The sequence below is a fragment of the Alcanivorax sp. 1008 genome (assembly GCF_020667895.1).
In the GTDB taxonomy this organism is placed as follows: domain Bacteria; phylum Pseudomonadota; class Gammaproteobacteria; order Pseudomonadales; family Alcanivoracaceae; genus PGZG01.
The window spans coordinates 57,672-115,342 of the sequence record NZ_JAFMPS010000007.1 but is presented as its reverse complement, the minus strand read 5'-3'; the positions used below and the strand labels follow the sequence as shown (position 1 = coordinate 115,342).

Sequence of the window (57,671 nt, the reverse complement as noted above, 5' to 3'; positions counted from 1 at the left end):
TACAGCTCTGGAAAATGCATTACCCATTGGACAGCCCTCAGCGAATATCGGATTTCACGCGGATGCCGGCATCGCCGACCATCAGCAGCTCGCCGCCGGTCAGCGGCAGCAGGGAAGATACTGACTCACGGTCTGGCAAATATTGCAGGACAACACTGTTACCGCCATCCCGGCTTACCAGCACCACACCGGCGCCACCAGCCAATACCACAGAGCCATCATCAAGTTGAGTCGCAGCATTGATGCCACGGGTAACGCCGGTCCTCACCTGACGCCAGCTATCGCCCTGATTGCGACTAACCCACAGGTTACCCTGCAGGCCATAGGCGAGCACGGTGCCGTCAATCAATGCGGATACGCCAAAAAATGAGCCATCGTAGGGGCTTTCCAGCTCTTTCCAGGACAAACCGTTGTCACGGGAGCGCAGTAGCAAACCTTTTTCACCGGCCACCAGCAGCGTGTTGCCCCCAGGTACTTGGGTGATGGCGTTAAGATGCCAGCCATTGCCGTTATCAATACGCTCGACAACCTTCTGCCAGCTATCACCACCGTTTGTTGTTTCCACCAGATATCCGTACCCGCCTACGGCGAGGGCGCGATTCTTGTTTATGCAAACCACGTCTAGCAAAGGTGCTCCACTGGTATCCTGACCACCGGCATCCGCTTCGCCAAAATCGGAATAATCTTCGCTGTAATAATCATCCGAGTAGTCTTCATCGGAGTAATCTTCATCAGCGTAATCATCGGCGCCATCATCACCAGCATCAGCGCCAAGCACGTCGGAGTACTGCTGCTGCCAGGTAGCACCACCATCGCTAGTGCCAAGGATCACCGCATCATGACCCACAGCCCAGCCATTGCGGGCATCGGCAAAACACAGCGCCGTCAACAGAACACCGGTCGGCGTCTGAGCGCGCTGCCAGTGTTGCCCCTCATTATCGGAATACACCACCTGGCCACGATCACCCACCGCCACCACTCGGGTACCAGCTCGGGCCGCATCCAGATAAAGGTTGGCAGTCAGCACCGGAGAATTTGTTGGCAGTAATTCCGCCGCCATCAACGACCCCGAGGCCAAAACAAGCGCGCCAAGACTCAAAGCAATTTTTTTCATGACAATTCCCGCATAACCACTTTTACAGTGTGGCCTGAATAACACAGGCAGAGTTTGCAACGCTGATATCACCAAACGACAGAGGCCGGCTCAGCCGGCCCCTGCCATTCTTCTATATCACTACTATCACGGCGTCGGTGCGCATGTCGCCTGTGAGGCGTTGGCGACTGCAGGATCAAACACAACACCGTTTTCATCCGCCACAATCAACCCACCATCGCTCAACACAAAACCGGCAACCTGACTTTGCATGGTCTGGGTAACCGCCAGATATTGAGTTGCACCCCCAGCACCAGCCGGCGTCAGAAGCGAGCCATGGGTACCCGTGTTATAGCGAACTACACCGCCACCAAGTGCACCGCAAGAGGTTACCGTTGGCAGCGCCAGACCTTTAAAGGTAATGGCAGTAGCCGGCAATACACCCGGGTCAACGGCCACCGGACCAATGCCCAGAGCAGCAGTCAGACCCTGCTGAGCCGCCGAGGCAATAGCCAGGAAGCCAGTGCCCTGAGCCAGCGGGTCAGAACCGGACAGTGCTACCGGGGTGGTCACGAAGTTCTGATTAGCGAGGAAGCTTGTTTGACCAGTCTGGCCAACCAGACCCCATGCCGCACCGAAGCTGGAACCGAAGGTGTTATTCGGCACCACCTGATCCGGGCAACCATCACCATCAAGGATGCAAGACCCGAGATCAGATGGAACACCGATCACTTCCTGCAGCATCACAGGAGTACCTTCATCGGCGATATCCGCGGCAAAGTTGATCGGGTCAACACTGTCAAGCATGGTCTGGGCAATGATCAGGAAACCTTCGTAATCACCACTCGGCTTAACCAGACCCGCAGCGCCGTATAGCCCCGCAGTGATGCTCGGTTCAAACGAGGGCGAACCATCCAGAATCTTGGCAATGCCGCCGCCGGTCACATTCAGCACTGCAGCGGTCAAGTCGGTCTGCTGAGCAACAAACGAGGTGCCCACGATGCCACCCAGTGATATGCCGACAAAGCTGATTCGGTCAGTATCAACGGTGGTGCCAATGGTCGCCGGGGTCAGGTCCGTAGCCGCATTTTCTACCAGAGCGGAGAACAGGGAGTGCAAGTCCACCGAAGCCTGACGCAGCGCATCACGGGAGTTGGCCAGGTTACTCAGGTTGATAAAGTTATCCCCGCTGGGGCAGTAGAAGTCGGTGTCCTCCGGAATCGCCACACCGCTGGTTGCCTGACACTGAGTCATCGGGCTGGAAACTTTTACCAAACGCTCCTGATAGACATCGCCGCTAAGTGTCGCTTGCAATAGCGCCAGCTGACCGAAGGTATCAATAGCAGTATCTGAAGTGGGCAAAATGCCGTGCTTGGGCAGATCAATTGCCACGCCAACGATGCACTGGGATGCCAGCGTATCGGCAATAGCGAGCAAGGTTGCCCTGTTGGAAGTGATACCGTGTTGGTAAATCACCACCGGCAGATCGCCACCGTCACAGTCTGCAAAGTTATCTTGAGGATCCAGACCGGGGTTTAGAGACTCAGCTCTTGGCGCGCTAATGATGACCGGGATGCTATGCGCGGTTTCTACCGGAGCAGGCACAAAGCCATTACAGGCCACCAGATTTTCAGAGCCCACTGGTCCAGCACCCAAATCAGTGCTAGCCGCCAACTGAGCACAAGGACCAGCAGCAATCCAGCCTGCACGGTCGGCCTTCCACACAGTGTTGTTCTGATCTGTGGGATCAGAGAACTGAATCACGTCATCCAAAGTACCCAGGTAGATATGTGCCAGATAATCTGGGGTGGTCAAATCACCATCCGGGCCCGGAGACGTGACTTCGATATCAATAGTGCTGTCCCAGGCAGTGATCGGGTTCAACACGCTGATGCTCGGATCAGTAGCTGCCGCTTCTACCTGACTTTTAGCTGCGGCCAATGCGTCACCAATATTCTCGGTGGAAACACTGTAGCTCAATGCCACGGTATCCGGGCTAATGCCCTCGCCCGCCAGTGCACCAAGGTGCTTGGCAGTGATACGGCGCAGTTGTTCAAGCTGCCACAGAGTCGCATAGCTAGTTGTAGCGATGGCTTGCTGTTCCAGGCCTGCCAATGTCTCGGCAATTGTCGCTGCCGCTGGCACGCCAGCACCCACTACGCCATATACAGGGTTAATCTTGGTACAAACCGCCACCGATGCCGGGCTGTTGAAGTTACAGGAACCATCATCCGTGGACTGGATAATAAAGTCCGCCTGTGCGATTGGTACGCCAACAGAAAGCTGGAACGAGCCATTTAGCAACTGATAGGTGCTGTCCTGACCCACCGGGCTACCGCTGGCTCCCAACACTTCATTTTCGATCACAACAATGTAAGTGCTGCTGGACTCCAGTGGCTTCACTGGCTGGATCAGCAAGCTTGTACCGCCACTGACACCGGCAACAAAGTCCACACCCCAGACCAGCTCATCGTCAATATTGACTGTACCTTGAGCACCCGGATCAAAATTATTGGTGCGGAAGATTCGAACCCCGCTTTGCAGATCAGTTCTATCTGACGGGCCAGCGATACTGGACGAGAAACGAACCACCATGGGCGCGGTGGTGGAGAAGCCATCCATGTTGTTCAGCGCTGTCTGCGGATCCGCCAGAAACGCAGCGGCCGGCACGGAAGTAGCCTTCGAAAGTGTCGTCCCAGCCTCGGCCGGATTAAAACTGGACTCCTTGCCTGGAATGTTAATAGAGCCGTCCGCGGTGCTGGCGAACAACAGGTCCGCCGGGAACGGCAGGCCATCACCACCCAGCGCAGGATTAAATACCACTACGGCATCGGCGGGCGCCGCAGCCGGTTGTAACTTCGGGCCGGTGTCACCACCGCAGCCCTGAATAGCCACCGCCAAAGCGGTCAAGCCGATCATTTTGTTTATCGTACGCATCGCTTATCTCCCGATGTTCATACTGAATTATTTTTTTTGTCCGGACAGGGGTCGCCGCCCCTGCCCGCTATATCTGTCTGTTGCCTGATCAGGTGCCGCGTCGGCGCAGCGCCGCCGGATGGAAATAGCGCTCGTCCGGAGTGGGCAGACTGAAGTCCAGAATTGTGGGCTCTTCGTTATCCAGGTACTGAGCGTGATAACGACGGGCGCGCAGATCATGGAACACATCCAGCGCAGTCCACTGAGTCGGAACCTCGTAGTAGTTCTTGATATAAGCGATGCTCACACGCCACAGATCACCACGACGATCGTACTGATCGACCACTGCAATCTGCCAGGAGTCTTCATCAATATAGAACACGCGACGCTCATAAATGTGTCGCTCGCCCTCTTTCAAGGTTGCCTCGACCACCCATACACGGTGCAGCTCCCAACGCTGATAATCAGACTTCACGTGACCGGGAATCAGCATGTCGCTGTACTTGATCTTCGGCGAGTCCAACTCGTAGTTGTTGTAAGGGATAAACATTTCCACCGGCTTTTCATGCACCAGTTTCCAGTTATACCGATCCGGAGCGCCGTTAAACATGTCGGTATCGTCAGCCGTACGCAGACCGTCCGCAGCTGCGATCGGGGTATCGTAAGCAAGGTTCGGTGCCAAGCGGACACGACGCTGGCCAGCGTTGTAACCCCAGGCCTGACGCGGCTGAATTTTCTGATCGATACTCTCGTGTACCAGCACCGCACCACCAGCCAGGCGAGCTGGAGCCTTAACGAAGGACAGGTAGTAGAAAATCAGGTTATCCATGTCCTCAGCTTTCAGCTTGGGATCGTGCATCTTGAAATACACTTCCTGCTGAGAGGTTACCAGCGAGTATGCGCCGGTCCGCTGCACCGCCACTTCCGAGGCACGACGGACCACATAGACGCCACGCCAGCGCAGTACATGGTTCCAGATAGCCTGTTTGGCCTTTTCACTATTGCTGCCATGCAGAATCGGGAACGGATTGCCACCAAAAGACTGCTCCACACCGGCATCGGTCATCACCGCACGGGTAGCATTGGCTTTTGTTTCCCTGTACACAAAATCCGGCGCAGAAGTCGTTCGGCGACTCTGGTATACATTCAACTTGAAGGTATCCGGATAGGTGCGCAGCAGACCCTTAACACCTTCTGGCAATTTGTCGGCGTACTGACCCTGATTCTGATTGGTAATGGTAATCAGAATCTTGTCATCAGCGAACGGGTCAGGATGGTGCTGCCCCGCCTGAGTATAGGTCTTGGGGATGTCGTTGCGAGTCATGCCACCTGTCCAGGCGGGAATACCCAGCCCGGTGGCCACGTCTTTACCATTTCCGGCGACCTGAGCGCCAAGCGGGGTGGTGGTACTAGTGCCCAGCTTGGCCGCTTCGCTAGCCGGAACCTTGGCCTGTACCGCCGCAGATATGGCTAGCGCGAGGGTTACTGCGGTACCGACTACACTGATTTTTTTCAGCATGGTTTCTCTCCGTTGCTTTCCCGTCGGACGCGCCGTAACGCGTCCAATCATTGTTATAAGTGTCTGACTCAGAATGCGTATTTCAGCGCCAGCGAGGCGTTGTTACGGTCACTGAGCTTGTTGCTATAACTGTTGCCCCAGAAGCTGGTTGCCTGCACGCCAACCTCAAGGTTGTTGAGATAGACAAAGTCTACGCCCAGCGTTGCCGCTTTACGGTCTTCCATAAAGTTGCCGCCAATCGGAGAGTTGCCGTCCACATCATGCTGAAGCCGAACGCTAGGCTTGATTGCCACACCCGCAAAGACGTTAGTGTAGTCAGCCTGCAGCACCGCTCGGTACCCCCATGCAGACTCGGTCAAGAAGTAGGCATTAGGATCGTTCGGGTTGCGAATTAACGCCTCACCACTAAGAATCGCCGCGGTGGAGTTGTAGTTCAGGTTGCTATCCAGACCACTGATGATTTGATCTACGCCCAGTTCCAGCACGCCTGTCACGTTATCCGCGCCAAGCATCGGGCCGAAGAAGTAAAGGCCAACCAGAGAGCCAGTCAGTGTCTCCACTTCTTCGTAGAAGTAGTATTCCTGACCCTGAATCACTGCATCAGTGCCATCCAGGCAGGAACCTCCCATCTTCAGGCGAACACAGTGCGCAGTGATGTTGGCAATGGTTGGCGCAGGATTGGCGGCCAGCCCGGACAGACTTTGCAGCAGGTTGTCACCAACTTCATTGATGATTTTCTGCTCCGGACGATAAGCCAGCTCACCGGACAGAGACATCTGACCAACGTTGGTGCTGAATGTCAGGCCCAGCATGTCCACATCTTCGTTGTAGGCCATGAAGTAGTTAGCGTTATCAATTTTCTCCGGGATGGTGCCGGCACCAATCAGATCCAGTCGAGCACCAACCACCGGCAAACGTGCATGGGTTCTGGTGTAGAACAGACCAAACTCCGTGCCGCCAAAGAAGTCGGAGAAATAACGGAACGCCAGACCGAACTGGCCATCGTCCTTCGCTTCTTCGTCAGCCAGACGATTTACCGTTACCTGAGTTTGCTCGTACTGGTACTCACCAGCCCCAGTTCCAGAGACTCCATAAGTCGAGAGGGTGTAACTGGCAAATGCATCAGCCAAAGCCGGCACCCCTGCACTGGCTGCTACCAGACGACCATCTACGATGACGTTGTTTGCGCCTTTACCCGGGAATGCATCATGGGTCGACCAGTAAGTACCCGCCGGTGCGTCTTCGGAATTCTGCCAGTCAAACTGGTAGAAAGATTCCATGGAAAGGTTATCGGTAACACCCCAGTTGAAGTACAAGCTGGTGAGCGGCAACAGCGCTTCTTTAATCTCTGAGCCAGGCAGACGCAAAGCATTCAGGTCGATGTAGTTAGCTGTGTTAACACCACCTTGAATGAACAGAGCCTCACCCCAGCTAATCACCTGCTGACCGAGACGAACGTTCATTGGACGATCAAGAAAATCGAAGTCGGCAAACACATAGGCATCAAGCAAACGGGCACGGCTACCGGCCTCATCTCTTGCGTCATCAGAGAAGCGATCACCAGTACCGTTGTTGGCATAGTCAGAGTAAGTGGCGTAACGATTAATACCGCCAACAGTAACGAACCCCGGGGCGATGGAGTTCAAGTCGCCACCGTCATGACCACCACCCATAATCACGGAGTCATAGAACGCGGTGCCGCTGACGTTGATGCCCCAACCGCCCTCAAACTGCATTACCAGGGTCGGGCTGATCTTGTAGACCATCGAAGCCAGACCGGTATCGAAATTATTGTTAGCGTCGTTCTTGTTCAGCTGCGTCGAATAACCCTTGCCGGCCATCACCAGCGCATCTTCGGTTGCAGCCAGCTTGGCGTCCTGACCCTCTGTGCGAAACAGGGCGCCGGCACTAAGAAGTGTGTCAAAGCGCCCGGTGATAGCACCGTCGTTAAAGGTGAACTCCGCCGCCGACAGATTGCCGACCATCACCGCTCCAGCCACCGCAGCAGCCAGCCGGGTTTTCCTGATGAGCTTGTTATTCATATATAACTCCGTGATTCGCCCGATTATTCGAATTATCTTTTTTTTCTGTCGCCGGATCTTTCGAGAGATCGCGTGCGATTGTTCTGACTGATCTTAACTGTAACCTGAAACCACCCTTTTATCCTATTGAAATACAAAACATCCTTCCAATCTAGCTGTATCGGTGACTCTTGAGTCCTGTGCAAAGCTGTTCACAAAAACATTGGCGAATGTCACTGAAGCAATCTGTCGAGCACTTCGGCCAGGTTCGCCGAACACTCGCCATCGCGCAGTTGCTGCACAGCCAAGCGCATATTCACCTGAAAATCACCCGCCAAACGAGGCAAGGTTGCAAAGGCGTTAGCCATACGCGCCGCCACCTGGGGGTTCAATCGGTCAAGACGGGCCAAGGCATCCGCATACAAGCGGTAACCGCTCCCATCAGCAGCGTGAAAGGCCGAAGGGTTGCCATTGGCGAAACTACCCAGCAAACCCCGCACCCGGTTCGGTGATGTCATTTCAAAAGCAGAGTGCCCCATCAGCCTCTCTACTACCGCCACCGTCTGCTCCCCGGGAACAAGTGCTTGCACAGCAAACCACTGATCCATCACCAAGGCCTCGCCGGCATAACGGGCGGCAAACTCCTTCAGCGCCTGATCCGCCTGCGGCAAACCGTGCCAAACCAACAAACGCAACGCACCGAGACGCTCCGTCATATTGCTGGCAGAGCCAAACTGCTGAGCCAAACGACTGCCCAAGCCCGCGGCCTCGCCTGAGGCCAACAAGGCCAGACAGCGCTGCATCAGGGTGCGGCGACCAATATCGGCGGCCTCTGCCCGATAAGGCCCGGAGACCACCAGCGTGGGCAGCAAGGCCTCAATATCTGCCTGCAGAAGCCGGCCAAGGGCACGCTCCAGACTGGTACGAGCCAGATGGATTGCCCTTGGATCCAGTGGCAGGAATTGCTCAGCAAGCGCCCTCTCGGACGGCAATCCAAGCAGCAGGGCCGCCCCGGCGGGGTCTTCGGCCGCCCGAGCCAGCACTTGCCGCCAGGGCGACAGCAGCTGCTCCGCTTCGACCAGGGGGTCAGAGCCCGCAATAATCCGCCGAATAGCCTCCAGCCCCAGCCGCTGGGCGGCGTCCCAGCGACAGTAACCATCGGTATCATGAGCCAGAATCAATGCCAGTTGATCCGCGCTATAGGGATAGCGCAACTCCACCGGCGCGGAAAAACCACGTAGCAACACCGGCACCGGCTGTTCAGGGAGGGTGAACTCAAAAGTCTGGGTCGCGTCAGACAAGATAAGCACCGTCTCCGTGGCGCCATCTGCATCAAGCACCAGGGGCTGACCTGATTGGTCAAGCAGCGCCATGGAGACCGGAACCATTAACGGTTGCTTGTCCGCCTGCCCTGGTGTTGGCGCGGTTTGCTGACTAAGGGTCAAACGATAAATACCGTTGCTGTATTGGTCAGTGGCGGTTAACCGAGGCGTACCAGCCTGACTGTACCAGCGGCGAAACTGCGACAGATCCTGACCACTGGCCTCTTCCATGCAGTCAACAAAATCATCACAGGTTACTGCCTGCCCGTCGAAGCGGGAAAAGTACAGGTCCGTTGCCTTGCGAAATAATTCCGGGCCAAGCAGGTTGTACTGCATGCGCACCACTTCCGCGCCCTTCTCATAGATGGTCACGGTGTAGAAATTATCGATTTTCTGATACTCGTCCGGGCGCACAGGATGAGCCATTGGCCCGCCATCTTCAGCAAACTGAATGGTGCGCAGCATGTCCACATCTTCGACTCGCTTCACCGCCCGCGAGTGCGTATCTGCAGAGAACTCCTGATCCCGAAAGACTGTAAAGCCTTCCTTCAGACTAAGCTGAAACCAGTCACGGCAAGTAACCCGATTGCCAGACCAATTATGAAAATACTCATGGGCCACCACCGCCTCAACCCGCTGATAACCCTGATCCGTAGTGGTGTCTGGATGGGCCAGCACACAGGACGTATTGAAAATATTGAGGCCCTTGTTTTCCATCGCCCCCATATTGAAATGGCTGACGGCAACGATCATATAAATATCCAGATCGTATTCCCGCCCATACACTTGTTCATCCCAAAGCATACTGCGCTTAAGAGAGTCCATAGCGAAATCGAGTTTATCGAGATCATGATGCTCTGCATAAATACGCAGCTTTACGGAGCGACCACTAGTGGTTGTAAAAGTGTCTTCGAGGCAAGCCAAATCGCCGGCCACCAAAGCAAATAAATAGCATGGCTTGGCGAACGGGTCCTCCCAAGTCACCCAATGTCGGCCATCCTCCTCACCTTCCGCCACCGGGTTACCGTTAGATAACAGCAACGGATAACGAGACTTGTCGGCTCTGACAGTGGTGGTAAAACGGCTCAGCACATCCGGGCGGTCAGGAAAGAAAGTAATGCGGCGAAAACCTTCCGCCTCACATTGAGTGCAGTACATACCTTTGGAAACGTACAACCCCTCCAGAGCAGTGTTGCTTCGCGGGTCAATGGTCACCACGGATTCAAAGACAAACTTATCCGGGACGGAAAGCAATGCAAGCTGACCGCCTTGATACCGATACTCTTGCTCCGACAGCGTTTTGCCATCAACGGCCAAGGACTCAATAACCAGCATCTCACCATCAAACACGCAGTCCGCTGGAGCATCGGCAGCGGTATTTCGGCGCAGGCACAAACGACTGCGCACCCGTGTCAGGTCGCCATAAATATCAAAGTCCAGCGCAACGCTATCCACCCAAAAGGCGGGCGGGCGGTAGTCAAGCCGGCGTATGGGCTTGGGAGCCTGGTTATCACGCATCCTGCTTGCCTCCCGTGCGCCAATTAACCGGCTGCTCTGCACTGCTGTCGGTGGCGCAGTCGGGCCTGGCGATAAAACCTGTTCGTTCCTCCTCCGGCAGGTTGGCAGCCTCCCAGGCAATCACTGCTTGCAGGCTTGTCTGGCGCTGCTCGGCAGTCAATTGACGCCCATCCGGCCAGCGCCCTAACTCAACGGAGCGGCGCAAACTTTGATAAACATCGCGGCTCATCTGCGCAGCAGTACGAGCAAAATCCTCACTCATGATGGCTCTCCAGGGCGGCTGCTCCAGCCCAGCTTGGAGCGACACACCTCATAAAAGTCATGTCCGGGCGGATGCAGTAACTTCAAGCGATGGGGCTTCTTGCGAATTGAAATCACATCATCCAGCTCGGCTCGAATACCTTCCTGTCCGTCGCAACTGACCAGAGGTCGAACCCGATGACTACGGATACGAATCTTGATTTCGCTGTTGCCATCAACCACCAGAGGTCGGCTGGTTAATGTGTGCGGATTAAGAGGCACCAGCACCATGGCATCCAGCTTCGGGTGCATGATTGGTCCACCCCCAGACAACGCATAGGCGGTAGACCCGGTGGGTGTGGAAATGATCAGACCATCGGAGCGCTGGCTGTAGACGTAAACGCCATCAATATGCAGGTCAAATTCGATCATGTGAACGTTGTCACCAGACAACAACACCACATCATTAAGCGCCGAGCCCTCACCCAGCACCGTCTTGCCACGACGCACCTCCATGTCGATCAGGAATCGCGACTCAAGGGTGTAGTCCCCATCCAGCACTTGACCAATCCGCGACTCAATCTCGGATGGCCGCACGTCCGTAAGGAAGCCAAGCCGACCACGGTTGATACCAAGTACGGGTACATCGTGGCGCGCCAGGGCTCTGGCAGCACCAAGCAAGCATCCATCACCGCCGACCACGATAACCAGATCGCAGGACTCACCGAGCTGACTACGACTGCCAGCCTGCAGCCCCATCTCCGGCAAGGACTCAGACAGCTCCTGATCGATAATGACGTGGACGCCGCGCCCGTTGAGGAAGTGCACTATTTGGCGCAGCGAATACAGAGCCTGCTCACTCTCTGTTTTGGCAATCAAACCGATATGACGAAAAGTCTCACGTGGCACCGTGGCACCTAATGACAGCAAGAAAGGGGGAAGCATGAATGGGACCGTAAAGCATAGCAAGGCAGGGCAGCGTGAAACCGCCCTGCCATAGACTATTCGTGCTCAATCAAATCGCTCAGCACAGCACTCTGGGCATTCAAGCCACCCTCAAGGACATGCACATCAATGCCCACATTATTGAGCAGAAAAGCAGCAGAGGCGCTGCGCCGACCGGTATCGCAGCAAGCCAGATAGACCTTGGATGGGTCCAGCAGGCGGGACTTCAGGCGCAGTACGTTCAGCGGCATATTCAGGGCGCCACGCAGATGGGACTGCTCAAACTCGTCCGGGGTACGCACGTCCAGCCAGCGCGCGCCGCCGGCAATACGCTCGCGAGCGTCCGCCGCGGAAATCGTCCTGACGATGGGCTCGCGCAGCAGCTCATCGAAGTCCTTGCGATCGAGCCGCATCAGCTCTCCATCCGTCGCCATCACCACAGTCGCGTTGCGTGGCTTGCCTGATAGCAGCGCATCCTCGCCAAACCATTGACCCTGTTCAAGCAACGCAACTGGCATGGGGTCGGCCGCTCCTTCGGCCTTGACCAACACCTCACACAAGCCCTGCTTGATGATATAGCAACAATCCGCCTCATCTCCCTGAGTAATAACTGCCTGTCCAGCCCTGAAACGCAGCGGCTTCAGCCGTCGAAAAATTTCCAGAATATTGCCGGGTGGAATACGGTAGAAAAGCTTCGACTTGAGCAGTCGTATCATCCAGTGACGATCGTCCTGGTAGGCTGCGTTGGAATTGATATCCAGAATCACATAACCGGCCGACTGGTCCCAGGCCAGAATAGAATCAAGGCCGGCACTTCCAAAGCGGACAACACTAACCTCGCTTTTCGCCTTTGCCGTGCTGCGACGCGGCTGCACAGGGTCCAGAGGATGCCAGGACTCCAGCCCTCCGGCGCTGACTACCTGACAATCACCGTTGCCCCGATCCAGCTCTACCTCACCCTTAAGCAAGTAGATGGTGTTGTCATCCGACTCACCAGCGTGAAATAACACCTCACCGGGGTGGTAATGGACAACTTCCTGCTGCTCCAGCAAACGATCGAGGTGATCCCCGCTCAGCGCGTTTACCGGAACAAAGGTCTGCAACAAACTTTTATCAATCGAATCGCTGTTGGCCATGACTGCTCCGCGCCATTTACACCCGTTTCGGGCCCTGATTCTGCACGTTCCATACCAGATTCAGAATACATCCACTATTTTGTGACGTCCCTCACAAAACACTTTTCATCTCATCGAAACTTCAGCACGTTTTCAATGGCTGTGTCCGAACGGCAATATTGGCATCGGTTCGCATTGCGGTCCGACTGCCCTGGCCGGAACTGATTGGGCGCATCCACTCTGATTACCCGCTTGCCACAGGGCTGCCCGCCAATTTCCACCTGACAAACCGGATTCTCATAGTGGCGCAGCCAAGCCCTGTAATGCTCCTCAGTGACCAGACACTTACGCGCCGCAAAGGCAATCGGATTCTGCATATAGTCAGAAATCTCGCCGGCATTAATAGAGATATGCCCGGCACCGGGATGAAATGCGATAAAATTGAGGCCCAGCCCTTGCAGCTTCTCAAGGAGCTTTTCTGCGCCGGTATTGGCGGAGCGAATCTGCTCATGACGTGCATCTGCAAGCTCTAACTCCAGAGCAGCAATACGCTCATCCCGATTCAGAACTTCCATTTCCTTAGCATGCAGGGTTTCGCTAAGCCGGGCACGCTCTTCGTCGAGACGCTGCTCAAGAGCGATCTTGTACTGCTCCGTTAGAATCTCAATTTCACTACCGTGCTCATCACTATGGTTCATCTGCTCCTGCAGACTCTCATTCAGGGATAACACCTGAGACTTGAGCGAGTCCGTCTGCTCACGCAGTGCCACGTTCTGCGACTTCAGCGTTTTAAACTGCATCAGCACCTTTTCCAGCTGAGTGCTGAGAATCTCCTCCTTGGTCTGATGCGCGTAACGAAGCTGATCAACCTCGTCCTTGTGCTTGTTTTCCATGGTCTGCACTCGCAGACGCAGCTCCTTCAAGGTTCGCGCGATACGCAGACGCTCTTTTTCATCACGAACGGTCTGGGCCTGCGCTTGAGGCTGCACTACCGGTGGCTCTGGCGCCACCACCGGGGGCACGGTTTCAGTGGGAGAAAACTGCTTCACCGCCTGAGCTGGCGCAGCAGGATGCGCTGTCGGGGAAGACTCATCAATAAATAAACCGAGCTTGGGGCCACGCTCCTTAACTGCATCACGAATAAATACGAAATGATTGGCACCGGGCTTCATCACCGGGTCCCACAGCTTTTCCTGATGCCAGGCCACCGGACACTGGCTCTTGCAGGCCAGACGAATGGGGCCCACGCCCATATCAGGACCAGGACCGCCATGCTCAGCAAGATGGCGCAGCGGCACATTCCAGGTGTGATCGGCCATTCCATCGTCATCAAAATCAATCAGAAACAGGGTCAGGGCGACCACCTGAAGGCCACCGTTAACCAGACAGTAGGCCCCCTTTATTTGCTCACCGGCAAATTCAGGCACCCCAACCATGCCATCCAGAATGGCCTCAAAGTCAGAGAACAGCATGCTTTTGCTGACTCCGCGATCTCCGAAAAACAGGATTGCCTCAGAAGTGACGGCCGACATGCCCATACCTTGTCCTTTTTAATATGATGGGATAGATCACTGACACTGTGCGTCAGTTTGGTGCCGATTATAGTCAGGGTATAACAGATGGCGAGGGGACGTGAACAACAGAATAAGCACAGCCAGCAAATTGGGCCAGGCAATGCCCGGCCTTGTCCCTGCAACTTTGCCCGTTAGACGACTAGCGCCAACCGCACACCCTGATCGATAGCACGCTTTGCATCCAGCTCTGCCGCCACATCAGCACCACCGATTATCTGGACACTGACACCCATCTCAAGCAGTGGCGCCTCCAACTCACGGAGAGATTCCTGACCGGCACACAGCACAACGTTATCCACTTCTAAAATGCGAGCCTGACCATTGATCTCAACATGCAAGCCGGCATCGTCAACCTTCAAGTAGTTCACCCCAGGCACCATTTGCACGCCTTTTTTCCTTAGTGCCTCGCGGTGAATCCAACCAGTGGTTTTACCCAGACCGGCACCCACCTTGCTGGGTTTACGCTGCAACAGCCATATTTGACGGGGTGATGGCTCAACCTCTGCGGACACGCCGTCAACGCCGCCACGGGCCTCTCCCGTTGGATCAATCCCCCACTCTTTCATAAATAGCTGGGGATCAAGGCTGCTCGCTTGGCTGCCATGACTAATGTATTCCGCCAGATCGAAACCAATCCCACCAGCACCGATAATGGCCACTTTATTGCCCAACGGCTTGTGGTCGCGCAGCACATCCAGATAGCTGAGCACCTTAGGATGATCAACACCCTCGATGTCCGGAGTGCGTGGCACGATCCCCGTTGCCAGGATTACTTGATCAAAACCCCCACTGACAAGTTCGCGGCCCGACACCCGCTGATTAAGACGCACCTCAACGCCATGCTTTTTCAGCATCACGTCAAAATAGCGCAGGGTCTCACTGAACTCCTCCTTGCCCGGCACCTGTTTGGCAATATTGAACTGGCCGCCGATCCTGTCACTGGAATCAAACAGGGTAACCTTATGGCCGCGCTGGGCCGCCGTCAGAGAAAACGCCATACCCGCCGGACCGGCGCCGACCACAGCAAAGCGGCGCGGCTCGGCGGCCGACTCCACTTTTAGCTCAGTTTCATAGCAGGCCAGCGGATTGACCAGGCAAGAGGCCTGCTTCAGCTGAAAAGTGTGATCAAGACAGGCTTGATTGCAAGCAATGCAGGTATTTACTTCATCCTCGCGGTTATCCATCGCTTTACGCACGAAGTCCGGGTCGGCCAGCATGGGCCGTGCCATGGACACCATGTCAGCATCACCGCGGGCCAACACCTGTTCTGCTACTGACGGCATATTGATCCTGTTGCTGGTTACCAGCGGCACTGAAATTTCCTGCTTCAACTTGCGCGCCACCCAGGTAAACGCAGCACGTGGCACCATGGTTGCAATGGTCGGCACACGCGCTTCATGCCAACCGATGCCACAGTTTAGAATGGTCACACCGGCCTCCTCCAACGCTTTGGCAAGCTGTACCACCTCATTCCAGTCAGAGCCATCTGGCACCAGATCAAGGGAGGAAATGCGATACATAATGATGAAGTCGTCACCGCAACGCTGGCGAGTACGACGAACGATTTCCAAGGGAAAACGCATACGGTTTTCATAGCTGCCCCCCCACTGATCATCGCGCTCGTTGACCCGTGGAGTGAGAAACTGGTTAATCAAGTATCCTTCCGAGCCCATAATTTCGACACCGTCATAGCCAGCCCATTTAGCCAGCGCAGCAGCATTCGCAAAGGAGTCAATTTCCTGCTCAACTTCTTCTGCGCTGAGAGCGTGTGGCTTGAACGGATAGATCGGTGCCTGCTTGGCGGACGGCGCAACTAGCTGGTTGTGATAGGACTGCCTGCCACCATGCAGCGCCTGCATCAGAATTTTGCCGCCGGCATTGTGTACTGCATCGGTGATCACCCGGTGATGACTGGCTTCATCCTGCGTGGTCATTTTCGAGGCGCCGGGCCCAAGTACACCGCGATTGGACACACCGATTCCACCGGTCACGATCAGCGCTACGCCACCCTCTGCCCGACGGGCAAAAAAAGCTGCTTGCCGCGCGTAGCCGTTGGGCTGTTCTTCAAGCCCGGTATGCATGGATCCCATAATGGTGCGGTTGCGCAAAGTGGTGAAACCAAGATCCAGCGGCTTGAGAAGATGTGGATAACGTTGCTGTCCTGACATGGAGGAGCCCTCAGAGAACCAATTGGTTTTGGCGCATTCTGGGGAGCTGGCAGGTGTTGCCTCAATGACTGGATTGTTCAGCAGGATGAGCGTGGCGGGCAGTCAGAGAAAATCGGAGGGGAAAGGGGGGAGGAGGAACGCAGATTACAGCTCGAAGCCGTCATCCGCGTCCATATCGTCATCAAAAAACTCTTCGCAGCACAGCTCGGTCAAGCGCTCGTCGAGCCGTTCTTCTACTACTTCATCCATGGGTCTCTCCTTAATGGACTGGTTTAAAGTTTCCACCGGCCCATAAAGAAACAGGCCGGTGATGCATTGCATCACCGGCCTGTGACCGTTTAATTACACCAGAGTTCAGGGGCTGGTGCTTTGTAAATGGCGGAGCGGACGGGACTCGAACCCGCGACCCCCGGCGTGACAGGCCGGTATTCTAACCGACTGAACTACCGCTCCGCGCAAACTGGTGGGTGGTGACGGGATCGAACCGCCGACCCTCTGCTTGTAAGGCAGATGCTCTCCCAGCTGAGCTAACCACCCGAAGAGGCCGCCATTCTAGGGTTTTCGCTCCGCCTGTCAATCGAAGATGAAGGATTTTTTCAGGCCGATGGACTGTTTGCTCAGAAATCCACCAGACGCCCGCAGTGACGGACGGCGCAATGGCGCCTCAGGCAAGGCTGCTGCCGCTTTCCAGCCGCTCGATAGCATGCTGAGCCTCTGCCAACGTTGCATAGCTGCCCAACTCCGTACCATCAGGTCTGCAAACCAACCAGAGCGTAACCTCAAGCTGGAGGGTCTGGCGGTTAATGTCCCCTTGTTCAAGAATGGTGTGACCCTTTGCACCGTGGCTATAACGGTTACCGATCATGCTGTCCCCCGCTGCACCTCAGCGCTGCTCTCCAATCACCCGGTCGAGAATAATATCGGTAAGCTGGTCGATGGTCAGGCTGCCGTGTGCATCAAACCAGTTGCTGCTCCAACTGGTCATACCAGTAATCAAGCGCCGCGTAATAAAGGCATCCGCACTCAACCGGCCCATGCGGCGTAGCTCTTCAAGCGCATCCATCCACAGCTGCTCGTAAACATCACGCAAAGCCAGAGCTTCGCGCTGGTGCTCAGGGGTCAGGCAGCGCCATTCATACACCAGCACACTCATGGCTTCGCGGGTATCACCGATAATGGTTTGCAGCTCTGCACGAATCAGGGCACGCAATCTCTCCACGGGATCTGACTTGCCCGCCAGCGCCTCCTGCAGGCGCTGGGTGTTAAATCGGATAACCTCAACCATCACAGTAAACAGGATGTCTTCCTTGGTCGGGAAGTGATGGAACAAGCTACCACTCTGAATACCCACTTCCCTGGCAATATCCCGCACCGTAGTGCGATCAAAGCCCTGATCACGGAACAGCCGTGCGGCTGCGCTCAGCAACTTGCCGCGCGGCGAGTCGTCCATGCCGTTGACAATGGTTTGTAGCTGCCCCATGAGTACCCCTCTGAATTGCGCCCGTCATTATGGTGGCCCGAGCCCACCATGCAAGCGGCCCATTCTGACCACCTTATCATCCGAGCCTTTACAGACCAAGCGCTTGCTTGGTAGTTTATCCCATCTGCCAATCACATCTGAAAAGGCGGGCAACTATGCCCGCCCCGCCCAATACAGGGAGACAAAATGACTTCTCCAATCCGTATCGGCTGCGCCGCCGGCTTTTGGGGCGATACCAATACCGCCGCTTTCCAGCTGGTGCGTCAGGCGGACATCGACTATCTGGTATTTGACTATCTGGCTGAAGTGACCCTGTCGATCATGGCCGGCGCGCGCATGAAGGACCCCAATCAGGGCTATGCCCATGATTTTGTCAGCCAAGTGATGGCACCGCTGGCGAAAGAGATCAAAAGCAAAGGCATCAAGGTAATCAGCAACGCCGGTGGAGTTAATCCACAAGCCTGCCGCAAGGCACTGCAAGAGGCATTCGCCGCAGCCGGCGTGGAAATGACCATTGCTCTGGTAGAAGGTGATGACCTTAGTCCCCGTCGTCAGGAGTTTTCTGCGGTCACAGAAATGGACACCGGCGCGCCATTGCCCCCCTTCACAGTTACCATGAACGCCTACCTCGGCGCCGAGCCGATCCGCGCTGCCCTGGCCGCTGGAGCCGACATTGTTTTAACCGGGCGTATTGCCGATTCCGCACTGGTACTCGGCCCCCTGCTACATGAATTCAACTGGTCGTTAAATGACTACGATAAGCTGGCTCAGGGATCCCTGGCCGGGCATGTAATCGAATGCGGCGCCCAGTGCACCGGCGGCAACTTTACAGACTGGCAGGATGTGCCCGACTACCACAACATGGGCTTTCCCATCGCCGAATGTTTCGCCGACGGTAGTTTCGTTGTGACCAAGCCGGCCAATACCGGCGGTCTCGTCAGCTGCGCTACCGTTGCGGAGCAGATCGTCTATGAAATCGGCGACCCTCGCGCCTATATTCTCCCCGATGTGGTGTGCGACTTTACTGGCGTGGCACTAGAGCAGGTGGGTGAGAATCAGGTGCGAGTCAGCGGCGCCCGCGGCCTGCCACCGACTGATAAATACAAGGTGTCCGCCACCTGGCCGGATGGCCATAAAATTACCGCGTCGTTCATGATTGGCGGCATTGATGCAGTGGCCAAGGGGCAACGAGTTGCTGACAGCATCCTGAAAAAAGTGCGCGGCATATTCACCACTACGGGCATGGAAGATTTCCGGGACACTTCTGTTGAGCTACTTGGCACGGAAACCACCTATGGGGCACAGGGCAGACGTGCTGACACCCGCGAGGTAGTCGTCAAGATCGCCGCCATCCATAACAACAAAAAAGCGCTGGATATTTTCTCTCGGGAAATCGCTCAGGCAGCTACGGGCATGGCGCCGGGCTTGACCGGAATAGTTGGCGGCCGCCCGAAGTCCTTTCCGCGCATCAGGCTATTTTCCACGCTGGTAGATAAGAAATCCGTACAGGCCACCGTGGATATCGATGGCAACAAGATGACCAGCACCCAACCCCCCGGACAAGCGCTCGATGCCAGCAAGCTATCGCTGCACAACGGCGACAGCATAGGCGGCTCTGTTCCGGTACCTTTGGTAAAACTGGCCTGGGCGCGCAGTGGCGATAAAGGCAATCATGCCAATATAGGGATCATCGCGCGCAAGGCCGACTACCTGCCATTCCTGCGCGCGGCTTTGACCGAGCAGGCCATCAGCGATTTTATGCAGCACGTTCTTGACCCAGACACCGGCAGCGTCTCACGCTGGGATCTGCCCGGATTTAATGCACTCAACTTCCTGTTAAAAAACTCCCTGGGAGGTGGCGGCATCGCATCACTGCGAATTGATCCACAGGGCAAAGCCTTTGCCCAACAGCTACTCGACTTTCCTGTTCCGGTTTCCGCCGAGATTGCCAAAGAGGTTAATGCCTGATGAGTTACCGATCCGTATTCCGCCCCGACCTGTTTGCTGGACGCAACATCATTGTCACCGGTGGCGGCAGTGGCATTGGTCGCTGCACCGCCCATGAACTTGCATCACTCGGTGCTCAAGTCATTCTGATTGGCCGCAAGGACGACAAGCTGAAAAAAGTACAACAGGAAATTCAGGAGGATAGTGGCAAGGCGATCTGGTTTACCTGCGATATTCGTGAAGAGGACAGCGTCAAGGTCACTGTCGGAGAGATTTTCAAATCGGTGGGCCAGGTTCATGGTCTGGTTAACAACGCTGGCGGCCAGTTCCCTTCCCCACTGGCTTTTATTTCTCAAAAGGGATGGGAAACAGTAGTCCGCACCAACCTCACCGGCGGCTTTCTTATGGCCCGTGAAGTATTCATGCAGGGAATGAACAAAACCGGTGGAAGCATCGTAAATATTGTTGCCGACATGTGGGGCGGCATGCCCGGCATGGGGCACTCCGGTGCGGCCCGGGCAGGTATGGTTAACCTTACCCAGACCGCCGCCTTTGAATGGGGCTGTGCCGGGGTTCGCGTTAACGCTGTCGCTCCTGGCTGGATTGCCTCCAGCGGGATGGATACTTATCCAGAAAGTTTCAAATCAACCATCAAGACACTGCGGGCCGCGGTCCCTTTAAAACGCATGGGCGAAGAAGCCGAAGTATCCGGCGCCATTGCATTCCTGCTATCTGATGCAGCTGCCTTTATCAGCGGGGACACCCTGCGTATCGACGGTGCTGCCAGTCAGGGCAACATCGCCATCTTCCCGCTTCCGGACCACAACAACAGCAAGCCATTCGATGGTTTTCATCGAGCGGTAACCCCCGATCTTTTCAAGGACAACTGATATGCCGGCGATTGAAACCAGCCTGGATATCCACAGCGAGGAATTCAGCCAGAACCGCGAGGCTATGCTGAAGGCCGTGGAAGAATTCCGCAGCATTGAGAAGAAGGTGGTCGCCAAAGCGGAAACGCAACGACCAAAATTCGAAAAGCGCGGCCAGTTACTGCCACATGAACGGGTCACCCGCTTACTTGATCCGGGCTCACCATTTTTGAGCTTGATGAATCTGGCCGGCTACATGATGCATGACGACAAGGATGGCACCGAAGCTGGCGGTGGCTCCATTGCCGGAATTGGCTATGTCAGTGGTGTGCGCTGTCTAGTGGCCGCGTCCAATTCAGCAATCAAGGGTGGCACCATCTCCCCTGCCGGCCTGCACAAGTCACTACGTCTGCAAGCAATTGCCAGAGAAAACAAACTGCCAATCGTGTCGTTATCAGAATCCGGCGGCGCTAACCTGAACTATGCCGCTGAAATTTTTGTTGAGGGTGCGCGCACCTTTGCAAATCAGGCGCGACTGTCGGCACAGGGCATTCCGCAAATCACTGTGGTACACGGCAATGCCACCGCCGGCGGCGCCTACCAGCCTGGCCTGTCCGACTACTGCATTCTCGTACGAGGCCGCGCCAAAATGTTCCTTGCCGGGCCGCCGCTGCTGAAGGCAGCAACTGGTGAGATCGCCACCGACGAAGACCTTGGCGGAGCAGAAATGCATGCAACCGTGGCCGGCACTGCTGAATATATCGCCGAAAGCGATGCTGATGGCATTCGTCTGGCACGGGAGCTAATGGCTAACATTCCATGGAATGAACAGCTAACTGCCCATGCAGAAAGGCAGTGGCAGCCACCCCATTATGATGAGCAAGAGCTACTCGGCATCGTTCCAGCCGACACCAAAAAGCCTTATGACGTTAGAGAAATTATCGCCCGTATCGTCGACGGCTCGGAATTTCTTGATTTCAAGAATGACTGGGACGCGGCCACCGTGTGCGGCTGGGCCAAGGTGGAAGGAAAGGCCATTGGCGTGATCGGCAATAATGGCCCAATCACCGCCCGGGGCGCTGCCAAGACAGCCCAGTTCATTCAACTTTGCGACCAAAGCAATCGGCCTTTGCTGTTTCTTCACAACACTACCGGTTTTCTTGTTGGCACCGATGCGGAACAGAACGGCATCATCAAGCATGGGTCGAAAATGATTCAGGCCGTGGCCAATGCCCGGGTGCCGAAGATTTCCATCCTCGTCGGTGGTTCCTATGGCGCGGGCAACTACGCCATGTGCGGTAGGGGTCTGGACCCACGCTTTATCTTTGCCTGGCCGAATAGCCGGGTGGCGGTAATGGGTGGCCAGCAAGCTGGCATGGTGCTGCGCATTGTTGCCGATGCCAAGCAACGGGCTATGGGCATCGAGCCAGACGAAAAGGTTCTCGACATGCTGCAGCAAACCACAGCGATCAAGCTCGACAGCCAATCTACCTCACTGTATGGCACCGCCAGATTGTGGGACGACGGCATCATCGACCCCCGTGACACCCGACGGGTAGTTGCCATGGTGCTGGACGTCTGTGAGGAAGCGGAGCGACGGCCACTGCAAAGCAATACTTACGGTGTGGCGCGCCTGTAAGCGCCATTACCCACTACGAATCCCATCAGGAGATTACGATGCTTTTCACTCAGGAACATGAAGAACTGCGCCGCACCGTACGTAACTTTGTTGACAAGGAAATCAACCCTTACGTTGACGAGTGGGAGAACAACCCGCCGTTCCCGGCCCATGAGTTGTTCAAGAAACTCGGCAATTTGGGCCTGCTGGGTATCAGCAAGCCAGTGGAGTACGGCGGCATGGGCCTCGACTACACCTATTCGCTTGTGGCATCGGAAGAGTTCGGTGGTATTCGCTGCGGTGGCGTACCCATGGCTATTGGCGTGCAAACCGACATGGCCACTCCGGCCCTGGCCCGTTTTGGTTCTGACGAACTGCGCCGTGAATTTCTTGCCCCTGCCATTGCCGGTGACATGGTCGCCTCAATTGGCGTAAGCGAACCGCATGCCGGATCTGACGTTGCCAACATCAAAACCACGGCGCGCAAGGACGGCGATGACTATGTCATTAACGGCACCAAGATGTGGATCACCAACTCCACCCAAAATGATTTTTTCTGTCTGCTTGCCAACACGAGCGACGGCCCGAAGCACATGAACAAGTCGCTGATCGTTGTGCCCAAAAACACCCCCGGCGTCAGTGTCTCAGAGCCACTGAACAAACTGGGAATGAGGTCCTCGGATACCGCGCAGGTGTTCTTCGATGATGTGCGCGTGCCGCAGCGTTACCTCATCGGCCAGGAAGGCATGGGCTTTATGATGCAGATGATGCAGTTTCAGGAAGAACGACTGTTCTGTGCGGCTAACAGCCTACGCGGCATGGATCTGGCCATCGCCGATACCATTGAGTATTGCCGCCAACGTCATGCCTTTGGCATGCCCCTGCTGGACAATCAGGTGGTGCACTTCCGCTTGGCCGAGCTGCAATCCGAGGTCGAATTGCTGCGTGCACTGACCTACTCAGCCGGCGAGGAGTACGTCAACGGCAAGGATGTCATGCAAAAGGCCTCCATCACCAAGCTTAAAGCTGGCCGCCTGACCCGCGAAGTGTATGACAGCTGCCTGCAGTACTGGGGCGGGCAGGGCTTTATGTGGGACTCCAACATCGCCCGCGGCTACCGTGATAGCCGTCTTGGCTCCATTGGTGGCGGTGCAGACGAAGTCATGCTGGGCATCATCTGCAAAACCATGGACATCCTGCCGGGCAAGAAAAAGGGATAACCGATATGACTCTGCCAGCCACTGAGACCCTGCTGCTGGGCGAAGATGGGCCATTTTTACATATCACGCTGCACCGGCCGGAATCACGCAACGCCATGAGCCTCACCATGGTCAACGAGCTGATGACCGTGTTCGACTCCATCAGCAAAGATGACAACTTTCGGGCTGTGATCCTGCGTGGAAGCAACGGCCATTTTTGCGCCGGCGGCGATATCAAGGACATGGCAGGGGCACGCATGAAAGCCGCTTCAGGTGAGAGTGACGCCTACTTCCAACTGAATCGTCGATTCGGCGAAATGATCACTTTGGCAAATCAGCTGCCACAAGTACTGGTTACCGTTATCGAGGGCGCAGTTCTGGGTGGTGGCTTCGGACTTGCCTGCATTTCTGATGTGGCCATAGCGGCAGAGAATGCGCAGTTTGGCCTGCCGGAAACCGGGCTGGGTGTAATTCCTGCACAGATCGCCCCATTTGTTGTCCAGCGAATCGGCCTGACTCAGGCGCGCAGACTGGCGCTCACCGGTGCTCGCTTCAGCGGCGCCGAGGCGGCTCGCCTTGGCATCGTTCACGAAGCCATACCGGCGGCGGAGCTGGATGCTCGACTGGACGTCACCCTGAAACAGATTCGCCGCTGCGCACCACATGCTAACCGGATCACCAAGCAACTGGTGTTAAGTGTCGGCCAACAGCCACTTGAAGAACTACTTGATCAAGCTGCGAGGGATTTCGCTGCTGCCGTAGCCAGCGCCGAAGGCGCCGAGGGCACCATGGCATTCGTACAGAAACGCCTGCCCAATTGGGCGGAATAATTTTCCGATAAAACTGTTACCGGAGCCCGTCATGGCTTTTGAAAAAATTCTGATTGCCAACCGCGGCGAAATAGCCTGCCGGGTGATCCGCACAGCACATTCTCTGGGCTATCGCACCGTGGCCGTCTATTCGGAAGCTGACAGGGATGCCCGCCATGTTGCCTTGGCTGACGAAGCCATCTGTATCGGCCCTGCCACGGTCAGTCAGTCTTATCTGGATGCCGATGCCATCATTGCCGCCGCACAGAAGACCGGTGCCGATGCCGTGCATCCTGGCTATGGTTTCCTGTCAGAGAACTCGACCTTTGCCGAAGCCTGTGAAGCTGCTGGCATCACCTTTATTGGCCCACCCGTCAACGCCATTCACCTGATGGGCTCTAAACGACTTTCCAAAATCGCCATGCAGGAAGCCGGTGTACCCTGCATTCCTGGCTACGAGGGCGCCGATCAAACTGATGCCACTTTGATTCAGGAGGCAGGGCGCATTGGCCTACCCTTAATGATCAAAGCGAGTGCCGGCGGTGGTGGACGCGGCATGCGTGTCGTAACGGATATGTCAGAGTTGGCTGAACAATTGCGTTCGGCACGTGCCGAAGCAAAAAGTGCATTTGGCAGCGATGAGCTGATTCTGGAGCGCGCAGTAATGCGACCGCGCCATGTGGAGATTCAGGTCTTTGGTGATCAGCACGGTAATATTATTCATTTGGGTGAGCGCGATTGCTCGGTACAGCGACGCCACCAGAAGGTGGTAGAAGAAGCCCCCTCCCCTGCAGTCAGTCCTGCGCTGCGGGCAGAGATGGGCGCAGCGGCCGTCAACGCCGCCAGATCCTGCAAATACGTGGGCGCCGGCACTGTGGAGTTTCTGCTAGCCGAGGACGGCAGTTTCTACTTTCTTGAAATGAATACCCGTCTGCAGGTTGAGCACCCCGTGACCGAGCTTGTTACCGGCCTTGATCTGGTGGCCTGGCAAATCCGTGTCGCCCGCGGCGAGACCCTGCCGTTAACCCAGAGCCAGGTACAACTGAATGGTCACGCCATCGAGGTACGGCTGTATGCCGAGGAGCCAAGCCAGAACTTTATGCCACAGACCGGCCCTGTGCTGACCTGGACACCTGCTGAAGGCGACGGAATACGGATTGACCACGGCTTGCGGGAGGGATCCAGCATTGGCAGCCACTACGATCCGATGCTGGCCAAAATTATCGCCTACGGCGATAGCCGCGAAGATGCCCGTCGGCGTTTGATCCGCGCGATTGAAGATACGGTGTTGTTTGGCCTTCAGGATAATCGTCGTTTTCTGGCAGCCATTTTGCGCCACCCTGTATTTGCCGCCGGTGATGCTACCACCGCATTTCTTGACAGTGATTTCGGTGATGACCCAAGCATGGCCACACCACAGGCCAGCCACGCCCTGTATGCCATCGCAGCCGCACTGCTAAGCAATCAAAAACATGCTTCAGTTAATGCGTGGCATAGCAGTGACCACGGCGCTCAACCTCTCATCCTGGGTACAGGTGAAAGCCGCCAGACCGTCATGCTGCAGCGTCATGAGCACGAGCTGACCGCTCTGGTGGGTGATCAGCAATTCACCCTGAACCTGCATTTTCTGAACAGCCAGCAGGCCGAGCTCAGCGTAAATGGAGTACGCCGCTGTATCTCCATGCTATGCATTGGCCATCAACTTTGGCTCGATGATCACGGTCAGGCACATGTCTTCACCGACCTGACCCATTTGCCTGTATCTGCCGCCGAGGGCCCCGGCTCAGGCCAGCTCAAGGCTCCCATGGATGGCGCCGTCATCGCCGTCAGGTGTGAGCCAGGCCAGCAGGTCAACCGGGGTGAAGTACTGGTAGTAATGGAAGCAATGAAAATGGAGCACAGCCTGAAGGCCAGCGCCGACGGCGTGGTGTCCTCGGTAGACGTGAAGGCAGGCGATCAGGTCAAAGGTAAACAAATCCTGTTGACCGTGGAGCACTAACACCCTGACTCGCTTGCCAGCCCGGGTGTGGTGCGGTTATGGTACGGCCGCACCTTTTTTGCAGCGGCTCCCATGCCGCACTCTGCCGGGACCCTGTGCCTGTACCGACCCATAGTCGGGCCGCAACAGAGCGACCGATAATATTTTCGATCAACACGAGACGGAGATCCCATGAGCAACGCCGACGTCATCTCGTTGCCCAAGCTACTTTCAAGAATGCCTATGCTGCTGGCTAACCTGCCCGGCATCGTCAAAGGCTCGAAAATGGCTAAGCTGACCGACAAAACCATGCCCCTAGGCCTCGGCCTGGCTATTCAGCGTGCTACAGAAATGAACCCCAACGGGGTCGCAGTAATTCACAATGACACCCAGCTGACCTACACCCAATTCAACGCCTGGGCGAACCGCATCGCAGACTATTTTTCCTCCATCGGCCTGAAAAAGGGCGATGTAGTAGCGGTCGACATGGAAAACCGCACCGAACTCCTTGGTACCGTTGTTGGTCTGGCCAAGATCGGTGCGGTCTCTGCCCTGATTAACACCTCCCAGCGCGGCAAGGTACTCACCCATAGCGTTAATCTGGTTGAACCCAAGGCGGCTATTGTAGGTGCGGAACTGGTTGAAGCCATTGAAGAGGTGCGCGAGCACCTTGACCTGCCCGCCGACCGCTTCTATTGCTTTGCCGATCAGGACACGCTCGACAACCCCGGTACGGTACCAGATGGCTACCTGAACCTCGCTGAGCTGATTCGGGATTGCAGCAGCCAGAACCCTGAGTCCGCCAGCAAAATATACCTGCGTGACCCGTTGTTCTATATCTACACATCAGGCACCACCGGGCTGCCGAAAGCGGTGGTTTTCAACCATGGCCGTTGGCAGAAGGCCTACGGTGGATTCGGTTTTTCTGCAGTACGCCTGCAAAAACACGACCGCATGTATTGCACACTTCCGTTCTACCACGCCACTGGCATGGTCATCGGCTGGGGCTCGGCCATCGCAGCTGGTGCTGGCCTGGTGCTTGCGCGGAAGTTTTCTGCCAGTCGCTTCTGGGATGATATCCGCAAAAACGACTGCACCGCCTTTGCCTACGTCGGCGAGCTGTGTCGTTACCTGAACGAGCAACCAGCCAAACCCAATGACCGCGACAACAAAGTTCATGTCATCGTTGGCAATGGCCTTCGCCCGGGTATCTGGAAAGGGTTCAAGGCACGCTTTGGCATCGAGCGGGTGGTTGAGCTTTATGCCTCCTCAGAGGGTAACGTTGCTTTCACCAACATCTTCAACTTCGACAACACTGTCGGCTTCTCACCAGTGTCTTACGCCATCGTCAAATACGACAAGGAGCGGGAGGAACCGGTGCGTGGTCCGGATGGCTTTATGATCAAAGTCAGCAAAGGTGAAGCAGGTCTGCTGGTGGGCGAAATTAGCGACAAAACCCCTTTCGACGGCTATACCGATCCAGAAAAGACCGAGAAATCTGTCCTGCGCAATGTATTCAAAAAAGGCGACTCGTACTTCAATACGGGCGACATGATGCGCGATATTGGTTTCAAGCATGCTCAGTTTGTTGACCGTCTGGGTGATACCTTCCGCTGGAAAGGCGAGAACGTATCAACCACCGAAATCGAGCAAATCATGGATGGCTTCGAGGGTATAGTTGAAACCGTGGTCTACGGCGTTGAGATTCCCAATACCAATGGCCGTGCGGGCATGGCTCAGGTACGTCTGGACTGTGACCACAGCCAGTTCAACTTCAAAGGCCTGTGTGAGTACCTGAAGCACGAGATCCCTGCTTATGCTGCTCCTGTATTCATCCGCATCAACACGGAAGAAATGGAGACCACAGGCACCTTCAAGCACCAGAAAAACAAGCTCAAGGAACAGAAGTACGATCTGGCCCAGCAAGACAACCCGGTATACGTCATGTTGCCAGGTGAGAGCTGTTACCAGCTACTGACTCCTGAGCTACAGAAAGGTATTGATGGAGGTCAGTTCCGCTTCTAACCGCCACAACTCTGCTGTAAAGAAAAAGGCCAGACAACGATGTCTGGCCTTTTTTATTGTGGATAAGTCTGTGGAAAGTTCCACGACGCCCCGGACACAGAGCATGGCCGATCAGCGGCATCGACATTCACAGCAACAGCCCACTTTCAGTGCAATGCAAAGAATCAGATAGTTACCTGTGCAACCTTACGAACAAATCAGGTCATTCCGCTAACCTGATATACCTCAATCTCCGAAGTATGATTTGTCGGCGGTCGATCATCCCGCTTCGGGCTATTTGCTGACCTGTAGCGCTGTCATTGTCCACAAAAACTGTGGAAAACTCTGTGTAAAACGCTCTTACAAAGGCGTGGAACCGGCATGAAACGGTACATGCCATCAATTTGACGTTTTTTTGACCTTTATATTAAATTTCATAAAAAACAACATGTTAAGGTAAAAAAATCACGAAAAAGCGGGGCTTTATGAAAAAAGCTTTGCCCTCACAGACAGTTACGCCAGCCTGTGCAGAAAAATATGCGTATGCCCCGAAAAAAGGCACCCCAAAGCGGTAACAAGCCCCCGGTCGGGGCAAAAAAAACGGGCCCCAGAGGATGGGGCCCGTAAAAAAACACCACAAGGGGTTGCGGTGTGCACTACAAACCTTATTTGCCCTTCTTGTCGCCTTCTGGTGTACCGCTAGACGACCGCTCATCAAGAGCTGCTGTAAGCTCTTGTACGCGTTTCTGCAGGGCCTCAACCTCACGCTTGTTGGGAATGCCAAGCTTCGACAGAGCCTTGTTCAGACGTTCATCAAAGGCCTTTTCCATCTTGCCCATGGTTTCGCCGGTGCGGCTACGTACTCGCTCCTTGATCTCTTCTACGCGAGTCTCGGAAATATCCCGGGTCTTTGATTCAAGGTCTTTGCCCACATCGACCAGGGTGTCAAACAGCTTGCTACCCTCTTCTTCTGCACGGGCAAACGCCCCCAGACCGGCAAGCCATATCTGGTGGGTGTATTTGCGCAGGTCAAGCGCACCGTCACCGCTTCCCTTCGGTGAGTGAGACTTGTCTTGCACTTCTTTACTCTGCTTGCGGTCAGACATCGACATACTCCGTTACCAGTTCCACAAGCCAATACAGCAATGGCAAATGCCAGAAAGTGAAACAATAGAATCAGCGCGAACGAGGTAATTGTAGGCGTGGACTATGAGAATAAATCAGAAATAGTGTCTGACAATCTGTCAAAAGAGTGAAACATAAGAAGGAATAGCAAGGACCTGAGTGCTGAACACTCAAAAATCGCCTTCATCGTCGTAATCGCGCATTGGCCGACGGCCAGATAGCAGGCTGATTCCGGTTTTCGCCAGATCTCTGGCGCGATCACGGATCACATCGGACTTGCCGAGCAGGGTCTCAACAAGACGCTGGCGCAGGTTTTCCTCCAGACGAGCGGCTCCTTCCTTGAGGCGCACGTCAACTTTACGCTCAATTTCCGGACCGATGTGGAAGCGAAAGGCCAAATGCATTATCAACAGGGTAATCGCCGAGGACACTCCGGCGGCGGCAAGTAGCAAGCCAAACACTTGCATGGCCGACAGCGTAATAACCACCTAGCTGACTCCGAATACAACCAGCAACTGGAACATTCCTGCCATGGCGCCCAACACGCCACCAACAAGAATCAGAATCCACTCGTCTTCCTGAAAAGCAGGTCTGAGCAGATCCTGAAACTCCTCTGAGGACAGCGCCTGCATTCTCTCACTGATGACCTTTTCAACGATGGCACCACGCTCGCGGTTAAAGACAGGGTCCTCGAACGGATACATGGACAGATCCACGGCCTTTTCTTCAATGGCCCGCTTCAGGTCCGCATACCCTCCCGGCCCCACTGTAAGCTGAGCTGCAGTACGTACTACGCCACCCTCAAGCAGAGGGCGTAAATGCTTTTTGATCAACATCCTGGTGCGATCACCACGGGGCCCATTGATCACCTGATGCATCATATTACGCAGCGTAATCATCTCGGTGGTACTGATGCGAGCGAACTGCTCTGCAACGTCTTTCTGACGCCTCAAGAACAGGCCCTGAACACGAAATGGCCCCATCTTTACCGGGTTCAATGGCCGGAAAATTACGTTCAATGCAACCCAGTTGGTGGCAATACCGACGATAAAGCCAAACACTGGCAGCACCCAGTTTTCCGGCATCAGAACAAATACCGGAATCTGCAGGAGACCAAACAGAAAACCAAAGTAAAAGCCCGAGTTGACCACAAAACGGAACTCTGGCTCACCAACTTCGCGGAACACGCGAATCAGCAAATCCTTGTCTTCGGTCAGCTGGGTCACCACCATGTGCTTGATGTCGACCAAATCCTCAATGTTACGACTGATATCATCAATCAGATTATCCATAACATCAGGAATCGCCCTGCGTGCACGATTATAGACACGCTTGCGTACCATCAGCGGCAGGTTTTCCCACAGCACACCATTGCGCTCTAACATGACTTCGTCAGTATATTCTTCGATCCGGTCCTGAGTGCTGCGAGTCAAGTGAGCGGCAATCTTCTCAGGCTCCATCTGACGGAAAAACTCATCGATAGAGCCAAGCTTTTCGAGGGTCTTTTCCACCACGATACGGCCCATTTTCTCCGCCTTGGCTGGAATGATCCCCTGCCAGCCAAGAAAGGGCTTGATGCCGATGAACTCTTTCGGCCAAAACGTCATCTGTACGGCAAGCCAGTTGGTTCCCCAACCAATAAGACCCGAAGCAACAGGGATGCTGACGTATTTCCAGAAGTCCGGATGGGATAGCAGGGCTTCAAACATGAAAAAAAAATTCTCCCCAAGTGAAGGGATACCATCCCTCCAACTAGTAACGCGACCTCACATCCGTGCTGCCCAGACACTCAGGCAAGCGGAAGTAAGCGTCTAGTATAGCCACATGCCCGCCCAGCGTAAGTGACCCGAGCACTTTTTTCGCGGCCAATCAGGACGATATGATGGTTGGTTGAGCCAACCGGACCCGGTTTTTTGTCCTGTCCGCTACCTCCATGGTGTGTAGAATGGTCTCTCTTACTTTAACTTCCACGGGCCTCGCGACGGCATGGAACAACAACAATCCCTGACTCGCCTCCTTGCGCTGGGCGCACTGGAGACAGTGCTCAACCAAGCGATTGCTCTGGAAAGTCAGTCTGCCGCCCGCCTCACTGCGCTGCACGGCACCGTGGTGCGCATCCGCCTGGAGAAGCCTGCCACCAGCATTTATATGCTGCTAGCCGAAGATGGCATCGAGATCCTGCACGATTATGAAGGTTCAGTAGACATCCGTATTCGTACCAACCTTGGCGCTCTGCTGCACTGGCTGATCGCTCCGGGCGCCATTGCGGCGGATGATGAACATATCCGGATAACCGGGAACGAGCCGCAACTGGGCCAGCTACTTGCTGCAATGGCAGAGTTTGACCTCTGGGGTGCGCTGCGCAGCTGGGTCGATGACCATCTGCGGCTGGAGGACCTACTAGTCCTGCTGCGCCGTGAAGACCCTCGCTGGTTTACCAGATTGGAGCAGGTGTCTGACCGAGTTGAGCTTATTGCCGAAGAACTCGGCAGGCAGCGCTTACTTCAAGAGGAAGTGCTGGACGCGCTCCACGGTCTGACTAAGGGAATGCGCCGTGAGCGGCGCCTGGATCTGCTGTTTCTCTGTTCCGGTATGGCCCTGCTGTTCGGAGCCTTCGCCACCGCTAACGGACAACTGCCTGTTCTGTTACTGGAAACGGAAGCGGGCCTGCAAACCCTGATCATGGCCAGTATAGGACTGACCCTGATCCTGTCTCGAATTCTGTTCGGTCATCGTTATTCCTGATCGCCCGTTCTTGGCGGCCGCCGACCCAGTATTTTGCCCAGACTGTCTTCCACAAAGCCGGCTCCAGTGCGGGCAATATTTCGAGTCGTTCCCTGAATAACTTCTCGGGTGGCCAGAGAAGTCACACCCTCACGCACCCCGCGACTTACCGCTTCCTCAACCCTCAGTGCCATTACATCAGAGGCCTCCTTGAGTCGCTGACGGAACTCTTCGTCGAGCTGCGCCATAAATCGAGGACGTACCCGGTTCTGCAGCCACCAGGCAATTACTGAGCAGGTTAAAGCGGCGCTGAGAGCCGCCGTTGCAACTATTGCCAGCCAATTCATCACGATCTCCGGTAAGCGGGTGCATAGTATGGCAAAGATACCACGCCGGTCAGCGCAGCGGGCGTCGCGCTATCAGTGCCGCGCGACAAGGCGCCGGGTAGCCCTCAATGGTCAGCTGCGGATTGTCATCACTGAGGAAATCAGACAGCGACTGAAACGTCATCCAGTTGGTGGCACGCTGCTCATCTGCGGTCGTCGTTGAAACATCTATGACGCGGACATCAATAAACCCGCACCGTAGCAACCAGCGCTCCAGCATGGCAACAGAGGGCAGGAAATAGACATTACGCATCGACGCATAACGATCTTCCGGCATCAATACCGTGCGCACATCCCCGTCTACTATGAGGGTTTCCAGCACCAGCTCTCCGCCGGGCTTGAGCGCCGCAAATAACTCAAGCAAATGGTCCAGCGGGGAGCGGCGGTGGTACAACACGCCCATGGAAAACACGGTATCGAAGCTACTTGCTCCGGCTGGCATTTCCTCCATGCGTACGGGGGCAAACCAAACCGGCAACTGCGCCGTGTAACGCCGGACGGCCAGATACTGGAACAGGTAAAGCAGCGTCGGATCAATACCCAGAACTGCGTGGGCGCCGGCGGCAGCCATGCGCCAGCAGTGATAGCCGGAGCCACAACCAACGTCCAGAACCGTTCGGCCGCCCAGATCACTGATATGCGGTGCAATACGATTCCATTTCAAGTCAGAGCGCCACTCGGTATCAATGTGCACGCCAAAGAAGTCGAATGGTCCTTTGCGCCACGGCATCAGCTGCCGCAGGGGTGCGGCAACCCCTATGTCCACATCCAATGACGCAGCAGTGGTTAATGTGACGCAACTCTGGTCTGCATTAACACTTGCAGCGACGTCAGGCAGAGCCTCGATGGCGGCCTGCCAGCGAGGCATGTCACCATGGGGCTGTTGAATAAGCCTTTGCCGGCTCAGGTCGTCAGCGGGCTTTTGCCAGACTGGAGCAAAATCGCTCAGTGCCTCGCTCAGCGCATCACAGTACTCGCCAATCACCGTATGGCCACCAGGGAAAGAAAATTGAAGCAACGAAACCACACATGCACTTCACTGAATCCAGCAGCGCGCAGGCGACTTTCATGTGTGGCCAGAGTTTCAGGAATCAAAACATTTTCCAGCGCAGTACGCTTTTGACTAATTTCCATATCGGAGTAGCCATTGTTGCGCTTGAATGCGTGATGAAGAGCCTGCTGCAGGTCATCCTCGTGAGGGTCCTCAAAGCGAATTTTTTCCGATAATAAAAGAATGTCGCCCGGCTGCAATGCAGACGCCAAACGCCGAATAAGCGTGTCTCGATCGGCCACCGGCAAGAACTGAAGGGTGAAGTTGAGTACTGCCACTGAGGCGTTCTCAAACGCCACATCGCGGATATCAGCTTGCCGCAGATTAACCGAAAGAGAAGGTCTGGCTTCGTCAATCAATTGGCGCGCACGGGCTATCATTGCTGCAGAATTATCCACTGCCACGATGCGACAATCCCGATGTGGAACTAATGACGCCATGGCCAGGGTTGCCGCTCCGAGAGAACAGCCCAGATCATAAAGACAACTACCCGGGCGGGCGTAGCGAGCTGCCATTACACCAATCATTTCAACCACTGTGCCGTAGCCGGGCACCGAGCGACTGATCATGTCAGGGAAAACCCGGACCACCTGCTCATCAAAGGAGAAGCGCTCGATTATTCCGCGCTGATCGACATATATCCGGTCAGTATCCTCTGTCCTGTTGCTCATAGGGGTCCGTCCGGCACCGACAAAAAAGGCCGCTAAGCGGCCTTTCCAGTTCTTGATATTGGTCGGGACGGCAGGATTTGAACCTGCGACCCCTTGCCCCCCAGGCAAGTGCGCTACCAGACTGCGCTACGCCCCGACAGGCGGTGATCCTTGGCTCGATCACAAAGCGGCGCAATCATAACGGATGCGCCCGGGGGATGAAACCTCAGGTTCGCAAAACCAGCAACACTTCTTCCAGCTCAACAATCATCTGTCGAATCAGCTGATGATAATGGCTGGACTGCTCAGCACTGGGCGCACCTGTTAATTGCTGCCGGGCACCACCAATAGTAAAGCCCTGATCGTATAGCAGGCTGCGAATCTGACGAATCATCAGCACGTCCTGACGCTGATAGTAACGTCTGTTGCCACGCCGCTTCACAGGCTTAAGCTGTGGGAATTCCTGCTCCCAATAGCGCAGCACGTGCGGCTTTACATCACACAACTCACTGACTTCACCGATAGTGAAGTAGCGCTTCCCCGGAATGACCGGTAGCTGGTCGTTATTCCCTGGTTCCAGCATATGCCTCAACCCGCTGCTTCAGTTTTTGCCCGGGACGGAAAGTCACAACCCGCCGGGCAGTAATAGGAATCTCTTCGCCAGTCTTGGGATTTCGGCCGGGACGCTGGCTTTTGTCACGCAAATCAAAATTTCCGAAACCGGATAGTTTGACTGGGATATTGCCTTCCAGGGACCGGCGGATCTCCTCAAAAAACATTTCCACCATTTCCTTGGCTTCCCGCTTGTTGAGACCTAGCTCCTCAAACAGACGTTCAGCCAGATCGGCCTTGGTCAGCGCAGTCATTAGCGTTCCTCGAATCAATCCCGCAAGTGGGCGTTAAATTCTTGTTTTAGCAAGGATACTACAGCTTCTGTCAGGCTGCTAATGTCCGATTCGCCAAGGGTGCGGGAACGGTCCTGGAAGGTCAAGCCCAAAGCCAGACTGACATTGCCTTCGCCAATATTTTGTCCCCGATATACGTCGAAAAGGCGTAGATCACGCAGGCTTTGACCGCAAATTTCGCGAACTGCTGCCATGACCTGAGCCGCTGGCACTGTCCCGGGCAAGACAAAAGCCAAATCACGTCGAACCGCAGGGAAATCAGATATTTCGGCGAATTTTGGCAAAGATGCCGGCAATATCTGCTCTATTTCCAACTCAAAAAGATAAATATCCTGACTAATATCCAGCTTGGTCGCCAGCGCGGGGTGAATCCTGCCAAGCCACCCAACTGACATGCCGGCGCGGCTCAGGCGGGCACACTGACCAGGGTGCAGCCCATCGCACTCGCCAGATTCAAACTGCCAGGTGCTATCTCCCGTCAGCCCCAGCAGCGCCTCCACATCACCCTTGAGGTCAAAAAAATCCACCTTGCGAGGCTTGCCATCCCAATGCTGCGGCTGCGCCGGCCCATACAACAGACCGGCAATCATTGGCTCCTGACGCAGGCCTTCGGCAGACGGAACAAAGCGCAGACCAGTTTCAAAAAGGCGCAGCCGCTCGGCCTGACGGTTCAGGTTGTAGCGAGCAGTGGTTAACAACCCGGCCCAGAGACTACTGCGCATAACAGACAGCTCACTGGAGATAGGGTTGCTTAGCGCCAGCGGCGCGACACCGGGAGAGACCGCCGCCTGAGTCAGCGGGTCAACGAAGCTGTAGCTGATAACCTCCTGATAACCGCGATCCTGCAGTGCATCGGCGAAACGGCGGGGCGACAGCTGTGCCTCGCTTATCTTCGGCTCAGCACTGACACTGGGCAGATGACTGGGCAACCGGCTGTAGCCATAGACCCGGGCTAATTCTTCGACCAGGTCCTCCTCACGCTCGATATCAAAGCGCCAACTCGGGGCCAGCGCCGTCCAACGTTTCCCGGATTCGTGCCCGGCCACCTCCATGCCCAGCCGGCCGAGGATGTTTTCAATGCGCTCGCCGGACATGGCCATGCCCAGCAGACTTTCAAGTTTGTCAGCCCGCAGCGTCACTTCATTCTGACGGGGCAGGTGCGCCTCACTTTCAACGCACACCACCTCACCGACCTGACCGCCCGCAATCTCAACAATCAATTGACTGGCACGCTCAAGCGCCTGCTCCTGCAAACGAGGATCAACACCACGCTCAAAGCGATGGGAAGAATCAGTATGCAAACCATGGGCGCGAGCCTTGCCAGCCAGAGCCAGTGGCGCAAAGAAAGCACATTCAAGAAAAATAGATGTGGTGTCGGCACTAACGGCACTGGACTCGCCACCCATTACCCCCGCCAGCGCAAGCGGCCCTGACGCATCAGCGATCAACAGATCACCATGCTTGAGTTTTAAAGCCTGGCCATCCAGCAAAACGAGAGACTCGCCCTCCGCCGCTGCGCGCACATCAATGCCGCCATTTAGCTTTTCAAGATCGAAGGCATGCAGCGGTTGTCCCAGCTCAAGCAAGACATAATTAGTGACATCCACCAACGCATCAACGGAACGCAGCCCCGCACGGCGCAGCCTCTCTGTTAGCCAGAGAGGCGATTGCGCCTTGCTATTTACCCCCTCTATAACTCGTCCAAGGTAACGTGGGCAAGCGGCAGGCTCTGAGACCTTGACAGGAAAAGTCTTTGCCGAAGAAACGGGTGCAGCAACAATTTCCGGAGCACAGAAAGCGGCCTCAGTGAGCACGGAAACTTCGCGAGCAATACCTCGAATGCTCAGACAGTCCGCCCGGTTGGGAGTCAGACCGATCTCGATACACTGATCGTCCAACTGCAACCAGCGACGAAAATCTTCGCCCACAGGCGCATCCGCTGGCAGCTCCAGCAAACCGTCGATCACATCCTCCATACCAAGCTCGGATGCGCCACAAAGCATCCCCTGAGATTCCTGACCACGCAGCTTGGCCTTCTTGATCTTGATATCACCGGGCAGCTGCGCACCGATTTTTGCAAACGGCACCCGCAAACCAGCACGCACGTTAGGCGCACCACATACCACCGGGTAAACTCCATCGCCTGCATTTACTTCACACAGGGTCAGCTTGTCTGCTTCGGGATGAGGGCGAGTCGCCATTACTTCTGCAATCACCACTCCTGAGAACTCTGCCGCCGCCGGCTCTACAGCATCAACTTCTAACCCGGCCATGGTTAATTGATGTGCTAGCTGCTCAGTATTGATATCCGGGTTAACCCACTCTCTCAGCCAGGCTTCATTAAAACGCATTTTTCTCTCCTGAATGTGAGTAGTGGATTAGCGAAACTGCTTCAGGAAACGCACATCGTTCTCGAAGAACTTGCGCAGGTCATTCACGCCATAGCGCAGCATAGTGAGCCGCTCTACTCCCATACCGAAAGCAAAGCCGGAGTACTTTTGTGGATCCAGCCCGCCGTGCTCAAGCACTTTAGGATGGACCATGCCGCAGCCCATCACTTCCAACCAGCCAGTCTGCTTGCACACCCGACAGCCTTTACCGCTGCAAAGCACGCAACCAATATCCACTTCCGCCGAAGGCTCCGTGAATGGAAAGTAGGACGGCCGGAAACGCACAGCCAGATCATCTACTTCAAAAAAGGCTCGCAAGAATGCCGCAACAGTCCCACGCAAATCGGCAAAACTGACCGTCTCATCGACAAGCAGGCCTTCAACCTGGTGAAACATTGGCGTATGCGTCAGATCCGAGTCACAGCGATACACACGACCCGGCGCGATAATCCGGAATGGAGGCTTGCCCTGCTCCATCACGCGAATCTGCACTGGCGAAGTATGGGTGCGCAACAAACGGCCGTCACCAAAATAGAAAGTATCGTGCATGGCACGAGCCGGATGATGACCGGGAATATTTAGCGCCTCGAAATTATGGAAATCATCTTCCACTTCCGGGCCTTCAGAGATTTCATAACCAAGACGAACAAAAAAATCTTCGATACGGCGACGGGTTCGAGTTACCGGGTGCAATGCGCCGCTATGCTCGCCACGCCCTGGCATGGTTACATCCACTCGCTCGCTGGCAAGTTGCAACGCCAGACGCGCCGACTCGAGACTCTCGCGGCGCACAGAAAGAGCGGCTTCAACCTGATCGCGAGCCTCATTTACACGAGCACCGAATATTGGCCGCTCCTCGGCAGACAGCTGCCCCAGCCCTTTCATCAGCTGACTGATCTCACCTTTCTTGCCCAGATACTGCACACGCACTTCATCCAGTGCGCGCAGGTCCTGGGCGTTTTCCACGGCGGCTAATGCGGCCTGCGTCAGCGATTCAAGATTGCTCATTTCCGGCTCCTGTTAACCCGGCATCGAAACAAAAACGGGGGAAGAGCGCGAGCTCTTCCCCCGTTTACTGCTGTGCTGTGTGACGCGTCAGCGACAGATCAGGCGAGGCTCGCTTTGGCTTTTTCGGCCAAAGCAGCAAATGCCACCTGATCACGCACCGCCAGATCAGCCAGTACTTTACGGTCAATATCGATGTTTGCCTTCTTCAGCCCACCAATAAAGCGGCTGTACGACATACCCGAAATACGTGCACCGGCGTTAATACGCACGATCCACAGACGACGGAACTGACGCTTCTTCTGACGACGATCGCGGTAGGCGTACTGGCCCGCCTTGATCACTGCCTGAATGGCAACACGATAAACACGGCTGCGGGCACCATAGTAACCCTTAGCCAACTTCAGAATTTTCTTGTGCCGGCGACGGGCCTGCACACCACGCTTTACTCGAGCCATCTCAGATCTCCAAAAACCATATATTCAACGTTGTGCTGCGGGCCAGATCAGGCGAATGGCAGCATACGCTTCACCAACGCGACGTCAGAGGCATGCACCCCAGTCATCGGCCGGAGCTGACGAATCCGCTTTTGCGACTTCTTCGTCAGAATATGGCGTTTGAATGCCTGCTTGCGCTTGAAACCCGAGGCGGTTTTTCTAAAACGCTTGGCGGCCCCGCGATTTGACTTCATTTTAGGCATGACAGTATCTCTTCTCTTGCCGTTTCAACTCGAGCAACCGGAAATCGGTTACTTCTTCTTACTCCCAGGTGCCAGCACCATGATCATCTGCCGACCTTCCATGTTCGGGCGCTGTTCAACCACGCTGTGTTCAGCGAGATCCTGCTCAATCCGTTCAAGCAGTTGCAGCCCCAGCTCCTGGTGAGCCATTTCCCGACCACGGAAACGTACTGTTACCTTGGCCTTGTCCCCGTCCTCCAGAAAACGAATCAGGTTTTTCAGCTTGACCTGATAATCGCCAATGTCGGTGCCAGGGCGGAATTTGATTTCCTTAACCTGAATCTGCCGCGCTTTCTTGCGCGACTCTTTCTGTTTCTGCTTCAGTTCGAACAGGTGCTTGCCATAATCCATGATCTTGCAGACCGGCGGCTCTGCATCCGGGGAAATCTCCACCAGATCCATCTCTTTCGCCACTGCTGCAGCGATAGCTTCTGCCAACGGGGTAATACCCAACTGGTCGCCGTTGTCATCAATCAACCGCACTTCGCGGGCAGTTATCTGATCATTGATTTGGGCACGCTTATCGCCGCCCTTGGTCGCACGCTGCTTAATGTTCGAACCTCCGGTCCATTTCTATTTTGTCGCGCGGCATGCCGCCATCACGGGAGCAAATCATCGCAACACTCAAATGCTCAACCCCACGGTCCGCCAACCACCTGAAAAATCAGGAAATCTTCTGCCGTGGGGAAAATCTGGTAGGCACGATTGGACTCGAACCAACGACCCCCACCATGTCAAGGTGGTGCTCTAACCAACTGAGCTACGTGCCTGAAGTGGGGCGCATTCTAGTGACCTGCCGTCAGCAACTCAAGTATTTGTTGCCAATCGGCTAACTGGCCCGACCACCCCATCAGGACAAAGCAACAAACTGTTCGCGCAACCGGGCGACCCTGTCACGTAGCCGGGCTGCCTGCTCGAACTCCAGATTACGAGCATGCTCCATCATTTGCCCTTCAAGACGGCTTATCTCTCGGGCAATCTCAACAGGTCCGGCGGGTATGGCAGCAAACTCGGCCGACTCCTCGGCCACCTTGCGGCCACGCTTGCGGTCCGTACCTGCCGCACTTCCGGCAGAGAAGCTCTCCTCCAGAATATCGCGAACCCGCTTGTTCAGCGCCGTGGGCACGATACCATTGGCCTGATTGAACGCCTCCTGCTTGTGCCGGCGACGCTCAGTTTCACCGATGGCACGCTCCATGGAGCCCGTCATCCGATCCGCATACAGGATCGCCCTGCCCTCCAGGTTGCGTGCAGTGCGACCAATGGTCTGGATCAGCGAGCGCTCGGAACGCAAAAAGCCCTCTTTATCAGCATCGAATATGGCCACCAGCGCCACTTCAGGCATATCCAGGCCTTCACGCAGCAGGTTGATCCCCACCAGCACGTCGAACTTACCCAAGCGCAGGTCGCGAATGATCTCGACCCGCTCAACCGTATCTATATCCGAGTGCAGGTAACGGACCTGGACCTGATTCTCACGCAAATACTCTGTCAGGTCCTCAGCCATCCGCTTGGTCAGTACGGTAATCAGTACTCGCTGCCCTTTGGCCACACACAGGCGTATCTCACCAAGCACATCATCGACCTGCCCTGTGGCTGGTCGCACCTCAATAACAGGATCCAGCAGCCCAGTGGGCCTGACTACTTGCTCCACCACCTGACCCGCATGGGATGCCTCATAAGGGCCCGGGGTGGCTGATACAAAAATGCCCTGCGGAGCAATACGCTCCCACTCCTCAAATTTCAGTGGCCGGTTGTCCAGCGCCGAAGGCAAGCGGAAGCCATACTCCACCAAAGTCTCCTTACGGGACCGATCCCCCTTATACATGGCCCCGATTTGCGGCACGGTGACGTGGGACTCGTCAATCACCAACAGGGCGTCATCCGGCAGATAATCAAATAGCGTCGGTGGCGGCTCTCCCGGCGCCCTTCCGGAAAACAGTCGCGAATAGTTTTCGATGCCGTTGCAATAGCCCAGCTCATTAAGCATTTCGATATCGAACCGGGTGCGCTGCTCAAGCCGCTGCGCCTCTACCAACTTGTCGCGCTCACGCAGGTCTTTCAGGCGACTTTCCAACTCCGCTTTGATCTTCTCGACGGCGGCAAGCACGGTTTCCCGCGGTGTGACATAGTGACTTTTAGGGTAAACGCTGATCCGGCTCACCCTGCGCAGAACCTCCCCGGTGAGAGGATCGAACAGGGCGATGTTGTCGACCTCCTCATCAAACAGCTCGATCCTTATTGCCTCACGATCGGAATCCGCCGGAAAAATGTCGATAACATCTCCGCGCACCCTGTAGGTACCACGATGGAAGTCCATCTCGTTGCGAGTGTATTGCAGCTCCGCCAGCCGCCGCAGTACGGCGCGCTGGTCGATTTTGTCGCCACGCACCACATGCAGCAGCATGGAAAGGTAGCTGGCTGGGTCACCAAGGCCATATATGGCGGATACTGAAGCGACGATCAGCACATCGCGACGCTCCATCAGTGCCTTGGTGGCCGAAAGGCGCATCTGCTCGATCTGCTCATTGACCGAAGAGTCCTTCTCGATAAAGGTATCCGAGGATGGCACATAGGCCTCGGGCTGGTAGTAGTCGTAATAGGAAACGAAGTACTCAACTGCGTTTTCAGGGAAAAACTCACGAAACTCGCTGTACAACTGGGCAGCCAGGGTCTTGTTTGGCGCCAGCACGATAGTAGGCCGCTGAACCGACTGGACCACATTGGCAATCGTGAAGGTCTTGCCTGAACCCGTCACCCCAAGCAGGGTCTGGTGGGCCAGCCCGGACTCCAGGCCGTCGATCAGCCCGGCAATAGCCGCCGGCTGGTCCCCCGCAGGGGAATAATCCGAGCACAATTTAAAGGATTCTGTGGATGCCATTTAAGCCTGTCCCGGGATTAGATAGAATACGCGGCCCGCGAGGGTCGCCGAAGGGCACCCTTACAGGCGCCACAAGCGCACCATCATCCGCCGCTCACTTAAAAAGACGAGGAGTGCATGTCCGAACTCAATCTCTCCGACCGCGTACAACGCATCAAGCCATCTCCTACCCTGGCTGTTTCAAACCGTGCAGCAGAGCTGCGTGCCCAGGGCAAAGACATTATCGGTCTCGGCGTCGGCGAGCCGGATTTCGATACGCCGGATCATATCAAACAAGCGGCAATCGAAGCGATTCAACAGGGAAAAACCAAATATACCGCCGTTGACGGCACCCCCTCGCTGAAAAAAGCTGTGGTTGCCAAATTCAAGCGCGAAAACGGTCTTGATTACCAACCCAATCAGGTTCTGGTCTCCTCGGGTGGTAAACAAAGCTTCTTCAACATGGCGCTCGCATTTCTTAACGACGGAGACGAGGCAGTCATTCCGGCCCCCTACTGGGTGTCCTACCCAGACATGGTACTGATCGCCGGTGGTGAACCCGTGATCATTGAGACTACGGTTGAACAGCGCTTCAAGGTCACCGCCGAGCAAGTGGAAAAGGCCATCACGCCGAAAACCCGCCTGTTTGTGATCAACAGCCCATCTAACCCCAGTGGCATTGCCTACACAGAGGAAGAGCTGGCCGAGATCGGTGCGGTGCTGCGCAAGCACCCCAACATCCTGATTGCCACGGATGATATGTATGAGCATATCCTGTGGACCGGCAAACCGTTCGTGAACATCCTCAATGTGTGCCCGGACCTGTACGACCGAACCATCGTTATGAACGGTGTCTCCAAGGCCTACAGTATGACCGGTTGGCGGATTGGCTACGCAGCCGGCCCGCTCAAGCTGATCAAGGCAATGACCAAGGTGCAAAGTCAAAGCACCTCTAACCCTGCCTCGATCAGTCAGGCCGCCGCAGAAGCCGCACTGAATGGCCCGCAGGACTGTGTTAGCGAGATGGTTGTTGCCTTCAAGGCGCGCCATGACTGGCTGGTAGCTGCCCTGAATGCCCTGCCGGGTGTCACCTGCCTGGAAGGCGATGGCACCTTCTATGCGTTCGCCGACTTCAATCAGGCGATCCGTGATCTGGGCCTGAAAGACGATCTGGAACTGGCGGAGAAGTTGCTTGAAGGTGGTGTCGCGCTGGTTCCGGGCTCCGCTTTTGGCACCCCGGGCTGTTTGCGACTGTCCTTTGCCGTGAGCCTCGACACCCTGAAATCAGCGGTCGAACGCATCGCTGCAGTGTTGGGCAAATAAGAAAATGTGCTACCGCGGATAAATAAGCAACAATCGGTCAGGAGAGGGGTTGACCCTCTCCGGGACCAACACTATGATTCGCGGCCTCAGTTATTCCGCCTTAGCTCAGTCGGTAGAGCAACTGACTGTTAATCAGTGGGTCGCTGGTTCGAGCCCAGCAGGCGGAGCCAATCTGGACGAAAAGGGGTCACTTCGGTGGCCCCTTTTTTATGCCCACAACATTTCAGTCATGACAACCCGGATGCTCAGAAACAGAAACGGCGCCCGAAGGCGCCGTTCTGAAAAAATATGGAGCGGGAAACGAGACTCGAACTCGCGACCCCGACCTTGGCAAGGTCGTGCTCTACCAACTGAGCTATTCCCGCTTGATGCTTCCTGCCACTCGCTTGAATGGCGTCCCCTAGGGGATTCGAACCCCTGTTACCGCCGTGAAAGGGCGGTGTCCTGGGCCTCTAGACGAAGGGGACCTGGAAAGCGGCGCAAGTCTATGTTTGCCCCCGCACTGCGTCAAGGCCCATTGACGGGAAATCCCTGCCTTGGTCATATAGCAGCTCAATTTTTTCGGAGCTTCCCATGGAACTCAAGCTGTATGGCGCCGCCCTGTCTCCCTTTGTGCGTAAAACCCGCATTTTCATGCAGGAAAAAAACATTCCTTTTGAAGCCATCCACATTGACCCAAACAATCCCCCGGAAGACTTCGTCAACCTGAATCCGCTTAAGCGCATCCCGGTGCTGCAGCATGGTGACCGGACCTTGGCAGACTCCGCCGTGATCTGTCGCTATCTGGAATCACTGTTCCCGGAAAACCCGCTATACCCGACTGACGCTTGGGAACAGGCTCGCTGTGCCTGGTTTGAAAAATTCGCCGACTACGAACTGGGGGTGTGCTGCACTTTCAGCGTATTCCGCAACCGCGTCATCATGCCGCTAGTGGGGCGCCCATGTGATGAAGAAAAAGTGCAAAAAGCCCTCAACAGCACTATCCCACCACTATTCGCCTATCTGGATAACGAGCTCGCCGGCAAGGAGTTTCTGGTTGGCGAGCAAATGACCATCGCAGATATCGCTGTGGCCAGCCAGATGGTCAACCTGCTCCACGGCGGTGAGTCCGTCGATAAAGAACGGTATCCGAATCTGGCCGCCCACACTGAACGGATGCATGCCCGCCCGGCATTTGCCAGCACCATCGCCAAAGAAAGCGGATTTGTGGAGAAAGTCCGAGCAAAACCCTGATCTTGTCCACCAGCCTGCATATACAGTCTTTTCAGCGGCATTGTAGAATGCCGCTTTACTCGATTTCAGAGTCGCAGCGATGAGCAATCCGAAAAGTATCTTCAAATCTGACAAACTCCAGGGTGTCTGCTACGACATACGCGGTCCGGTGCTACGCGAAGCTAACCGGATGGAGGAGGAAGGCCATCGCATTATCAAGCTGAACATTGGCAACCCGGCACCGTTCGGATTCGACGCCCCGGAGGAAATTCTTCAGGACGTGATTACCAACCTGCCGGATTCCAGTGGCTACTGCCATTCCAAGGGACTGTTTCCGGCCCGCAAGGCAGTGATGCACTACACTCAGGCAAAGGGCATCAAGGGTGTCACCATCGATGACATCATCATCGGTAACGGTGTCTCCGAACTGATCGTCATGGCTATGCAGGCTTTGGTAAATAACGGTGACGAAATCCTGATACCCGCTCCGGACTATCCGTTGTGGACTGCGGCAGTGCGTCTGTCCGGTGGCAAGCCGGTACATTACCTGTGTGATGAACAGCAGGATTGGCAGCCATCTCTGGATGATATTCGCGCCAAAATCGGCCCCAATACCCGGGCTCTGGTGATCATTAATCCTAACAATCCCACCGGCGCCAACTACAGCCAGACCTTCCTGCGTGAGCTGCTGGAGATTGCTCGTCAGAATGACTTGATCGTTCTCGCCGACGAGATCTACGACAAGATTCTCTATGATGAAGAAAAGCACATATCCATAGCCTCCATGGCTGACGACTTGCTGTTCGTCACCTTCAACGGCCTGTCAAAGAGTTATCGGGCTGCCGGCTTCCGTTCTGGCTGGATGGTAGTTTCCGGCGCCAAGCACCGTGCCCATGACTTTATTGAAGGTCTGGAAATGCTGGCCTCAATGCGTTTGTGTGCCAACGTACCGGCCCAGCATGCGATTCAGACTGCGCTAGGTGGCTACCAGAGCATTGATGATCTTGTGCTGCCCACAGGTCGCCTCGGCAGACAACGGGACCTGGCGTGGAAACTGCTTAATGAGATTCCCGGTGTGTCCTGCGTAAAGCCAAAGTCGGCCCTATACATGTTCCCGCGTCTGGATCCCGAGATTTACCCGATCGAAGACGATGAGGCCTTCGCCCTTGATTTGCTGCGCCAGGAAAAAGTGCTAGTAGTCCAGGGCACAGCATTCAACTGGCCCAAGCCTGACCACTTCCGCATCGTCTTTCTGCCCAGTCCGGACGACCTGCGCGAGTCCATCGGCCGAATAGGCCGCTACCTTGAGCGCATGCGCAAGCAGTAACCAGGGAGCTGGCCGTTGGCTGATCTGCATATCGATGACTTTTGCCGAGATGCGGCACTGATTCTGCTGCATCTTTACAGCGCCTTTCCGCGCCGCACTTCAGTCTATGTGGAGGATATCAGCGGTCTGGATACCACCGACGACGTGGGCTTGCATTCTGAGCGGCACATGGCCTGCCTCGGCACCATGCTGTGGCTGGCGGAAGAGGACTACCTGCGCTTTGAAGCAATGATCTATCAGGATGGCATTGATCAGGCAGTGCTGACCGGCAAGGCCTTCACGTTGCTGTGCGGCCTCTCCCAGATACGCTACCAGCAGCCCATGCCCGACCTGCCTGACTCACTGATGGTTGAAAAGATCACCGTGGTCGAGCAAATCCGGGCGGTGCTGAGAAGTGGCGAGTCCAGCAAGATCAGCGCCATGATGAGATATTTCTTCTCATCCATGCCGCAACAGATCATTCTTCCTACCGCCCCGCTGGCGGGGCCCTGCGAGACGCCAGAATAAATGCTGACAGCGGGAACTCTTGAGCACCGGGAGAATCTCTATTGCGCAGCCTTGAAAAGACTTTGAGCTGCCATCATATCGGTGCAATAACCTGACAACGGAGTAAAACCATCATGAAGCGTGTCGCGCTCTTTCTGCTGACCAACCTGGCGATCCTTGTCGTCGGTGGTATCGTGCTGAATCTGCTCGGCTTCACCGGCATTCTCGCGCAAAACGGTGTTGATCTGGATATGCGTGCGCTGTTCGTTCTGGCGCTGGTATTCGGCTTCGCCGGCTCGTTTATTTCCCTGCTTATTTCCAAACCCATGGCAAAGATGGCGGCCAAGGTGCAGGTCATTCAACAGCCGCGCAGCCAGAATGAAATATGGCTAATGGATACGGTGGCCGAACTGGCGCGCAAGGCCAATATTGGCATGCCGGAAGTCGGTATTTTTCCAGCTCAGCAGGCCAATGCCTTTGCCACCGGCTGGAACAAGAACAAGGCTCTGGTGGCCGTATCCGAGGGCATGCTGCAGCGCTTTCCCCGCGAAGAAGTAAAAGCCGTCATGGCCCACGAGATAGGACATGTGGCCAATGGCGATATGGTCACCCTTTCGCTGGTACAGGGCGTTGTGAACACCTTTGTGATTTTCTTCGCCCGGGTGATCGGCTTCTTCGTCGACCGTGTGGTACTGAAAAATGAGCGGGGCCTTGGTCCTGGCTACTACATCACATCCATTGTCATGGATATCGTTCTGGGCTTTGTTGCAATGGCCATCGTCGCCTGGTTCTCGCGCCAGCGTGAATACCGAGCCGACGTTGCCGGCGCTCAGCTGGCCGACCGCCGCGGTATGATCAACGCACTGCAGCGTATCAAGGCCGAGTATGGAGTGCCCAACCAGATGCCCGATTCGATGGTGGCCTTTGGCATTAACGGTGGCGGCCTCAAGGGGCTGAAGACTCTGTTCGCCTCGCACCCTCCTTTGGATGACCGTATCGCTGCACTAACCGAGCAACGTCACGGCTAACACTGAGCAAACAGACAAGGGCGCCATTTGGCGCCCTTGTCTTTTGTGTATCTAGCTTTCCAGCGAAGCATCCGTGGCCACCCGTACCAACAGCACATCGTCATAACCCGCTGCCACCGGAATCAGACCGCACAACTGCTGGTCCAGCTGTGCATCACCACTATCCACCAACAGGGGCCTGCCAGCCAAAGCTGCCAACTTGCTACGAGTAGCTGCAACAACAATATTTTCCCTGCCAAGCCGACGAATAACCGCCGGACTAAACTGCTGGTTACCTCGACCGATCAGATGCCCCTGACCGCCGATCACGGTCATCATGGCCTTGGCCGGGGCATCACCGATCACCTCAAGAATCTGCCGAGCGCTGACATCCTGCGCCACCAACTGGCCGTTATGAACAATGTCGACGCCCAATAGAGTATTGGGCAGGCCAAGCTGCGTCATTACCTCCGCCATAGTGGAGCCAGAGCCAATTAGCCAGAAGACGTCGTCTTCCATTTGCTCGACCAGCCAGGCGGCGAGCTCTACCTGAGCCAGTGCCTCGCTTTCCTGACCACCACATTTGACCTGCTGCAGAAAACGGCCATCCTGCGGCACCCGCATCACGCCATAGTGGCGAGCGCGAACCACCCCCTGCCGGAATGCCTGCTCATCTATATCACGGACCTCCGCCTCGGCCGCATTCACCAGCCCCCCCTCCGCCATCTGCAGCAACAGGCGGCCTGCCGCCTCCGGGTTCACCGCATAAACCGCCGAATGCATCTTGCAGCCCGCCGGAATACCCAACACCGGCAAACGCAAAGCCACCACATCACAGATATCCCGCGCGGTACCATCGCCTCCGGCGAACACCAGCAAGTCCACCCCGGCATCTAGCAGCGCGGTAGCAGCAGAGCGGGTATCGTCAGCGCTACAGGCCTGCTGCGCAGCACCTATAACTCGCACCGGCAAGCCGACCTGACGGGCGCTGTCCTCACCCATGGCGCCCCCCCAGGTGAGCACCTGGACCTGTGCGCCAACCAACAACTGAAGAGCCCGGGCAGCCCGCGCAGCGGCCTGAGGCCGGGCGCCACGGCGTAGCGCCTCGGCCACCGTTTGCGCACCATCGCTTCCCTTAAGGCCGGTGGCACCGCCGATCCCGGCAAATGGATTAACAATCAAGCCAATCGTCAGCACGCTTTCCGCCTACCTTTCATCAAAGGGTCATATCCTGAAACAACAATCCGCTTGTCGCCAATACGCGGCGAGCAGACGCTAATCAAACCGGCAGCAGTTATTAGTTGGAGGAACCAACCATGCAGACCCACCCACAGAATACGTCCGATCAGACCAGGGATTTTCACGGTGCCGCCCTGATTGATGAATCGGGTCGTGAAGTGCCGATCACCGAAGACATGATCCGCCGCGCCTGTGAAACTCTGGAGCATGGCTGGCATTACCCGATTAACCGGATACGCCAAGCAGGCTGAGCAGTGGCTGCCACTGCGGCGCGATTGCGCCACTGACTCGGGTGCCATCCAGCTCGTGTCTGTCCGGATAGTTTTTGCGCAAACGATCGAATGCGAGTGCCGGTTGCACCTCCGACAATGAGGCCTGCAAAGCATTATGGTCATCTTCCATCCTGTAACGACTGACCAGCAGATCGAACAAATCGGACACTGTCGCGATCGCAGCTGAATAGCTAGTGGCCTGCGCCTGAGGCTCCGGCGGCACTGACTGATGACCACACCATTGTGCCAGCGCCTGACACACCATCCAGCTGCCGCGCCACTTACCTTCGATGCTGTATCCAGCAATATGTGGCGTCCCACAACGGACTCTCGAAAACAGCTCGGCGGAGACCTGCGGCTCCGCCTCCCAGACATCCAGCACTAACTGCGGCAACACTTCCGGCGGCAAGGTCTGCAAAGCCTGATTATCGATTACTGCGCCGCGGCAGGTATTCAGCAGCAACTGCTCCGCGCTCATAGTCGACAACTGTCGCATGCCAAGCAGATGAAAGGTGCTATCCGGGCCAGAGCGGATCAACGGCACATGCAGACTCACCACGTCACACGCCAAGACTTGCTCAAGGGAGTGCCAGCCTCCCTCCAGGGCATCGCCACAGCGCTGTCTGGGCGGGTCGCAGCAAAGCACTGTGACCCCCAAGGCGCGAAAAAAGGACGCCACGCGGGAGCCAACATTGCCATAGCCCACCACACCCAAAGTCAGTCCTGCAAGACCGTTGCCTCGCTCCAGCAGCCAGCTCAGCACCGCCTGCAGGACATATTCAGCCACTGCTTGTGCGTTACAGCCGGGAGCATGGGCAAAGTGAATTGCCGACTGCTCAAGCCAGGGCAGATCGATATGGTCGGTACCAATGGTGGCCGAACCGACAAAACGTACCGGGGTAGCCTCAAGCAGTGCCTTGTTAACTTTTGTGACTGAACGGACCAACAAAACATCAGCTTCCAGCAACTGCTGGCGGCAGATTTCCCTTCCCGGCAGCCGAACAACCTGCCCCAGCCCCTCAAACATGCCCAGACCCGGCATATTCTCATCAGCAATAATACGCAACGGGGCAACCGGCACAGGCGTCTCCAGACGGCACTTTCAGGGCGAAATAGTGTACACGAGTGCCGACCCAAACAGCCGATTGACCCAAATGCCGCCATCTGACTGATCACCTACACTTGATTTAACCCTTTCTTCTAATTACAAATAGGCACTACTGCCACGCCCGACCATGGGCCGGCTTATAACAACAATCAGCATTATCAGGCCTGTACCAATGAAAATTAGCTGCAAAATTATCCTCGCAGGGTTATGTGCGACCCTGCTCAGTGGTTCGTTGGCCGCCAGTGATGATGGCCTCTCCGGACAGATCCAGAACCTTAAGCAGGGCGTGCTGGACCTGAATAGAGACCTTTCACTACTTGAACGGGAGCTGCTGTATCCCAGCTCTGAAAGCGCTGTTTTTGTCTCCGTTGATGTGGGTACGCCAATTCGCCTGGTGGATGTGAATCTGACCATGGATGGCAAGCATGTGGGCTATCACTTCTACAGTGAGCAGGAATTTACTGCGCTAACTAATGGCGGCATTCACCGTATTTTCCACGGTAACCTGGCAAGTGGCCGGCACACTCTGGAGGCCACCGTTACGGGCTATGATCCGCAAGGCAAGGACTACCAAAAGACCACCACCCACACCTTCACTAAAGGACCTGGCAGAAAGATGCTGGAACTACGGGTCGTTGATGACCTGAGTACCATGCAGCATCGATTCGAATTCCGCGAATGGAATGAATAAATGAGCGATGCTTCGGGAAAACTTATGCCGCGTAGTCGCCGGTTCTGGCGGCGCACCCTGCTGCCGCTGGCCATCGCAGCCAGCACGCTCGCATTCAACGCTCAGGCCGGCCTACTGGTAATCGGCGACGACTTGCCGGTGGAAGCAATACCGCTAGACCTGGAAAGCAAACGCTATCTGGCATTTAACGAATCTACTTTTTCGTTCTATAGCAATCGTCAGTTTGAGGCCATGTCACAGCTACTGGCCAACCAGAAAGTGGGACTATTCAACGAAGACACTGAATACGCCGAACTGATGCTTGGCGAATTGTATGTAAACTTTGGCCTCGCAGAGCAGGCTGAAACTATTTTTAATCGACTTTTAGAAAAGGACATTCTTGCCCAGCTGCGGGCGGAAACCTGGCTACATAAAGCAGCACTGAATTATCGCCGCGGGCAAATGGACGAAGCAGCCAAAGTACTTTCCAGCAGTCTCACTGACGGCTTGGCGGCAGATAAAAACGCCCGTCGCCATTTGATGCTTGCAAATATACGTATCAGCCAAGAAGAATTCGGCGAAGCACTGGCCAGCCTGCACTCCATCCCCGCCGGAACCCGGGAGGGTGCATACGCCACCTACAATATGGGCGTGGCGATGATCCGTGCCAACCACATCAATGATGGCGTTCGAATGCTCAGCGGTGTACTGAACCTTCCGCCAGGCGACGAAGAAATCAACGCCCTGAAGGATCGCTCCGCACTTGCCATCGGTCTGACTGAGTTAAAAGAGAAACGCTTTGATCAAGCACGTGCAGCATTAGTCAGGGTGCGCGCCGATGGCCCGTTTTCCAATGAAGCGCTGCTCGCTCTGGGGCTAAGCAATTTTGAACGCAAGGAATACCGCCGCGCCCTTCCTCTTTGGCTGGAGCTCGTCCGCCGCAACCCCAGCCATCAATCGGTGCAAGAGGCTTTGCTGCTGGCTCCGCGGGCCTACGAGGAGCTCGGCGCCATTCCTCAGGCATTGGCGGGCTACCGTTTTGCCACTGAGACTCTACGTGATGAACTGCGGCAGGTTGAGCTGGCCATACGCAATGTCGACGAGCAACGCTGGCTGGACCGCCTTAAGAGTCACGACAAAGCTGCCAATATGAATCTTGATCCGATGGCGAGCGCGGCCAATTACAGTGCTGATGCCGGCCCGGAGATGCCTTATCTGTATCGACTGTTCGCATCTCATGATTTTTCTGAGCAGTTCCGCCAGTACATGGAGCTTGATCGTCTTCGCACACTACTACTCGACTGGCAGCAATCTGTACCGGCCATGGAAAGCGCCTGGCGCAACCAGCAGGCCCAGCTTGAGAGAGTATTGCCAGATGCCCGGGCCAAACTGCTTGCCCTGAAACGCCAGCAACAGGAAGCCGGCGCCTTGGCTGCAGACATTGCTGTGAACATGCCGCAACGTCTGGACATGAAGCGGCCACAGGACCTTGCCGATTATGATCAGCTGATGGCCTGGGAGCTTATTGCTGCACTGGAAAGCCAGCTCAATGGATTACCTGCCACTTCGCCACAACGTGAACGGCTACGCAGAGTAAAAGGCGTTCTGCTATACAGTATCGCAAGTGCAGCTCCGCAAAATAGAGAGCAGCAGCTGCGAGATGTAACACAGGCGGGAGAGGATATAGAGATCTCAGGCCTGCGCATTGAGGCAGCTGAACAGCTAGTAAGAGACGCCTCGCTTCATATTCGCAGCGATCTGGGCAAAAGACTGAACGCGCGACGCCAGGATATTGACAAGATGATCGCTGAAACCGAGAAACTGATGAGCAAACTTGGCCAGCTACTCAAGAACGACGCCTTGCAGGTGCTGGCGCGAAATCGCGTCCAGCTCGGTGAGCAGCTTGCCGAGGCACACTTGGCCATGGCGCGAGTTCAGGACGCGTCCTTCAGTGACCGTCTGCAGGGGAAAGCGCAGTGATGAGCAGAGGCACCTTTCGTATTCGCACTATTACTGCTGCCGTCGCCCTTTCACTGGCCGGCTGCGCCAGTCAATCCACCACGGACGATCTGGCGCTGCAGGAGCAGGCCCGCTATACCGGCACAACTCTGGCAGATCTGGAGCAAACCGAAATTACCATTGAGGCTCAGGACCTCGATAACGTATCAGCTCAGGCTGCCCTGCAAAGCTATCAGCGCGCTGTTGAGCTTTTTCAGGATCCTGAGCAACGTAGTCGCTCCATTCGCCGCATGGCAGACCTGGCGCTCGCTGCTGCAGAAGAAGAAGACGCTGGCTTTCAGGATCAGGAGCTGAATGCAAACCCGGCTGTCGACCGGGCAGAGCTTGATATGAATGTAGATAAGCTTCTGTATGAAAACTTCATGCGTGAAGCGCAACAAGCTGAAACTCGGGACCAGCGTTATGCTGCCCTTGATCTGGCTGGCAGTCTTTACAGCGGACTTGATGGTGCCATGCTGGACACGGACTACAACACTGCCATCCAGCTCTACCGTACCCTTCTGGAAACCAGTCAGGACCCGGCAGAGCGCGCCGAGGCCTATTACCTTCTCGCTAAAGCCTATGATTTGGCAGGAGATCTGGACAATTCTCAGCAAGCACTTAAAGACATGGTTAAGGAGTACCCGGACAGCCCGTTCTATCTGGAAGCGCAGTTCCGTCTGGCAGAACTGCAATTTTCAGATGGCGACTATGATGCCTCGGTAAAATCCTACCTGGAGGTCGTTAAGGCCGGCGAGCAATCTGACTTCTACGAACAATCTCTATACAAGCTAGGCTGGAGTCACTACAAGTTAAGTGAGTATGAGCAATCTCTGGAGCAGTTTTTTGCCATCGTTGACCATCTGGAAGGCTCTGCAGAACTGGCAGATGAAAAGTCTATGCAAGCCAAGCTGGTTACCGATGTACGGCGGGTTATCAGTCTTGCATTTACTAATCTGGATGGCGCCACGTCAGTACGGGACTGGTTCGCCAAACGAGGTCACCGGCCATACGAGGCAGATACCTACCGATCCCTCGGTGATATCTACCTGCAGCAAGAACGCTTCCGTGACGCTGCTGACACCTATGACATGTTTGTCTCGGTTTATCCTACCAGCCCGCAGGCTCCCGAGTTTTCCAGCCTGAATATTGAAGCTTTCCAGCGCGGCGGTTTCCCAACTCTGGTTCTGCCAGCCAAAGAAAAGTTCATCAGCCAATATGGCATTCACAGCAGCTACTGGACCCAGTACCCGGAGGCCAGAGACGGCTATGTCACTCAACTGAAGGGACATATTCTTGATCTTGCCGGCCATCATCATGCGCTGGCCCAGAAGTCCAAGAAACCAGAAGACTTTGCACGCCCCGCCGCCTGGTACAAGGAATACCTGGACACACCGCCGGCATCGGCAGATCAGGCGTCAATCAATGATCTGTATGCCCAGACCCTGTTCTCTGGTCAGCGCTTTGCAGAGGCCGTGGCCGAGTTCGAGCGCACCGCATACGGCTACGAAGGTTATGAGAAAAGCGCTGATGCCGCCTTTTTCGCTCTGGTTGCCTATCAGGCTCAGATCCGTGCTCTGCCCTCAGATACGGAAGAGCAGCAGCAGGCCAAGGACCAGTGGCGCGAGCGCAGCATCACCAGCAGTATGAAATTTGCGGCCACCTACCCGGAGCATGAGCAGGTACCGCAGGTTCTCAGCAACGTTATTGATGACCAGCTGGCACGCGAGGATGTTGAGGCCGCCATCCGCACCGCCGGCATGCTGGTATCACTACAGCCGCCGCCGCCGGAAAAACTGCTCGTCTACGGCTGGAGCACTATCGCTAATGGCGAGTTTGATTTAGGCCGCTTTAAAGTCGCTGAATTCGCCTATACCAATGTACTGCAGTATCCATCTGTGGAAGCTAAAGACCGCCTGACCTATCAAGAGCGCTTGGCAGCCTCGGTATACAAGCAAGCGGAAGAATTGCAGACTGCAGAGCAATTTGCCGCAGCGGCAGATATGTTTATGCGAGTTGCGACGGTATTCCCGGAAGCCAGCATTCGTAAAAATGCAGAATTTGATGCAGCTACTCTTTATCTGCAGATCGAAAACTTCGACAGCGCTATCCCAATTCTGGAGAGCTTCCGGCAGCGATATCCTAAAGATCCGCTCAATGAAACCATTCCGGACAAACTGGCAGTGGCATACGAGAAAACCGGCAACTTCGGAGCAGCAGCACTCGAACTGGAGCGTATTGCCGGCAATTATGAACAGACAGATCGTGAGCTGGCCCGGCAGGCATTGTGGCAAGCAGCCGAGATGCAGGACCGGGCAAAAGAACCAGAAGCATCCATCCGTCTGTATAGAAAGTATCTGGCAGCCTACCCTCAGCCCTATGACTTCCGCGCCGAAGGACAGCACCGCCTGGTCAAATTGTACGAGCAGACCGGAGACACTGCCGCATACAACAACGGTCTGAATGAGTTGGTCAAAACCCATCAGCAGGCCGGTGACCAGGGCTCGGACCGGGTGGCATGGCTTGGAGCATGGGCCGCTTTTACTCTGGCGGAGCCGCGCTTTGAAGAATTCAACTCAATCAAGCTGACCCAGCCCCTGCGTCGCAGTCTGGAGCGCAAAACCACTGTGATGCGTGATGCCTTGAAGCGCTACGAAACCATCGCTGCGATTGGTGTATCCGAGTATGCAACCGCCGCGAACTTCAAGATCGGTCAGATGTATCAGGTACTTGCCAAAGACATGATCGACTCGGAAAGACCGGCAGGCCTCGGAGAGCTGGAACTGGAACAGTATGAATTGCTTCTTGAAGAGCAAGCGCTGCCTTATGAAGATCAGGCAATTGATATCCTGATCGCTAACACCGATCTGGTTGGCCAGAATATTTATGATGACTGGGTCAAACAGAGTTTTGCCCAACTGGCCAAGCTGTTGCCAGGCCGCTTTGCCAAGTTTGAGCAGGTAGAAGAATATGTCGACATCATCTATTAACCGGCGGCTGGCCTTGGCCGCCGCCATCCTGTTGTTCGCTGGCTGCGCCTCGAAGCCTCCCGGCGATACGGATCTGGGTCTGGATGGGGGCGCCGGCGGGCCTTCAAAGTACGCTGACCAGCGCAGTGGAGAGGCCGCGGCAGAAAGTGATGCCGAGCATATTCCGCCGGTACCGCACGACCCGGCCGTGGAAGCTGTCGCCCTTGAGGCCATGCCCGAGTACGCTCGAGCCCTGCAGGCCATGCGAGCCGGAGAAACTGACAAGGCACTAGTGATGTTTCAGTCCGTGGCTAGCCGTTACCCACAGCTGTCCGGCCCGCTGGTCAATCAGGGCATCATCCGCCAGCGGCAGAAGAAATATCCGGAGGCCGAGGAAGCATTACGGCAGGCGCTTGGCGTCAACAGCAATAACCCCTATGCCCACAATGCTCTGGGATTGGCCCTGCGCGAGCAGGGCAAGTTTGATGAGGCACGCAAGCACTACGAGGCGGCTATTCAACTGGACCCGAAGTACGCCCGAGCCCACTTCAACATGGGCGTGCTGGCAGAGCTTTACCTACAGGACTTGCCACTGGCACTAGAGCACTTCCGTCAGTATCAGTCTCTACAGCGACAATTGGATCAATCAGTTGCCAACTGGGTCGCAGATCTTGAACGACGAGTACCAGATGCTGTTCCTGCACCCGCAGAGCTTGCACCCACAGAACCTGCAGAAATAGCATCTCCGGATGCCGACGGCGGCCAGCAAGACGCAGACCAACAGGAGTTGAACTGATATGCGCTATGTCTCCCTAATCTGCTGCTCAGTACTCCTCTCCCTGCCCGCCATTGCAGAGCAGGAAACCGCCGATCCGGGGCTTTCGAGTAATATTATTGGCTCTCAGGAGGCACCCACTGTTCTTAATGTTGTGCCATGGAAAGACAAGGAAGTGAAGCTGGAAAAGAAGGACCCTACTTCCTCATTGCTCAACAGGGTACTGGAACCTCTGGATCAAGAGGTTTTGATGCGAGAAGTCGAGTATTACCGCATTCTCGGCCAAGAACCCGCCAGCGGTGACGATCTGTTTCTTGACTGATTTGAGTTATACCCAGCCAAGCAGATGCAGCTCGGCATAAATTCTGATAAAAAGACCATCGCCATTTTCACCAACAGCATCATGGGGATGCTGTAATGACAACAACAACCCTGTTTGGAGAACACCCTGATGTCGACGCCAGTATCCCTTGATCCAGCCTCCGCTCCGGCCGTTGCCGATACCGGACTGATGACCACAGCCATCAGTTTTATTCAGGATGGTGGCTTCTTCATGTATCCAATCCTGATTGTACTGGCGATCGGCTTGGGCATCGTCATCGAACGTGTGCTGTACCTGCAAGCCACCAAAGCGCGCAACAAGAAAATCTGGGACCAGGTATTCCCGCTCCTCTCCAAAGGCCAGTTCCGTCAGGCAATGGATGTGGTTAAAGACAGCCAAGTGGGCATTGGTCGCATTGTTGCGTACGGCCTCGAGCGTGCCCGCATCAGCCGTCGCCATGATGACGTGGAGCTGGCCATGGAAGAAGGCTTGATGGAAGTTATGCCGCGTCTGGAAACTCGCACCCCCTATATCGCTACTCTCGCCAACATCGCCACCCTGATGGGCCTACTCGGTACCATTATCGGTCTGATTCAGGCATTTACTGCGGTAGCCAGTGCTGACCCGGCACAAAAGGCCGACCTGCTATCCGCCTCTATCTCGGTGGCCATGAACACCACTGCATTTGGTCTTATCGCTGCAATTCCGCTACTGCTGGCTTACTCGTTCATCAACTCTATGACCGGCAAGCTGATCGACAGTATGGAAATGGCTTCGATCAAGTTCCTGAATG

Annotated in this window: 49 protein-coding genes and 7 tRNA genes (2 of these 56 cut by a window edge); 21 read left to right on the top strand and 35 right to left on the bottom strand. The window is 55.6% G+C overall.

Annotation, left to right across the window (positions count from 1 at the left end; all coding sequences use genetic code 11):
• The 15 genes from J1C54_RS10130 to J1C54_RS10060 all read right to left on the bottom strand — a co-directional run.
• Nucleotides 1-27, bottom strand: the 5' end (the start) of a protein-coding gene (locus J1C54_RS10130) for an RND family transporter (RefSeq protein WP_229147051.1). Its footprint begins 2,370 nt before the window's first position; the window shows 27 of its 2,397 coding nt (coding positions 1-27); the start codon lies at nt 25-27; the stop codon falls past the left edge of the window.
• 10 nt (nt 28-37) lie between these two features.
• A complete protein-coding gene (locus J1C54_RS10125; RefSeq protein ID WP_229147048.1) occupies nt 38-1,114 on the bottom strand; it encodes a YCF48-related protein in 1,077 nt (358 codons plus the stop codon).
• Nucleotides 1,115-1,240: 126 nt separating this feature from the next.
• Complete coding sequence (locus J1C54_RS10120; RefSeq protein WP_229147045.1) at nt 1,241-4,030, bottom strand: hypothetical protein; 2,790 nt, start codon at nt 4,028-4,030, stop codon at nt 1,241-1,243.
• Between the two features lie 88 nt (nt 4,031-4,118).
• Nucleotides 4,119-5,528 (bottom strand): DUF1329 domain-containing protein, encoded by a 1,410-nt coding sequence (locus tag J1C54_RS10115; protein ID WP_229147042.1) that lies wholly within the window; start codon nt 5,526-5,528, stop codon nt 4,119-4,121.
• A 68-nt stretch (nt 5,529-5,596) separates the two neighbouring features.
• Nucleotides 5,597-7,570 (bottom strand): DUF1302 domain-containing protein, encoded by a 1,974-nt coding sequence (locus J1C54_RS10110; protein ID WP_229147039.1) that lies wholly within the window; start codon nt 7,568-7,570, stop codon nt 5,597-5,599.
• A 212-nt stretch (nt 7,571-7,782) separates the two neighbouring features.
• Nucleotides 7,783-10,389 carry an aminopeptidase N gene (gene pepN / locus J1C54_RS10105; protein WP_229147038.1) on the bottom strand — a complete coding sequence of 869 codons (2,607 nt, stop codon included), beginning with the start codon at nt 10,387-10,389 and terminating at the stop codon, nt 7,783-7,785.
• Complete coding sequence (locus J1C54_RS10100; protein WP_229147035.1) at nt 10,382-10,651, bottom strand: YeaC family protein; 270 nt, start codon at nt 10,649-10,651, stop codon at nt 10,382-10,384. The genes pepN and J1C54_RS10100 overlap by 8 nt, the downstream gene beginning before the upstream one ends.
• Entirely contained in the window at nt 10,648-11,574 is a 927-nt protein-coding gene (locus tag J1C54_RS10095; RefSeq protein ID WP_229147034.1) for an NAD(+) kinase, read from the bottom strand. Before J1C54_RS10095 ends, J1C54_RS10100 begins: the two co-directional genes overlap by 4 nt.
• 56 nt (nt 11,575-11,630) lie before the next feature.
• Complete coding sequence (locus tag J1C54_RS10090) at nt 11,631-12,710, bottom strand: cyclic nucleotide-binding domain-containing protein (RefSeq protein ID WP_229147033.1); 1,080 nt, start codon at nt 12,708-12,710, stop codon at nt 11,631-11,633.
• Between the two features lie 110 nt (nt 12,711-12,820).
• Nucleotides 12,821-14,221, bottom strand: coding sequence for a hypothetical protein (locus tag J1C54_RS10085; protein WP_229147032.1), 1,401 nt, complete (start codon nt 14,219-14,221; stop codon nt 12,821-12,823).
• Between the two features lie 173 nt (nt 14,222-14,394).
• Nucleotides 14,395-16,431: an FAD-dependent oxidoreductase gene (locus J1C54_RS10080; protein WP_229147030.1), complete on the bottom strand. Its 2,037-nt coding sequence runs from the start codon at nt 16,429-16,431 to the stop codon at nt 14,395-14,397.
• 376 nt (nt 16,432-16,807) lie between these two features.
• Nucleotides 16,808-16,884: transfer RNA gene (locus J1C54_RS10075), tRNA-Asp, on the bottom strand.
• A gap of 8 nt (nt 16,885-16,892) precedes the next feature.
• Nucleotides 16,893-16,968 (bottom strand) — tRNA-Val (locus tag J1C54_RS10070).
• 127 nt (nt 16,969-17,095) lie between these two features.
• The gene (locus J1C54_RS10065; RefSeq protein WP_229147028.1) at nt 17,096-17,296 is read right to left on the bottom strand and encodes a hypothetical protein; all 201 of its coding nucleotides are present in this window, start codon (nt 17,294-17,296) and stop codon (nt 17,096-17,098) included.
• 18 nt (nt 17,297-17,314) lie between these two features.
• Nucleotides 17,315-17,911, bottom strand: coding sequence for a TetR/AcrR family transcriptional regulator (locus tag J1C54_RS10060; RefSeq protein ID WP_229147026.1), 597 nt, complete (start codon nt 17,909-17,911; stop codon nt 17,315-17,317).
• Between the two features lie 186 nt (nt 17,912-18,097).
• On the opposite strand from J1C54_RS10060, the gene J1C54_RS10055 reads away from it, so the two are divergent.
• The 7 genes from J1C54_RS10055 to J1C54_RS10025 all read left to right on the top strand — a co-directional run bounded on the left by J1C54_RS10055 (nt 18,098) and on the right by J1C54_RS10025 (nt 28,356).
• Complete coding sequence (locus tag J1C54_RS10055; protein ID WP_229147023.1) at nt 18,098-19,879, top strand: acyclic terpene utilization AtuA family protein; 1,782 nt, start codon at nt 18,098-18,100, stop codon at nt 19,877-19,879.
• Nucleotides 19,879-20,748 carry an SDR family oxidoreductase gene (locus J1C54_RS10050; protein ID WP_229147021.1) on the top strand — a complete coding sequence of 290 codons (870 nt, stop codon included), beginning with the start codon at nt 19,879-19,881 and terminating at the stop codon, nt 20,746-20,748. The genes J1C54_RS10055 and J1C54_RS10050 overlap by 1 nt, the downstream gene beginning before the upstream one ends.
• A gap of 1 nt (nt 20,749) precedes the next feature.
• The gene (locus tag J1C54_RS10045) at nt 20,750-22,366 is read left to right on the top strand and encodes an acyl-CoA carboxylase subunit beta (protein WP_229147019.1); all 1,617 of its coding nucleotides are present in this window, start codon (nt 20,750-20,752) and stop codon (nt 22,364-22,366) included.
• A 38-nt stretch (nt 22,367-22,404) separates the two neighbouring features.
• Nucleotides 22,405-23,565: an acyl-CoA dehydrogenase family protein gene (locus J1C54_RS10040; protein WP_229147018.1), complete on the top strand. Its 1,161-nt coding sequence runs from the start codon at nt 22,405-22,407 to the stop codon at nt 23,563-23,565.
• Nucleotides 23,566-23,570: 5 nt separating this feature from the next.
• Nucleotides 23,571-24,374 (top strand): enoyl-CoA hydratase/isomerase family protein, encoded by an 804-nt coding sequence (locus J1C54_RS10035; protein WP_229147017.1) that lies wholly within the window; start codon nt 23,571-23,573, stop codon nt 24,372-24,374.
• A gap of 31 nt (nt 24,375-24,405) precedes the next feature.
• A complete protein-coding gene (locus J1C54_RS10030; protein WP_229147016.1) occupies nt 24,406-26,352 on the top strand; it encodes an acetyl/propionyl/methylcrotonyl-CoA carboxylase subunit alpha in 1,947 nt (648 codons plus the stop codon).
• A 171-nt stretch (nt 26,353-26,523) separates the two neighbouring features.
• Nucleotides 26,524-28,356 carry a long-chain-acyl-CoA synthetase gene (locus J1C54_RS10025; protein WP_229147013.1) on the top strand — a complete coding sequence of 611 codons (1,833 nt, stop codon included), beginning with the start codon at nt 26,524-26,526 and terminating at the stop codon, nt 28,354-28,356.
• A 644-nt stretch (nt 28,357-29,000) separates the two neighbouring features.
• On the opposite strand, the gene J1C54_RS10020 is transcribed toward J1C54_RS10025, so the two are convergent.
• The 3 genes from J1C54_RS10020 to J1C54_RS10010 form a co-directional block, all read right to left on the bottom strand.
• A complete protein-coding gene (locus tag J1C54_RS10020; protein ID WP_229147011.1) occupies nt 29,001-29,441 on the bottom strand; it encodes a phasin family protein in 441 nt (146 codons plus the stop codon).
• A gap of 189 nt (nt 29,442-29,630) precedes the next feature.
• Nucleotides 29,631-29,948 (bottom strand): hypothetical protein, encoded by a 318-nt coding sequence (locus tag J1C54_RS10015; RefSeq protein ID WP_229147009.1) that lies wholly within the window; start codon nt 29,946-29,948, stop codon nt 29,631-29,633.
• Entirely contained in the window at nt 29,949-31,169 is a 1,221-nt protein-coding gene (locus tag J1C54_RS10010) for a DUF445 domain-containing protein (RefSeq protein ID WP_229147007.1), read from the bottom strand.
• A 277-nt stretch (nt 31,170-31,446) separates the two neighbouring features.
• Here J1C54_RS10010 and J1C54_RS10005 point away from each other — a divergent pair, with 277 nt between their 5' ends.
• A complete protein-coding gene (locus J1C54_RS10005) occupies nt 31,447-32,205 on the top strand; it encodes an SCP2 sterol-binding domain-containing protein (RefSeq protein ID WP_229147004.1) in 759 nt (252 codons plus the stop codon).
• Here J1C54_RS10005 and J1C54_RS10000 read toward each other — a convergent pair.
• The 13 genes from J1C54_RS10000 to uvrB form a co-directional block, all read right to left on the bottom strand.
• Entirely contained in the window at nt 32,196-32,531 is a 336-nt protein-coding gene (locus tag J1C54_RS10000) for a hypothetical protein (protein WP_229147002.1), read from the bottom strand. The two genes, J1C54_RS10005 and J1C54_RS10000, sit on opposite strands and share 10 nt — an antisense overlap.
• A gap of 49 nt (nt 32,532-32,580) precedes the next feature.
• Nucleotides 32,581-33,597, bottom strand: a complete 1,017-nt coding sequence (gene cmoB / locus J1C54_RS09995) for a tRNA 5-methoxyuridine(34)/uridine 5-oxyacetic acid(34) synthase CmoB (RefSeq protein ID WP_370635643.1) — start codon at nt 33,595-33,597, stop codon at nt 32,581-32,583.
• Nucleotides 33,552-34,292 (bottom strand): carboxy-S-adenosyl-L-methionine synthase CmoA, encoded by a 741-nt coding sequence (cmoA, locus tag J1C54_RS09990; protein WP_229147000.1) that lies wholly within the window; start codon nt 34,290-34,292, stop codon nt 33,552-33,554. Before cmoA ends, cmoB begins: the two co-directional genes overlap by 46 nt.
• A gap of 59 nt (nt 34,293-34,351) precedes the next feature.
• A tRNA-Pro gene (locus J1C54_RS09985) sits at nt 34,352-34,428 on the bottom strand.
• A gap of 69 nt (nt 34,429-34,497) precedes the next feature.
• Complete coding sequence (locus J1C54_RS09980) at nt 34,498-34,854, bottom strand: MerR family transcriptional regulator (RefSeq protein ID WP_229146998.1); 357 nt, start codon at nt 34,852-34,854, stop codon at nt 34,498-34,500.
• A complete protein-coding gene (gene ihfA / locus J1C54_RS09975; protein WP_229146997.1) occupies nt 34,835-35,137 on the bottom strand; it encodes an integration host factor subunit alpha in 303 nt (100 codons plus the stop codon). Before ihfA ends, J1C54_RS09980 begins: the two co-directional genes overlap by 20 nt.
• Before the next feature lie 14 nt (nt 35,138-35,151).
• On the bottom strand, nt 35,152-37,527 hold the full coding sequence (gene pheT, locus J1C54_RS09970; RefSeq protein WP_229146996.1) for a phenylalanine--tRNA ligase subunit beta: 2,376 nt from the start codon (nt 37,525-37,527) through the stop codon (nt 35,152-35,154).
• A 27-nt stretch (nt 37,528-37,554) separates the two neighbouring features.
• Entirely contained in the window at nt 37,555-38,574 is a 1,020-nt protein-coding gene (gene pheS / locus J1C54_RS09965; RefSeq protein WP_229146995.1) for a phenylalanine--tRNA ligase subunit alpha, read from the bottom strand.
• 98 nt (nt 38,575-38,672) lie between these two features.
• The gene (rplT, locus tag J1C54_RS09960) at nt 38,673-39,029 is read right to left on the bottom strand and encodes a 50S ribosomal protein L20 (protein ID WP_229146992.1); all 357 of its coding nucleotides are present in this window, start codon (nt 39,027-39,029) and stop codon (nt 38,673-38,675) included.
• Between the two features lie 47 nt (nt 39,030-39,076).
• On the bottom strand, nt 39,077-39,271 hold the full coding sequence (rpmI, locus tag J1C54_RS09955) for a 50S ribosomal protein L35 (protein WP_229146990.1): 195 nt from the start codon (nt 39,269-39,271) through the stop codon (nt 39,077-39,079).
• A 48-nt stretch (nt 39,272-39,319) separates the two neighbouring features.
• Entirely contained in the window at nt 39,320-39,862 is a 543-nt protein-coding gene (infC, locus tag J1C54_RS09950; protein ID WP_229147126.1) for a translation initiation factor IF-3, read from the bottom strand.
• Between the two features lie 141 nt (nt 39,863-40,003).
• Nucleotides 40,004-40,080 (bottom strand) — tRNA-Val (locus J1C54_RS09945).
• Between the two features lie 80 nt (nt 40,081-40,160).
• On the bottom strand, nt 40,161-42,191 hold the full coding sequence (gene uvrB, locus J1C54_RS09940) for an excinuclease ABC subunit UvrB (protein ID WP_229146987.1): 2,031 nt from the start codon (nt 42,189-42,191) through the stop codon (nt 40,161-40,163).
• Between the two features lie 117 nt (nt 42,192-42,308).
• Here uvrB and J1C54_RS09935 point away from each other — a divergent pair, with 117 nt between their 5' ends.
• Together J1C54_RS09935 and J1C54_RS09930 are read left to right on the top strand one after the other, a co-directional pair.
• A complete protein-coding gene (locus J1C54_RS09935; protein WP_229146984.1) occupies nt 42,309-43,493 on the top strand; it encodes a pyridoxal phosphate-dependent aminotransferase in 1,185 nt (394 codons plus the stop codon).
• Nucleotides 43,494-43,587: 94 nt separating this feature from the next.
• Nucleotides 43,588-43,663: transfer RNA gene (locus J1C54_RS09930), tRNA-Asn, on the top strand.
• 119 nt (nt 43,664-43,782) lie between these two features.
• On the opposite strand, the gene J1C54_RS09925 is transcribed toward J1C54_RS09930, so the two are convergent.
• Nucleotides 43,783-43,858, bottom strand: a tRNA-Gly gene (locus tag J1C54_RS09925).
• Nucleotides 43,859-43,884: 26 nt separating this feature from the next.
• Nucleotides 43,885-43,960, bottom strand: a tRNA-Glu gene (locus J1C54_RS09920).
• A 106-nt stretch (nt 43,961-44,066) separates the two neighbouring features.
• Between J1C54_RS09920 and J1C54_RS09915 the strand changes: the two genes are divergently transcribed.
• The 4 genes from J1C54_RS09915 to htpX all read left to right on the top strand — a co-directional run bounded on the left by J1C54_RS09915 (nt 44,067) and on the right by htpX (nt 47,546).
• Nucleotides 44,067-44,726 (top strand): glutathione S-transferase family protein, encoded by a 660-nt coding sequence (locus J1C54_RS09915; protein WP_229146981.1) that lies wholly within the window; start codon nt 44,067-44,069, stop codon nt 44,724-44,726.
• A 79-nt stretch (nt 44,727-44,805) separates the two neighbouring features.
• Nucleotides 44,806-46,032, top strand: coding sequence for a pyridoxal phosphate-dependent aminotransferase (locus J1C54_RS09910; protein WP_229146979.1), 1,227 nt, complete (start codon nt 44,806-44,808; stop codon nt 46,030-46,032).
• A gap of 15 nt (nt 46,033-46,047) precedes the next feature.
• Nucleotides 46,048-46,539 (top strand): hypothetical protein, encoded by a 492-nt coding sequence (locus J1C54_RS09905; protein WP_229146977.1) that lies wholly within the window; start codon nt 46,048-46,050, stop codon nt 46,537-46,539.
• A 113-nt stretch (nt 46,540-46,652) separates the two neighbouring features.
• Nucleotides 46,653-47,546, top strand: coding sequence for a protease HtpX (htpX, locus tag J1C54_RS09900; RefSeq protein ID WP_229146975.1), 894 nt, complete (start codon nt 46,653-46,655; stop codon nt 47,544-47,546).
• Between the two features lie 51 nt (nt 47,547-47,597).
• Here htpX and J1C54_RS09895 read toward each other — a convergent pair whose 3' ends face one another.
• Nucleotides 47,598-48,722, bottom strand: coding sequence for an ATP-NAD kinase family protein (locus J1C54_RS09895; RefSeq protein ID WP_229146971.1), 1,125 nt, complete (start codon nt 48,720-48,722; stop codon nt 47,598-47,600).
• 119 nt (nt 48,723-48,841) lie between these two features.
• Between J1C54_RS09895 and J1C54_RS09890 the strand changes: the two genes are divergently transcribed.
• Nucleotides 48,842-49,015, top strand: a complete 174-nt coding sequence (locus J1C54_RS09890; protein ID WP_229146969.1) for a PA1571 family protein — start codon at nt 48,842-48,844, stop codon at nt 49,013-49,015.
• On the opposite strand, the gene J1C54_RS09885 is transcribed toward J1C54_RS09890, so the two are convergent.
• A complete protein-coding gene (locus tag J1C54_RS09885) occupies nt 48,990-50,117 on the bottom strand; it encodes a 4-phosphoerythronate dehydrogenase (RefSeq protein WP_229146967.1) in 1,128 nt (375 codons plus the stop codon). The two genes, J1C54_RS09890 and J1C54_RS09885, sit on opposite strands and share 26 nt — an antisense overlap.
• Nucleotides 50,118-50,316: 199 nt before the next feature.
• On the opposite strand from J1C54_RS09885, the gene J1C54_RS09880 reads away from it, so the two are divergent.
• From J1C54_RS09880 to J1C54_RS09855, 6 genes are all read left to right on the top strand, one after another.
• Complete coding sequence (locus J1C54_RS09880; RefSeq protein ID WP_229146966.1) at nt 50,317-50,835, top strand: hypothetical protein; 519 nt, start codon at nt 50,317-50,319, stop codon at nt 50,833-50,835.
• The gene (locus J1C54_RS09875) at nt 50,836-52,794 is read left to right on the top strand and encodes a lipopolysaccharide assembly protein LapB (RefSeq protein ID WP_229146965.1); all 1,959 of its coding nucleotides are present in this window, start codon (nt 50,836-50,838) and stop codon (nt 52,792-52,794) included.
• Nucleotides 52,794-55,802 (top strand): tetratricopeptide repeat protein, encoded by a 3,009-nt coding sequence (locus tag J1C54_RS09870; RefSeq protein ID WP_229146964.1) that lies wholly within the window; start codon nt 52,794-52,796, stop codon nt 55,800-55,802. Before J1C54_RS09875 ends, J1C54_RS09870 begins: the two co-directional genes overlap by 1 nt.
• Nucleotides 55,783-56,577 (top strand): tetratricopeptide repeat protein, encoded by a 795-nt coding sequence (locus J1C54_RS09865; RefSeq protein ID WP_229146963.1) that lies wholly within the window; start codon nt 55,783-55,785, stop codon nt 56,575-56,577. Before J1C54_RS09870 ends, J1C54_RS09865 begins: the two co-directional genes overlap by 20 nt.
• A 1-nt stretch (nt 56,578) precedes the next feature.
• Nucleotides 56,579-56,878, top strand: a complete 300-nt coding sequence (locus tag J1C54_RS09860; RefSeq protein WP_229146962.1) for a hypothetical protein — start codon at nt 56,579-56,581, stop codon at nt 56,876-56,878.
• Nucleotides 56,879-57,007: 129 nt separating this feature from the next.
• A protein-coding gene (locus tag J1C54_RS09855; RefSeq protein ID WP_229146961.1) for a MotA/TolQ/ExbB proton channel family protein crosses the window boundary here: on the top strand, nt 57,008-57,671 show its 5' portion. The gene runs 53 nt beyond the window's last position; only the first 664 of its 717 coding nucleotides appear in the window; it begins with the start codon at nt 57,008-57,010; its stop codon lies beyond the right edge, outside the window.

Excerpts from the sequence above, each read along its gene's own strand:
- J1C54_RS10125 (WP_229147048.1), bottom strand. The coding sequence starts at position 1,114 with ATGAAAAAAATTGCTTTGAGTCTTGGCGCGCTTGTTTTGGCCTCGGGG.
- J1C54_RS10120 (WP_229147045.1), bottom strand. The coding sequence starts at position 4,030 with ATGCGTACGATAAACAAAATGATCGGCTTGACCGCTTTGGCGGTGGCT.
- J1C54_RS10115 (WP_229147042.1), bottom strand. The coding sequence starts at position 5,528 with ATGCTGAAAAAAATCAGTGTAGTCGGTACCGCAGTAACCCTCGCGCTA.
- J1C54_RS10110 (WP_229147039.1), bottom strand. The coding sequence starts at position 7,570 with ATGAATAACAAGCTCATCAGGAAAACCCGGCTGGCTGCTGCGGTGGCT.
- pepN (WP_229147038.1), bottom strand. The coding sequence starts at position 10,389 with ATGCGTGATAACCAGGCTCCCAAGCCCATACGCCGGCTTGACTACCGC.
- J1C54_RS10100 (WP_229147035.1), bottom strand. The coding sequence starts at position 10,651 with ATGAGTGAGGATTTTGCTCGTACTGCTGCGCAGATGAGCCGCGATGTT.
- J1C54_RS10095 (WP_229147034.1), bottom strand. The coding sequence starts at position 11,574 with ATGCTTCCCCCTTTCTTGCTGTCATTAGGTGCCACGGTGCCACGTGAG.
- J1C54_RS10090 (WP_229147033.1), bottom strand. The coding sequence starts at position 12,710 with ATGGCCAACAGCGATTCGATTGATAAAAGTTTGTTGCAGACCTTTGTT.
- J1C54_RS10085 (WP_229147032.1), bottom strand. The coding sequence starts at position 14,221 with ATGTCGGCCGTCACTTCTGAGGCAATCCTGTTTTTCGGAGATCGCGGA.
- J1C54_RS10080 (WP_229147030.1), bottom strand. The coding sequence starts at position 16,431 with ATGTCAGGACAGCAACGTTATCCACATCTTCTCAAGCCGCTGGATCTT.
- J1C54_RS10065 (WP_229147028.1), bottom strand. The coding sequence starts at position 17,296 with ATGATCGGTAACCGTTATAGCCACGGTGCAAAGGGTCACACCATTCTT.
- J1C54_RS10060 (WP_229147026.1), bottom strand. The coding sequence starts at position 17,911 with ATGGGGCAGCTACAAACCATTGTCAACGGCATGGACGACTCGCCGCGC.
- J1C54_RS10055 (WP_229147023.1), top strand. The coding sequence starts at position 18,098 with ATGACTTCTCCAATCCGTATCGGCTGCGCCGCCGGCTTTTGGGGCGAT.
- J1C54_RS10050 (WP_229147021.1), top strand. The coding sequence starts at position 19,879 with ATGAGTTACCGATCCGTATTCCGCCCCGACCTGTTTGCTGGACGCAAC.
- J1C54_RS10045 (WP_229147019.1), top strand. The coding sequence starts at position 20,750 with ATGCCGGCGATTGAAACCAGCCTGGATATCCACAGCGAGGAATTCAGC.
- J1C54_RS10040 (WP_229147018.1), top strand. The coding sequence starts at position 22,405 with ATGCTTTTCACTCAGGAACATGAAGAACTGCGCCGCACCGTACGTAAC.
- J1C54_RS10035 (WP_229147017.1), top strand. The coding sequence starts at position 23,571 with ATGACTCTGCCAGCCACTGAGACCCTGCTGCTGGGCGAAGATGGGCCA.
- J1C54_RS10030 (WP_229147016.1), top strand. The coding sequence starts at position 24,406 with ATGGCTTTTGAAAAAATTCTGATTGCCAACCGCGGCGAAATAGCCTGC.
- J1C54_RS10025 (WP_229147013.1), top strand. The coding sequence starts at position 26,524 with ATGAGCAACGCCGACGTCATCTCGTTGCCCAAGCTACTTTCAAGAATG.
- J1C54_RS10020 (WP_229147011.1), bottom strand. The coding sequence starts at position 29,441 with ATGTCTGACCGCAAGCAGAGTAAAGAAGTGCAAGACAAGTCTCACTCA.
- J1C54_RS10010 (WP_229147007.1), bottom strand. The coding sequence starts at position 31,169 with ATGTTTGAAGCCCTGCTATCCCATCCGGACTTCTGGAAATACGTCAGC.
- J1C54_RS10005 (WP_229147004.1), top strand. The coding sequence starts at position 31,447 with ATGGAACAACAACAATCCCTGACTCGCCTCCTTGCGCTGGGCGCACTG.
- J1C54_RS10000 (WP_229147002.1), bottom strand. The coding sequence starts at position 32,531 with ATGAATTGGCTGGCAATAGTTGCAACGGCGGCTCTCAGCGCCGCTTTA.
- cmoA (WP_229147000.1), bottom strand. The coding sequence starts at position 34,292 with ATGAGCAACAGGACAGAGGATACTGACCGGATATATGTCGATCAGCGC.
- J1C54_RS09980 (WP_229146998.1), bottom strand. The coding sequence starts at position 34,854 with ATGCTGGAACCAGGGAATAACGACCAGCTACCGGTCATTCCGGGGAAG.
- ihfA (WP_229146997.1), bottom strand. The coding sequence starts at position 35,137 with ATGACTGCGCTGACCAAGGCCGATCTGGCTGAACGTCTGTTTGAGGAG.
- pheT (WP_229146996.1), bottom strand. The coding sequence starts at position 37,527 with ATGCGTTTTAATGAAGCCTGGCTGAGAGAGTGGGTTAACCCGGATATC.
- pheS (WP_229146995.1), bottom strand. The coding sequence starts at position 38,574 with ATGAGCAATCTTGAATCGCTGACGCAGGCCGCATTAGCCGCCGTGGAA.
- rplT (WP_229146992.1), bottom strand. The coding sequence starts at position 39,029 with ATGGCTCGAGTAAAGCGTGGTGTGCAGGCCCGTCGCCGGCACAAGAAA.
- rpmI (WP_229146990.1), bottom strand. The coding sequence starts at position 39,271 with ATGCCTAAAATGAAGTCAAATCGCGGGGCCGCCAAGCGTTTTAGAAAA.
- uvrB (WP_229146987.1), bottom strand. The coding sequence starts at position 42,191 with ATGGCATCCACAGAATCCTTTAAATTGTGCTCGGATTATTCCCCTGCG.
- J1C54_RS09935 (WP_229146984.1), top strand. The coding sequence starts at position 42,309 with ATGTCCGAACTCAATCTCTCCGACCGCGTACAACGCATCAAGCCATCT.
- J1C54_RS09915 (WP_229146981.1), top strand. The coding sequence starts at position 44,067 with ATGGAACTCAAGCTGTATGGCGCCGCCCTGTCTCCCTTTGTGCGTAAA.
- J1C54_RS09910 (WP_229146979.1), top strand. The coding sequence starts at position 44,806 with ATGAGCAATCCGAAAAGTATCTTCAAATCTGACAAACTCCAGGGTGTC.
- htpX (WP_229146975.1), top strand. The coding sequence starts at position 46,653 with ATGAAGCGTGTCGCGCTCTTTCTGCTGACCAACCTGGCGATCCTTGTC.
- J1C54_RS09890 (WP_229146969.1), top strand. The coding sequence starts at position 48,842 with ATGCAGACCCACCCACAGAATACGTCCGATCAGACCAGGGATTTTCAC.
- J1C54_RS09880 (WP_229146966.1), top strand. The coding sequence starts at position 50,317 with ATGAAAATTAGCTGCAAAATTATCCTCGCAGGGTTATGTGCGACCCTG.
- J1C54_RS09875 (WP_229146965.1), top strand. The coding sequence starts at position 50,836 with ATGAGCGATGCTTCGGGAAAACTTATGCCGCGTAGTCGCCGGTTCTGG.
- J1C54_RS09870 (WP_229146964.1), top strand. The coding sequence starts at position 52,794 with ATGAGCAGAGGCACCTTTCGTATTCGCACTATTACTGCTGCCGTCGCC.
- J1C54_RS09865 (WP_229146963.1), top strand. The coding sequence starts at position 55,783 with ATGTCGACATCATCTATTAACCGGCGGCTGGCCTTGGCCGCCGCCATC.
- J1C54_RS09860 (WP_229146962.1), top strand. The coding sequence starts at position 56,579 with ATGCGCTATGTCTCCCTAATCTGCTGCTCAGTACTCCTCTCCCTGCCC.